A 53,681-nucleotide genomic window follows, 5' to 3' on the forward strand; every position below is an offset into this window, starting at 1 on the left:
CGGGTCTTGAGGGGGGAAAGAGGGCAGGGAGGGGAGCTCGGCCACATCACCCTGCTTCCCGGGGGGCCGGTGTGCGGCTGCGGGCTGGAGGGGTGCCTCGAGGCCCTGGCGGCGGGCAGGGCCCTGGAGCGGGAAGCCTCCTACGCCTACCACCGCAAGGTGGATACCAAGGAGCTCTTCCAGCTCTTCCAGGAAGGCGAGCCCAAGGCCCGGCGCATCCTCCTCCAGGCAGCCCGCTATGTGGGCATGGGCCTGGCCAGCCTGGTCAAGGCCTTCGACCCCGGGGTGGTGGTGGTGGGCGGGGGGCTTGCCCTAAACGCCCCCCAGGCCTACTGGGAAGCCTTGGAGGAAGCCTACCGGCACTACCTGGCGGGCTGGGAGGCTCCCCCCTTGCGCCGGGCTCTTCTGGGAGGGGAGGCTGGGCTCTTGGGTGCCGCCCTCACCGCCTATCTGGAGGTTCGGGATGGAGGTGGGTAAGGCTCTACTTTTCCTGGGAGTTTTGCTGGTCCTTCTTGGCCTGGTGCTCCTCTATTTCCCCAAGCTCTTTTCCTGGTTCGGCCACCTGCCGGGGGACATCCGCATAGAGCGGGAAGGTCTACGGGTGTACATTCCCCTCACCTCGGCCCTGGTTCTTTCCCTTCTTCTCACCCTGCTCTGGAACCTCCTCGGCCTTCTTCGCCGCTAAGACCCACACGTCCACCGGAGCCTTGCCCGAACGGAAGGTGCCCTCGTCCGACCGCGGGCGGTAGGCCCGCAGGGTACACTCGGCCACCCCCACACCGGAAAAGCGGAGGTGCAAAGGACCAGGGGGAAGGAGAAGCCGATGGGCGAAGGATTCCTCCAGGCGCAGGTGCCCTTCCCCCCAGGCCCCCCGCACGCTTAAAAGAAGCCCCCAGGAATCCTCAGGAGCATAGGCCTCCCCCAGAAGCTCCAACACCGCCTCCTCCTCCAGGGAGGAAAAGTCCAGGTGCGCCTTCTCCCCCGGTTCCAGAAGGGCCAGGCCAAACCCCTGCCCCAGGGGGAAGACGCCTTCGCTCCCTTGCGTGAGCAAGGCGAGTTCCCGTCCCAGCCCTCTTTTGGCCCACACCCTTCCCCCGCTTAGAAGAGCCTCCCGTAGATGAGGGTCAAGAAGGCTTTCGTAGCTTTCCCCTAAGACTTTTCGGTGCCAAGCCTCCACCTGGCCGCGCCCCGCCAAGGCCAAGGCGGTGGCCGCCCGCTCGTGGAGCTCGTGCCTCCGGCCCGGGGACAGGGTGGAATAGAAGAGGCGGCGCTCCGCCTCCCTGGCGAAGCGATACCCTCCCTGGTACACCAGCCACCCCTTGCGCTCCAGCTCCTCCAGGTAAGGCAAGGCTCCGAGGGCATCCAAGACCTGCTCGGGGATGAGGCCGGAGACCACCGAAAGCCGCTCCAAGGCCACCCGGGCCGGCTCGCTGAGCCAGCGGGCCTTAAGGCGAAGCTGGGCCAGGGGGCGCTGGGGGGAAGTGGCACACGCCAGCCACTCGGGTATCCACTCCGGCTGCCCTCCCGCCAAGAAATAGGCCCCCGCCGCCTGCTGGAAGGTGTACCCGGCCAAAAGCCCCTCCCGGGCCTCCAGCCAGCTTAAGGGAGCCAGCTCCAGCACCCGCATGCGCTCTGGGGGATAGTGGGCCCTTAGCTCCAGGAAGAAGCGGGGGTCCTCCCCGGGGTCCAGGCTCAGGACCAGAAAAGCCTTGGAGCGCAGGATTTCCCGCACAGGCACCTGAGGGTAAGGGGATTCCAGGTAAACCAGGCCCTCCGGACGCAGGCTCTGGTGAAAGGCCAAGCCCAGGATCCGGGCCAGCTCCTGGGCCAAGGCCCGCTGGCCCGCTCCAATCCGCCCCCTTAAAACCAAGAGAAAGGGGGGACGCAAGGCAGCAAGCTCCCGCAAAAGCTCCTGGCGCCAGGGAAGGCCAGGAGCGTGCTCATGGCGGGCGCGCACCTCCTGCACCCACTCCCACAGGCTTCCCACTTCCTCCAAGCCCTCCAGGGCTTCCCCGTGCCCCGAGGCTTCCAGCTTCAGCCAGGAAGGTAAGCTCAGGGGATCCTGCCCCTTGGGAAACACCTCCCGCCCAAAGGCCTGGCTCAGGCGGTGGAGCTCCACCCGCAGGTTCTGCAGAGCCGAGCCGTGGCCGTAGAGGAGGTCAGCCAGGCGGGCCCTCGAGGTGGGTCCCTCGAGGGCCAGGTAATAAAGGAGGGCGAGCCCCTTCCGGGAAAGGCGTACCTCCTTGCCCTGGTAAAGCACCCTCGCCCGGCCACAAAGGGGCAGGGCATAAACGGGATCGTTAAGGGCGCGTTTCAAAGCGTTACCTTCCTTGCCCTCCATACTACCACATCCCTGGAAGGTCCCTAGGCTACGGGTCTTCTTCCTGTAACGCTTCCGTAACGCTCCTTCCCTTAGGGTGAGGGCGTCCTGAGAGGCCACCACCTCGAGGGGCAGATTCGGAGGGAAATATGCGCAAAGGCATTCTGGCAGCAGTATTGGTTTTGGCACCCCTGGCCCTGGCCCAGGCTCCCACCGTGGCCCCCACCAGGGGCAACGGCCCCGACGCCTACGCCAAGGGCGCCGACTCGGCCGCCGTGAACCAGACCATCGAGCTCATCCTCCCCAAGGCCACGGCTTTGCACCTGGACGTGACCACCCTGACCTTTGACCTGACGGGGCTGGACGGGGCCTCCTGGCCCAACTCCACGCCGGACTTCGGCGGGCAGATGGTCTGCGTCTATGGGCTTACAGACAAGGACGTCAAGACCCAGTTGGGAGATAACTTCTACAACCAGGTGCAGACCCTGCCCCTGGGCACCAGCTACGCACCCACCACCTGGCCCAACATCGCCATCAATGGCGGCGGGGCGGTGACTGCCTATCCTCCCATCAAGCTGGATAAGGACGGGGAACTGGTGCCGGGGAGCAAGAACTACTTCGTCTGCTACCGCACCTTCGTTCTGCAGAAGTTCTCCAACGGGAAGCAGTGGCACCTGACCGTGAACCGCAACGACCCCCAAGGAGCCCAGGGCATCCAGCACCTTTACATCCAGGACAACCCCTGCGATACCTTCGGCGCGCCCACGGGGCTTTACGAGCTTCCCAACGGAGCCACCCTGGAACTGGTACCCCGCAACCTGCAGGCCGGCCCCACGGGAACCCGCTCTGGCCAAGACCCCGAGCGATGCGGCTACAAGAGCTGGCTGGACGACCTGGTGGTGGTGGCCGTCAAGGTCAACAGCGACCTCTGGGGCAAGAGCACCGCGAACCTCACCTACACCCTGGCCACGACTGCTTGGTAAGCGACCTTGAAGGCCTGGCCCTAGGGCCAGGCCTTCGCCCTTTCGGTGAACCATGAAACGAATCTTTCCCTTCCTCTTCACCCTGGCCCTCAGCGCCCTGGCCCAAAGCACCCTGGGTGTGGAACCCCCTGTACTCCTCAAGGAAGCCAAGCCAGGGGAGGTCCTCACGCAAACCCTCACGGTCTACAACGTGGGCACCCGCCCGGTACGGGTACGGGCCAGCCTGGGGGACTGGACCTACGATCCCATGGGAAAGATCCAGTTTCTCCCCACGGGCTCGCTAAGGGAAAGCGCAAGCCCATGGGCCACCTTCTCCCCGGCGGAGTTCCTGCTTGAGCCCAAGCAGAGCCGGCCCCTCACCTACACCCTCACCGTGCCCAAGGAGGCCACTCCCGGCACCCACTGGGGCATCCTCTTCCTGGAATCCGAGGATCCCAACCCACCTCCCGGGGTGCCCCTGGCCACCTTCCGGGTGCGCATGGCCCATGTCTTTTACGTGAACATCGCCCCCCTGAGCACCGCCGGGCGCATCACCGGGATCGTGCCCAGTCCCCCCAAGGCCTCCCAGGATCCCTACCGCTTCGCCATCCAGTACCAGAACACCGGCAACACCGCCCAGAAGCTTTCTGGCCGCTTTGAGGTGCGGGATGGCTCGGGGCGCAAGGTGGCGGAGGTGGAGGTGGAGGAGGTGGTGGTCCTGCCGGGCCAGGTGCGCATCCTGCCCATCACCCTGGTGGGTCCCTTGCCCGTGGGCAACTACACTGCCTTGGCCATCCTCAACTACGGCGACGCCACCAAGGACGTGGCCGCAGACCTTCCCTTTACCCTGCGCACCCCCTTGAGCGCCCCTCCTGCGCCCCCTGCGGACGAGGGGGAGAAAGGAAAGACCCCATGAGAAGTTGGCTAACCGCTTTCCTCTTGCTGGTTACCCCAGCCCTGGCCCAGGCCACCTGGATCGTCCAGACCTTGATCCCCGAAACCATCGCCCTCCGCACCCCCACCACCCAGATTGCCTTTGACCTTCAGGACTACCCCCCCAAGGCCTTCCCCGCCACCTACCCCGCCAGCAACCTGGAAGGGGGCATCCTGCCCGTCCAGGTCTTCTCCAACGCCCCCGGGGTGTGGAGCCTCCTCCTGCAGATTCCGGATCTCAAGGATCAAAACGGGGTTTTGCTTCTGCCTGCCAGGCAGGTCCTCTACCGGGTGAACGGGGGGCTTTGGCTTAGGGCCGACGGCACCCCGCAGATCATCTACACCCAAGCGGGCCCCACGGGGGACTGGCTGGAAATCCACCTGGAGTTTGCCCTCGAGCTTCTCGGCAACGAGCGCGCCGGTAGCTACGTGGTCCAGGCCCTGGTCACCGCCTTGAGGCAACCTTGAGATGAGGCGTTTCCTGGCTCTTTTCCCCCTTCTTTTGGGCCTAGCCTGGGCCCAGGTGCACTTCCTCCCCACCCCTGGCCTCGCCGGGGTCCCGGGGGACTACCTCACCTTAAGCCTGAGGGTGGAGGGAACAGGGTCGGTGCGCTTCCGCCTCTTTCCCCCGGAGGGCTGGCAGGCTCTTTCCCAGGAAAGGCAGGCGGTGCTGGAGGGAAAGGAGGAAACCCTGAGCTTCACCCTAAGGGTGCCGCCTCTGGCTGCAGGCACCCAGGGGAAGGCCTTGGTGGTGGCCTACGAGGGGGAAAAGGAAGTGGCCAGGACCGAGGTGGCGTTAAAGGTGTTGCCCTTAATCCAGGTGGCCCTATCCGCTCCCGCCACCCTCGAGGCCAGCCTGGGAGGACCTTTTGAGTTTCCGGTCTACGTCAGCAACCGCTCCAACCAAAAGGAGGAGTTCCTTCTGCAGGCGGAAGCCGCCATGTTCCAGGTGTTTTTAAACCCCGCTGGCCTGAGCCTGGCTCCCGGGGAAACCGGGGTGGTGCGGGTGCTGGTGAACCCCCAGGGGGAGATCTCCGCCGGATACCGCTTCTACATGAAGCTTCGGGTCACCCCCAGGACCCAGCCCGAGGCCCGCAAGGAAGCCGGGATCATCGTGCTTTTCAAGGACCCCTTGCTGGCAAGGGGCCAAGAGGGCCGGGATCCTGAGCTCACCCTGGGCCTAGGCGTGGCCTTGAGCCTGGGGGCCACCTTGGAACAAGGCCGGCTCCAGGGGCAGGTGGGCTACCTTCTGGCCCCCAGCGTAAGCGGGGCCCTTTCGGACTACGTGACGGCCACCGCCGCCACCAGCCCCTTGACCGGAGACCTCCAAGACCCCCTGCGCCCACCCCAGGCCCTCACCCTAAGCCTCAAGGGCGAGGGCTGGGAGGCCCGGGCCCAAGGGGGGCAGGGAGGCTTCGGCCTGGCCTCCACCTTCCGCCTGGATCCCGTGCGGCTGAGCCTCGAGGGCACCTACCGCCCGGAGGCCCTGGGCCTTAGGGCCAGCGCGGTGAGCCTGGACAAGAACCTGGACCTGCAAGGGGCCCTCTCCACGCAAACCGCCCCCACGGGCCGCCAGGACAACCTCAGCCTGCGCTACCGTCTTCCCCTGGAGGGAGGCTTCAACCTGGGCCTCGGCACCGACCTCAGCGGCCAGACCGGGGAAGGCTACCGCCTTTCCCTGGGCTTGAGCCAAAGCCTCACCTGGCAGACCCAGGACCTAGAGCTAGTCCAGAGTTATGGCGGTGTGCCCCTGGCTGGCCTCCACACCCTGGGCCTGGCGGGAGGCACCCGAAACCTTTACCCCTTGGGCCTTCGTGGAAGCACCAGCTTGCAGCTGGGACCCAGCCAGGGACTCTGGCAAAACCAGCTTACCCTTTACGCCCAGCCGGTGGCCGGGGCCTTCTTAAGCCTTACGGGTAGCTACCGCCAGCAAGGGGAAAACCGGAGCTTCGGCCTGGCCCCAAGCCTCAGCACCACCTTTGGCGAACCCGGGGTGTACGCCGGAAGCCTCAGCCTGGGCTACGGCTTGAACCGCAAGCTTTCCGGGGAGGCCCCGGAGAACCAGGGCTACCAGGCCAGCCTCACCCTGGGTACCCGCAACCTCAGCCTCTCCGGCTACCTGCGCTACCTCCTCCAGGAAAACCCCTTGTGGGAAGGAAGTCTTTTGCTCCGGATGGCCCTGGAGGGAGGGAGCCTCGAGGGGCAGTACCTGATCAAGCGGGGAACGGAACGGGACCTCACCCTCTACGGGGCTGCCTGGAACCAGCTCTGGCCCGGAAGCCTGCAAAGCCGCCTTTTCTACGAGTACCGCCTGGAGGAGGCCACCAGCCAGCGCCTGGGCCTTGCCCTAGCCCAGCGCAACTTCCTGGAAGCCGGCCTCTCCTTGGGAGCCTCCTATACCCTTCTCCTGCAGTCCGGGGAGACCCGCCACGCCTTTGGCCTCAGCCTGGCCTACACGCAAACCTTCACCTTCACCACGCCCAAGGAGGTGGTGGACCTCTTCGGCGGCCGCAAGGGGGGCGAAATCCTGGGCAGGGCCTTCCGGGATGAAAACCTGAACGGGCGGCTGGATCCAGGCGAGGCTCCCTTGGCCGGGCTAAGGGTCTGCCTGGGACAAACCTGCGAAACCACCGACGCCGAGGGTCGCTACCGTCTTTTCGTGGCCCCAGGCGAAGGTGCCCTCGCCTTCCCCAACCTTCCCGCCACCCTGGCCCTTCTGGGGGAGGAACGGGTACAGGTCACCTTAAACGCCAGCCTGGAGAAGAACCTCCCCTTCGCCCCCGCCACCACCCTGGCCGTTCAGGTGCTGGACGGTGGAAACGAGCAGGGTCTAGCCTTCGCCGGCGTCTGCGCCGAAGGGCTGGTGAAGCGCTGCACCCGGGCGGATGCCAACGGCCGCGCCCTCATCGGGGGGCTTTTCCGGGGGGAGTACCGGGTCTACGCCGACCCCCGCTACCTGCCCGAGGGCTACCGGCAGGAAGGCGGGGTCCAGGCCCAGGTGGATCCCAGCGCACCCCCCAAGGCCATCCAGGTGGTGGCCAAACCCCCGAAGCGGGAGGTGGAGGTAACCTATACCGCTGACCGCCTGAGCCTGGTGGCCACCGCCGACCCCTCCACCCCCATCGCCGGAGCCGAGGTGGAGATCAAAGCCCTGGTCCAGGGGGAAGTCCAGCAGGTTTTCCTGGATCTGCCCTCAGGCCCGGTGGCCTTAGTCCGGCAGGAGGGAAACTACTACGCCGCCCGGATACGCCTGACCCTGCCCCCGGGGTTCCACACCCTCTCCGTCAAGGCCAGGGGTCAGGGGGAAGCGGAGGCTCCCCTCTTCCTTCAGGTGGTTTCCGGCTCCCTTTATAGCCCCAGTTCCCTGGAAGGACCCAAGGTGAAGATCGCCCTGCGCTTCCGGGCCACCCAGGTGGCCCTCACGGAAAAGGGCCAAAGCTTCGCCCTAAAGAGCGAAGACGGCTACACCTGGACCGGGGAGGTGCCCTTGAGCCCCGGTCGCTACACCCTTTTGGTGCTGGCCGACGGGGAAAGGCTAGGACAGCTGGACCTGGCCATCCCCTCGGAGAGCGCAAATCATTGAGGTAAAGGATTCAGGAAAGGAGAGAATGGGTATGCGGTATTGGTACGGGATTCTTTTAGCGGTGGGGCTCCTTGGAGCCTGCTCCCAGGCTCCCCAAGGCGTGAAGCCCCAGGTGGCGGTAGGCACCTCGGTGACGGTGGAAAAGACGGCGGTGCCCAAGTTCAAGCGCACTTACCGCTGGACCATGGAGAAGAAGGTGACGGACCCAGCAAGCGGAACCCTTACCCTGGCCTCAGGGCAGTCCCACCTGGTCAAGTATGCGGTATACCTGGTGGGCACGCCCACGGATTCGGACTTCCAGGTGGAGGGCACGGTCACCATCAAGAACACAGGCGGCGTGGATGTCCTCCTGGAAGCTCCCAGCGATACCCTCTCCACGGGGGAGACTGTGGCCCTTAACTGTGGTGTAAGCTTCCCCTACACCCTGCCCGCAGGGCAAACCCTCAGCTGCACCTACAGCCAAGCCCTGCCCAACGGGCAAAGCCGGACCAACACCGCCACGGTGAACTGGACCAGCAACGGGGAAAGCGGCACTGCCTCGGGCCAGGCCAGCTTCGCCTTCACCACGCCCACCCAGGTGGTGGACGGCAGCGTGCAGGTAAGCGACCCCTCGGCCACCCCGGTCAGCGCCATCAGCGGCATCACCCCCGAGGGCGTGATCTCCCAGACCTACTTCTTTGAGCGCTGGGTCAGCTTTGATAAATGCGGGGAGTACCAGGTGGACAACACCGCCACCTTCACCACCTCCACCACCCAGACCCAGGGTTCCGCCTCGGCCACGGTAAAGGTTTCCGTACCCTGTGCGGGTGGGTGCACCTTAACCCAGGGCTACTGGAAGACCCATTCCCGCTATGGCCCCGCTCCCTACGACGACACCTGGGCAAAGATAGGCGAGGATACTCCCTTCTTCATTTCTAGCCAGAGCTATCACCAGGTTCTCTGGACCTCACCCAGGGGGAATGCCTACTACATCCTGGCCCATCAGTACATCGCCGCCAAACTGAACACCCTGAACGGAGCCTCCACCACCCCTGAGGTGGATGCGACCCTGGCCTGGGCGGAAGGCTTCTTCGGCACCTATAAGCCCACCGACTCCCTGAGCAAGACCTTGGCCAACCAGGCCAAGGGGTACGCAGCCACCTTGGACAGCTACAACAACGGCCTCATCGGCCCCGGTCATTGCTCAGAGTAAAACCCTGGAGGAAGCATGAAAAAGATCGGCTGGCTCTTGCTCCTCGCCCTTGCGGCCTGCTCGGCCCCTCAGGGCATCAAGACCACGGGGAAGCTGCGCATCCAAAGCGTCCAGCCCGATGTGGTCTCCGGGTGCACCGTGCGGGCCGGGGATTGGATGGCCCTTAAGGGCAACACCTTTGGCACGCAGGAGGAATGGGATGCCGGCATCAACCGGGCCCTGTTTCCCCCGGATCCAGGCCTGCCCGCGGAAAACCCCGAGATCACCCAGGCTGAGAATCCCGCCACCTTGATGTTCCGCGTGCCCGTGGGAGCGGAAAGCGGCATTCTGAGGATCCACGTGGAAGGCGTGGGGGATGCGGAAATCCCCATTGCGGTGGGAGGCATCTCCCCTGAGATGGCGGTGCCGGGGTGCGAGGTGCCTGCGCCTCCGCAAAACCCTGACTAGAAGCACCGGACCAAGCCCCCCTGCCTAGGCGGGGGGGTTCACTTTAGGTGGCTCAGGAACTCCTCCCGGGTCTTCTGGCTTTCCCGGAAGACCCCCAGCATGGCGCTGGTGGTGGTGCGGGAGTGCTGCTTCTCCACCCCCCGCATCATCATGCAGAGGTGGACCCCCTCCACCACCACCCCCACCCCCTGGGGCTCGAGGATCTCCTGGACGGCCTCGGCGATCTGCACCGCCAGGCGTTCCTGCACCTGCAGCCTTCTTGCAAACATGTCCACGATGCGGGCGAACTTGGAAAGGCCCAGGATCTTCTCGCCCGGGATATAGCCGATGTGCACCTGGCCGAAGAAGGGCAGGAGGTGGTGCTCGCACATGGAGTAGAACTCTATGCCCTTCACCACCACCATCTCGCTCCCCTCGGCGGGGAAGAGGGCCCCGTTGACGATGGCCTTCAGGTCCTGGCGGTAGCCCCGGGTGAGGAAGGCCCAGGCCTTGGCCACCCGCTCGGGGGTTTTCACGAGGCCTTCCCGGCTGGGATCCTCCCCGATGACCTCCAGCCATTCCGCTGCCAGGCGCTTCAGGCGCCCCAGGTCCACGTGGGTTTCAAAGGTAAGACCCGTATCCTCGAGCTCCACCATCTTGCGCTCCATCTTGCCACCTCCGTTCCTCCCCCTGTGTAGCCTCGGGCTCACTCCGGGGCGAGGAAACCCTCCTCTACCAGGGGCAGGGCCTCTTCCAGGGCCAGGGGAAACCCCTGGGAAGCCCGCCTCAAGGCTTCCAGGGCTTCCTTCCGGGTGCGCTTCAGGTGGAGGTGAAGCTCGCTAAAGGGGTTTAGGGCATCCTGGCCTCGCAGGGTAAGGCGGTAACGCCTGGGAAGGTCCATGGCCAAAAGCCCCTTTCGGTACCGCTCCGCCAGGGCCCGGTACCGGGGAGCATTGCCCGGGGGCTCGGCGGGACCCTTGACCCGGGCTGGAACCCCCAGGGCCAGGGCGCCCTCGGGGATCTCCATCCCCGGGGGAACCACCGCCCCTGCCCCCACCACCGCATTCCTGCCCACCCGGGCCCCGTTCAGCACCACCGCCCCCATGCCGATCAGGGCTCCTTCCTCCACCACCGCCCCGTGGACCACCGCCCGGTGCCCCACGGTAACCCCAGCACCCAAAAGGCAGGGAAAACCCGGGTCCGCGTGGAGAACGGCGCCATCCTGGACGTTGCTTCCCGGGCCGATCACCACCCGCTCCAGATCCCCCCGCACCACGGCGGCAAACCAGATGGAGGCTCCCTCCCCCACCTCCACCTCCCCCACCACGTAGGCCCCGGGGGCGATGAAGGCGCTGGGGTGCACCCTGGGAAGCTTGTCCTCAAAGCGGTAGACGCTCAAGGGCCACCTCCAGAAGGCGCAGGTCCTCGGGGAAGGAAAGGAGCAAGCGGGCCTCCTCCAGGCTGAACCACCCTAGGCCCGTCATCCCCTTTTCCAGGCGGGGCTCCCCGGTGCCCCGCATGAGGAACCAGTGCACTTCCCGCTCCACTCCCTTGGCGTTCACGTAGCGGGTGGGGAAAAGGGGAGCCAGGACCTCCGCCTTTACCCCGGTTTCCTCCAGGACCTCCCGCACCGCGGCCGCCTCGAGGGTCTCCCCCAGCTCCGGGTGCCCCTTGGGAAAGACCCAGAAGCCCATGCGGTCGCGGAGGAGGAGCACCTCCCCCTTCTCGTTGAAGACCACACCTCCCGCCCCTAGCTCCATGGGTACCTCCTCTTGAGGTAGCTCAGGGTGGCCTCGTCCACCTCCGGGCCTCCCTGGTAGCGCTCCTCCAGGTTCTCCATGCCGATCAGGGCAAGGAAAGCGCGCTCCGTGGCCTCGTCAAACTCCCCGTGCACCTCCCCTGCGTAAAGCCCAAGGCTCCGGAGCACCCCCTGCAACCACCGCACCTCCTCCGGGGTCAAGGGGCGGCGCTCCTTGGGCCTCTCAAAGAGGAGGCGGTGGAGGGAAAGCAGGCGGAAAAGCTCCTCCACCGGCTCCGGGTGGTCGTCGGCCCGGAGGTCGATGTACCGGTCCCAAAGCCCTCCGTACCCCTTGCCCTCCCCCACCACCAGAAGCGCCGCGGACTGCTTGCCCCTTTTATCCCCTCCCGCCTCCTCCCCCGCCTTTAAGGCCAGAAGGAGCCTTTCGGGAAAAGGAACCCCTTCCTCCTGCAGGAAGGTTTCCACCATGGCCTCCACCACCTGGGGACCCGCCAGGAGGTTGCCCTGGGCGGCGAATCCCTTCCCCGCCCTCCCCCCGGCCCAGGGATGGCACTCCCCTCCGGTAAAGGTGAGGGCCTCGCCGCGGGCGCTCACCAGGCCGAACTGGCGCCTTTCCAACCCGGGATCGGTGCGCCGGAAGGCCTCCAGGACCCCTTCTGGGCTTGCCCCTTGCTCCAAAAGGGCCAGCCCCTGCGGCCCAAAGCGGGGATTGGCGTAGGACTGGGTGGCGATCGCCCCCACCCCCGCCCGGGCAAAGGGAACCACCGAGCCCACCGCCAGGAACTTGCTGGCCACGGCCACGCCCAGGTCCCCGGTTTCCGGGTCCTGGGCCACCAGGGAAAAGGTGGCCACCACCATGCCCCTATCCTACGCGCCCCCGCGTGGTAGAGTGGGGGGATTGGGTGCGCCCATGGAGATTAGAAACATTGCCATCATTGCCCACGTGGATCACGGGAAAACCACCCTGGTGGACGCCATGCTCCGCCAGGCCAAGGCCCTGGCCAAGGAAGAGGGGGAGCGGATCCTGGACTCGGGCGACCTGGAGAAGGAGCGGGGCATCACCATCCTGGCCAAGAACACCGCCGTGGTCTGGGATGGGGTGAAGATCAACATCGTGGACACCCCCGGCCATGCGGACTTCGGCGGGGAGGTGGAGCGGGCCCTTTCCCTGGTGGACGGGGTGCTCCTTCTGGTGGACGCCGCCGAGGGCCCCATGCCCCAGACCCGGTTCGTTCTGCGGAAGGCCCTCCAGGCCGGGCTCAAGCCCATCGTGGTCCTCAACAAGGTGGACAAGAAGGAGGCCCGCCCCGACGAGGTGCTCAACCTCACCTTTGACCTCATGGTGGAACTGGGGGCCACGGAGGAGCAGCTGGACTTCCCCTACCTCTACGCCATCGGCCGGGATGGCCGGGCCTGGCGGGAAGCGCCCAAAGAAGACCTCTCGGAGCTTTTCCAAACCATCCTCGAGCACATCCCCTCACCCAGGTGGGAGGAAGGGCCGTTCCAGCTTCTGGTGGCCAACCTGGACCACTCCCCCTACCTGGGGCGGATCGCCATCGGCAAGGTGGCCCGGGGCCGGGTGCGCAAGGGGGAAAGCGTGGCCATCTTGAAAGGGGACGGGGTCCTTTCCGCCAGGGTGGTGGCGGTCTACACCCACCAGGGCCTGGAGCGGGTGGAGGTGGAGGAAAGCCTCCCCGGGGACATCGTGGCCCTGGCGGGAGTGGAGGGCGTGGGAATCGGGGACACCCTGGCCGCCAGAGAAGCCCCTGAGGCCCTTCCCCGCCTGAAGGTGGACGAGCCCACCGTGGCCCTCACCCTCACCGCCAACACCTCCCCTTTCGCCGGACGGGAGGGGGCGCACGTGACGGGCCAGAAGCTGAAGGAGCGCCTCCTTAAGGAGCTTCGCACCAACGTGGCCCTCCAGGTGGAGGAGGTGGGCCCCGAGGTCTTTGAGCTTAGGGGCCGGGGGGAGCTCCATCTGGCCATCCTCCTGGAAACCATGCGCCGGGAGGGCTACGAGTTCAGCGTGGGCCAGCCCCGGGTGCTCACCAAGGATGGCCTCGAGCCCTACGAGCTTCTGGTGGTGGAGGTGCCCCAGGACCGCTTCGGAAGCGTCATGGAGGCTTTGGGAGCCCGCCGGGCGGAGATGGTGCACATGGAGGTGGGGGAAAGGGTGCGGGCGGAGTTCGTGGTCCCGGCCCGGGCCCTTTTCGGCTTCCGTAGTCTTTTCCTTTCCCTTACGGGAGGAGAGGGGCTTCTAAGCCACACCTTCCACGGCTTCGGCCCCGAGGCCGGCCCCATCCCCACCCGCACCACGGGAAGCGCCGTGGCCATGGAGGCCGGGGTGGCCACCGCCTACAGCCTGAACCGCCTGCAGGAGCGGGTCCAGTTTTTCATCGAGCCGGGCACCGAGGTCTACGTGGGCATGATCGTGGGGGAGCACGTGCGGGAAAACGACCTGGATGTGAACGTCACCCTCGCCAAGAAGCTCACCAACATCCGGGCGGCGGGCTCCGATGAGAACATCCGCCTGGTACCCCCAAGGCGGCTTTCCCTGGAGGAGGCCCTGGAGTTCCTGGCCGAGGATGAGCTTCTGGAGGTAACCCCCAAAAGCCTTCGCCTGCGCAAGAAGGTGCTGGACCCTTCCCAGCGCAAACGCTTGGTGGGGAAGTAACCCCCCTTGCCCCCGGGTCCGGGCGGTGTAGAATCGGCCTGTGAAACGTTTCATGCTTTTCCTTTTGGCCCTTCTGGGCCTTGGCCTGGGTCTTGCCCAGGCCCCGGTAAAGGTGCGCATCGGCTTTAACCCCACCCAGAACTCCGACCAGCTCAAGGCGGCCGCCCAGGCCATCGCGGATTACATCGAGAAGGAGTTCAGGGGGACGGTGGAGGTGGAGATCTTCGTCCCCACCGAGTACCGCGGCCTCATCGAGGCCATGAGGGCGGGGAAGCTGGAGTTCGCCTTCTTCCCCCCCGACGGCTACGTGCTGGCCCACCGGGAAGCGGGGGCGGAGGTCCTCCTCAAGTCGGTGCGGAACGGCAGCCCCTACTACTGGTCGGCCATCATCGTGCGCAAGGACTCGGGGATCAAGAAGATCGAGGACCTCGAGGGCAAGACCATCGCCTGGGTAGACCCCCTCTCCGCCGCCGGCTACGTCTTCCCCCGGGCAGCTCTGGTGAGCCGGGGCATCAACCCCGACACCTTCTTCGCCAAGCAGGTCTTCGCCGGCAAGCACGACGCTGCTGTGCTGGCGGTCCTCAACAAGTCCGTGGACGCCGCCGCCACCTTCGCCAACGACGACAAGAACAAGTCCGGGGCCTGGACCCAGTTCCTAAAACCCGAGGAGGCACGGCAGATCACCGCCATCTTCTACTCCAAGCCCATCCCCGGCGACACCTTCTCTGTGGCCAAGGACTTCCTCAGCAAGTACCCCAACCTGGCCAAGGGAATCGCCGCCGCCATCCAGCGTTGCCAGGCGCCCAAATGCACCCTGCTCCAAAACCTCTACCGCATCGACTACATGGTCCCGGCCAAGGATAGCGATTACGACGTGGTGCGTGAGGCCCGGCGCATCTCCGGCCAGGATAAGTGAGGCCTTGACCCTCCGGGCCCCCAGGACCCCCTGGGGGCCTTTTTGGGGAAGCCGAGGAAACATGATCACGGTCAAGAACCTGAGCAAGGTCTTTCCCGACGGGACCCGGGCGCTTTCGGAGGTGAACGTCTCCATACCCCAGGGCGACTTCGTGGCCATCATCGGCCTCTCGGGTGCGGGGAAGAGCACCTTTTTGCGCACCTTAAACCGCCTGGTGGAGCCCACCACCGGCGAGGTGTGGGTGGGAGGGGTGGAGGTGACCAGGCTTTCTCGCAAGGAGCTCCAGGCCTTCCGCCGGAAGGTGGGCTTCATCTTCCAGCAGTTCAACCTGGTGCAGCGCCTCACCGTCCTGGAAAACGTGCTTCACGGGCGCCTGGGCTACCTGCCCACGTGGAAGGGGCTTCTTGGGCTCTACCGGGAGGAGGATACCGCCATCGCCCTGGAGCAGATTCGTCGGGTAGGGCTTCAGGGAAAGGAGCAGGCCCGGGCCGACCAGCTTTCCGGGGGCCAGCAACAGCGGGTGGCCATCGCCCGCGCCTTGGCCCAGGAACCCCAGCTGATCCTGGCGGACGAACCCATGGCCAGCCTGGACCCCAGGCTTTCCGACGTGATCCTGGGCATCCTCAAGGAGTACAACCAGGAAAAAGGGGTGACGGTCCTGGTGAACATCCACGTGCTGGAACTGGCCCGGCGCTACGCCCGGCGCATTCTGGCCTTCAACCGGGGAAGGCTGGTCTTTGACGGTCCGGTGGAGGCCCTGACCCTCGAGGTGGAGCGGATGGTCTACGCAGGCAACCTGGAGGCTCTATGAACGTGGCGGTTTTCCTGCTGGGTCTGGCACTGGCGGGCCTCCTCGGCCTGGGCCGGGGTTCCATGCGCCGCTACCTGGTGGCTGCGGCCTTGGGTCTCCTGGTGGCCACCCCCACCTTCCCGGTGGTGGAGGCCGTGGGATACCTTTCCCGGGAAACCCTGGGGCCCACCCTCCTGGCCCTCCTCCCCATGGCCCCCCACCTAGCCCTGGTTCTCTTAGGAGCCCTTTTGGCCTTGCTCCTAGCCCACTTCGGCGGGCGGGCCGCAGGTGTCGGAGGCGTGCTGGGTGGGGGCTTGGCTCTTGCAAGCCTTCTGGTCTTCCTCCAGGGCCCTGCCCACCTGGTGCGGCTTAAACCCCTCCCGGGGCTTATGGAGGGGGTGGTGGCCCTAAGCCTCCTGGTTCCCTTCGTGCTCCTGGCCGTCTGGCGCAGGAAACAGGCTGGGCTTTGGCTACCCTTGGGGGTGGCCCTGGCCCTTTCCACCTTCGCCTGGCTCAACTCCCCCCAGGCCCACACCTACTTTCCCCGGATGGAGGGCTACTACAAGCTCATCCTTCCCGCCGAGCCCGGGACCGAAGAAAAGCTGGTGGCGGCATACAACCAGGGCCTGGAGGAGCTAAACCGGGTGCGGGAAGAAATCGGGCTTCCCCCCTTAAAGCCCATCCGGGACCTCACGGGCCTCAACGAGGGGCGCCTGCCCCAGGAGGTGGCCCAGGCAGGCTACCGGCTCCTGCAACCCCAGTCCACCGCCTACGGGAACGTGGCCCTTCTCCTCTTCCTGGGGGTGATGATGGGCTCGGGGATCTGGCTTCTTTTCCGACCTAAGCTGGCGCAACCCGATGACCTCCGCACGGGCCTGGTCCTGGCCCTGGTGGCCGCCAGCGTCTTTCCCGCCTTTGACGCCACCGAGTTTGACCTGGGCAAACTGGTCAAAGGCTGGCCCTTCCTGGTGAACTTCCTGGACCGGGCCTGGCCCCCCAATCTGGCCCAACCCCAAAGCGGCATCTACCCGCTCCAGAGCGTGGCCAGCGAGATGCTCCTGACCCTGGAAATCGCCCTGGTGGGCACCCTGCTGGCCGCCTTATTCGCACTGCCCACCAGCTTCCTCGCCGCCCGCAACCTCACCTTCCAGAACCCCCTGCTCCGCGTTCTCTTCTATCTGATGCGGGGCTTTTACAACGTGGACCGGGGGGTGGACACCTTGATCCTGGCCCTGATCCTGGTGGCGGCGGTGGGCCTGGGCCCCTTCGCCGGGGTGCTGGCCATGGCCATCCACTCCATCGCCGATCTGGGCAAGCTTTACTCCGAAGCCATAGAGAACGTGGATAAAGGACCCATCGAGGCTTTGGAGAGCGTGGGGGCCAGCGGGAGCAATGTGCTCCGCTGGGCTATTCTGCCCCAGGTGCTTCCCCTTTTCGTGTCCTATACCCTGTACCGCTTTGAGATCAACTTCCGGGTGTCCATCGTCCTGGGCTTGGTGGGGGCCGGGGGGATTGGCTTTTTCATCAAGGGTGCCATGGATGCGGGCCACTACGACCAGATGGTGATCGGCATCATCGCCATCGTCATCGTGGTGAACCTGATCGACTTTGCCTCCAGCTGGCTGCGAAGCCGCCTGGTGTAGAAAAAATCGGGTCCCACGGGACCCGGTTTGGGCTTTCTTCCCGTCTACTCCTCTTCCCGCTCCCCGTAGGTTTCCAGGGCTTCCTGCCACGCCTGGCTGATCTCCTTGGCCTGCTCCATCTTGACCTCCCTGAGCCTAAGGGTAAGGGGCGGGAGGGGCAGGCGCATCAAGGTAAAGAAAAAACCCGTACACCCTGGGGTCGGTGTAGCCTCTACCACCTACACCAAAACGCTCAGGACTGGAGAAGGGCCTCGGCCTCGAGGCGGGCCAGCACGCTTTCCAGGCTCCCCCCTTGCCAGCGCTCCACGGCGTAGGCGGAAAGGGGAAACCGCTCCTTAAGCCTTCGCACCAGCCCCGCCGCATCCTCAGGCCGGCTTCCCTGGAGAACCAGAAGATACCCTCCCGCCAGGCGGAAGGCCAAGTCCCCCCGGCGAAGCTCCGCCTGAAGCCGCTCGGGAGGAGCGGAGGTGGAAAGGTACACCAGCACCAGAGGGCGCCTAAGGGCCAACCCCTCCAAGGCCCCGGCCAGGCGCAGGAGGTCCTCCCGGGTCCCCACCTCCTCGAGGGCCGGCAAAAGGGGAGCCTCCCTGCCAGTGCCCAGGAAGAAGGCCAGGCCCAAGGCCAAGGCCCCCAGAATCCCCCCAAGGGCCGTGTAACCCGAACCCCCCAACCCCGCGAAGGCCAGGGTGCTTTCCAAGGCCAGCTGGAACGCCAGGAGGCCAAGGCCCAGCACCAGGAAGAACTGCACGGAAAAGGCCACGGGGAACCGGGAGTACAGGCTTCCCGCCGCCGCCAGCAAAAGGGCGGCAAGGAGAAGGCCAAGCCCCCGCTCCACCTGGCCCAGGGGTTCGGCCAAGGCCAGGGGTGCAAGCCCCAAAAGGAAGAGGCCCCAGGGCAGGAGGAAAAGCCAGCGCATGCTCCTTCCAAGCCTACCATGCCTCCCCTTATCCTGGCCTTAGCATGAGGGGGATGGAGCCCCTAGCCGAGCGCCTCAGGCCCCGTTCCCTGGACGAGGTCCTGGGCCAGCCCCACCTCACGGGGCCCCAAGGGCTTTTAAGGCGGATGCTGGAGGCGAAAAGGCTTTCCTCCATGGTCCTCTTCGGCCCCCCGGGCACGGGCAAGACCACCCTGGCCCAGATCCTGGCGGAAGGGGTGGGCAAGCCCTTCCTAAGGCTTTCCGCGGTGGAGGCTGGGGTTAAGGAGGTAAGGGCGGTGGTGGAAAGAGCCCGGAGGGAAGGGGGCCTGGTCCTCTTCCTGGACGAGGTGCACCGCTTCAACCGCACCCAGCAGGACGCCCTCCTGCCCCACCTGGAGTCCGGCCTCCTCACCCTGATCGGGGCCACCGCGGAAAACCCCGCCTTTGAGCTCACCCCCGCCCTCCGCTCCCGCCTCCGCTTCTTTCCCCTAAGGCCCCTTTCCGAGGAGGACCTCCTCGCCCTCCTCAAGAAGGCCCTCACGGACCCCAGGGGCCTCCCGGGGACCCCTTTTGAGGAGGAAGCCCTCCGCCTCCTGGCCCAGGCTGCCGGAGGCGATGCCCGCTTTGCCCTCAACACCCTGGAACTGGCCGCCTCCTTGGGCCGGGTGGACGCCAGCAGCGTGAAGGAGGCCCTGGGAGCGGAACGCTTCGCCATGGACCGGGAAGGAGACCAGTTTTACGACCTGGTCTCCGCCCTTCACAAAAGCCTCAGGGGAAGCCACGTGGACGCAAGCCTCTACTATCTGGCCAGGCTTCTTAAGGCCGGGGCCGACCCCCTTTACCTGGCCCGGCGCCTCATCCGGGTGGCGGTGGAGGATGTGGGCCTCGCCGATCCCCTGGCCCTGCGCCTGGCGGTGGCGGCCAAGGAGGCCTACGAGGCCCTGGGAAGCCCCGAAGGAGAGCTGGCCCTGGTGGAGGCCACGGTCTACCTGGCCTTGGCCCCCAAGTCCAACAGCCTTTACACCGCCTGGAAGAAGGCGGAAGAGGCCGCAGGAGCCCACCCCCACGCCCCCGTCCCCCTGAACCTCAGGAACGCCCCCACCGGCCTGCAACGGGCCCTGGGCCACGGCAAGGGGTATGCCTACTACCACGAGGACAAGGAGGGCAGCTTCGCCCAACGATACCTGCCGGAGGGACTAGAAGACCTCCTCCTCTTTGAGGCCACGGGGGAAGGCTGGGAAGAACGGGTGCGGGAAAGGCTCAAAGCCCTTAGGGAGCGGTTCCGAAGGTGAGGCCCAAGGCCAGGTAGGGGCCTGGGTAGCCCGCCTCCAGGACCCAACCCTCTCCCCAGTAACCCAGGCTCACCTGGAAAGCCAGGTCGGAGCGATCCCCATACGCCAGCGCATGAAGGCGAGGGGAAACGTAGAAACGATCCACGCCCATAATCAAGCCCACGTCCAGATCGCGAAACGCTACAGACCCCCGAGATGTTAGCAGAAGGCTGAGGCCGCCATCCAGGCTAAGCCCCGGGGCCAGCTTAAGCTTTCCCCCCACCCTTGGGCTCCCTTGAACGGAGAGGTTATACTCCCAAAAGCCATTCCCTCCCGCATAGCCCAAGTACGGCACGGCCCAGACCGGGTACTGGCCCTGGGAGCTTGGGAAAACACTGCCTCCCACGGTGAAGACATGCCCCTGCACCGGCTCCGGCGAACGAAGCACAGCGATGGGCGCGCACCCTGCCAAAAGAAGGGCCAGAACCACCAGGGCCCGCATCCTTTAACCTCCTAGAAACGCGCTGCTGCGGAAACAACCAGCATCAACCCTCCTTGCTGGCCGCTGAAGAGGATGCTTCCCTCCCCTAAAAACCCCTCCCCGGCGTAGCCCAGGGTGGCCTGGTAGAGCAACCCCGCCACGCTGGTATTCTGGGACTGGAATCCTATCCAGTGTACCCGGGGAGAGAGGTAGACGTCCCCCAGGCCCACGAGGAGCCCGGCATCCAGGGCCAAGGGCACTCCACCCCCTCCCAGCAGGAGAGGCAGGGTCAGGCCCATATCCAGGGAGAACCCCGGAGCCAGGGCGTGCTTGATCCCCGCCCTGAAGCCCATCTGGACGGAAAAGTTGTACTCGGTCTGGCCATCCCCCTGGGCGTACGCGGCATAGGGGATGAACCCCACCCCTCCCTCCACCCCCACCGCGCTCAGGCCAAAGGCCAGGCTCCTCCCGGAAACAGGCTCCGGGGTGCGCAACACCGCCACCGGCAGACAACCGGCCAACACCAAGGCCATGGCCGCCAAGAAAACCCGCATGGCTTCACCCCCTTAGCCTTGAATATAACACTCGGGGGCCCCGTGCACAGATCTTTCAAGCCCCGCAGCGAAGCCCAGTCGGGACGGAAAAGAACCCGGCAGGAAGCCTTCCTCAGGGGAAGCCGGGAGGAGTTCTCCACCCCACCAGAGCCTTGCTCACCCCTTAAGCCCTTCCTCAAAGGTGGCCACCACCCGCCTCTCAAAGACAAGGTAGAGCAAAGCGATGGGAAGGACGGAGAAAAGGGCGGCGGCGGAAAGGAGGCCCCAGTCGGTGGGGTACTTGCGTTGCAGGTCCGTAAGCCAGGTCTGCAAGGTCCAGAACCTGGGGTCGGAAACCATCACCCTGGGGTAGAGCACCAGGTTCCAGTGGGCGGCGAAGGCCAGCACCCCAGCCGCCACCAGGGTGGGGCGCACCAAGGGGAAAAGGATGCCGAAAAGCAGCACCCGGTGCCCCGCTCCATCGAGTCTGGCGGCTTCCAAAAGCTCCTCCGGCACCGCCCGCATGGCCTGGTAGACCAGGTAGATGACGAAGGGGCTTGCGGCGAAGGGCAAGGCCAAGGCCAAGGCGGTATCCAGGAGGGAAAGCCCTTTGAGGATGCCGTACAGGGGCACCAGGAGGAGTTCTGCGGGTATGGCCATAAGCACCAGGTAAAAGGGTAGAAGCCCAAGCCCCGCCCTTAAGGCGTAGGCGGCCAAAAGGGCGGTGAAGAGCTGAAGGAGCACCACCCCCGAGGAAAGCCCCAGGGAGAAGAAGAGCCGGCCCCAAAAGCCCTCCTTGGCCAGGCCCTGGACGTTTTCCAGGCTAAAGCCCACCTTGGAGAAGAGCTCCCCCGAGTACACCGCCTCCTTGGGCATGAAGGCGGCGTAGGCCATCCAGAGAAAGGGAAGGAGGACGAAAAACAAGGCCAAAAAGATCAGAAGATGCCCCAAAGCCCGGCCCACGTGCCCAATATACCCCACAGGGGCCTGGGCCTTAAGATGCTCCCATGCAACCTCTTTCCGGCATCCAGGTGCTGGACCTCTCCCGGGTGCTGGCGGGGCCCCTTTGCACCATGATCCTGGCCGACCTGGGGGCGGAGGTGATCAAGGTGGAGCCCCCTTGGGGGGATGAGACCCGGGGCTGGGGACCCCCTTTCGTGAAGGGGGAAAGCGCCTATTTCCTCTCCGTGAACCGGGGTAAGAAGAGCCTGGCCTTGGACCTCAAGACCCTCGAGGGCCAGGAGGTGGTGCGCAGGCTAGCCCAAAGGGCCGATGTCCTGGTGGAAAACTTCAAAACCGGGGACCTGAGGCGCTACGGCCTGGACTATGAAAGCCTGAGGGAGCTTAACCCCCGCCTGGTCTACCTCTCCATCACCGGCTTCGGCCACACGGGACCCAGGGCCCAGGAACCCGGGTACGATGCCGCCTTGCAGGGCTACACCGGCATCATGTCCGTCACCGGGGAGCCGGAAGGCCCTCCCATGAAGGTGGGGGTGGCCTGGATCGACGTGATGACGGGGATGATGGGGGCGGTGGCGGTGCTTTCCGCCCTCTACGAGCGGGAAAAAAGCGGCCTGGGCCAGCACATCGACCTTTCCCTCTTTGACGTGGGCCTCTTCGCCCTGGCCAACCTGGGGGAAAGCTACCTCCTCACGGGCAAACCCCCCAAACGCCTGGGCAACGCCCACGCCCAGATCGTGCCCTACGGGGCCTTTCCCGCGGCGGACGGCTGGCTGGTTTTGGCGGTGGGGAACGACGAGCAGTTCGCCAGGCTCTGCCAGGTCCTGGACCTGCCGGACCTCCTGGCGCGGTTTTCCACCAACGCAAAGAGGGTGGAGGCAAGAAAGGAGGTGGTGGAGGCGATTTCCCAGGTGCTCAAGACCCAACCCCGTGCCCACTGGCTGGAAAGGTTCAGGGAGAAGGGCATCCCCGCCGCCCCGGTGAACGACCTGGCCGAAGCCTTCCAAGACCCCCAGGCCCAGGCCCGGGGGGCCATCTGGACCCTTCCCCACCCCCTCTTGGAAGCCCTGCCCACCCTGGCGAACCCCTTGCGCTTCCTGTCCCGCACCCCGGCAAGCCCCTCCCTGCCCCCGCCCCTCCTCGGGGAGCACACGGAGGCGGTGCTGAGGGAGGCAGGCTATACGCCGGAGGAGGTGGCCCGGCTTGTGGAAAAGGGGGTGGTCCGCATCCAGGCCAAGGAAAGGCGGTGAGAAAAATCCTCGTCCCCAAGGCCCTTTTTGCTCCTGGGTCCGCTATTCATGGGTTCTTTTGGCCTGTGGATAACCTTGTGGATAACTGCCCCCGGCGCCCCAGCGGCACCCGACCCGTGGCGCTTAGGGCTGCTTCCTTCCGGACCTGACCCGGTTCACGCCCGGACCGTCGCGCTGGACCGGGGGCTTGGGTAGTATAGCACCCATGGAAGCCCTAAGGCTAGAGGGCCTGGGCAAGCGCTACGGGCGCAAGCCCATCCTGGAGAAGATAAGCTTCTCCGTGCACCCCGGGGAAGTCTACGCCCTGGCGGGACCCAACGGCTCGGGGAAGACCACCCTTATCCGCCTGGTCACCGGCCTGGCCTTTCCCAGCGAGGGAAGGGCCCTCCTCCTGGGGGAGGATGTGCACCAAAACCCCCAGGCCCGGCGCCACCTGGGGGCGGTGGTGGAGGCTCCGGCCGCCTTCTATCCCTACCTCACGGGCCGGGAGAACCTCAGGATGCGGGCCTACCTGGCCGGGGTGAAGGAGGAAGGCCGAATCACGGAGGTACTGGCTCGCTTAAGGCTCCTCGCCGTGGCCGACCAGAAGGTGGGAAGCTACTCCCTGGGGCAACGCCAGCGCCTGGGCCTGGCGGCAGCCATCCTGCACCGGCCCAGGGTCCTGGTCCTGGACGAACCCACCAGTGGCCTGGACCTCGAGGGGGTGGAGCTGGTCCATAGCCTCTTGCAGGAGATGGCCCGGGAGGGAGTGGCTGTGCTCCTTTCCACCCACCACCTCGAGGAGGTGAGCCAGTACGCCCACAAGGTGGGGATCCTGGGAGGAGGGAGACTTCTGGACGAGGTGGTCCCCGAGGGGCGGAAAGCCTACCGCCTCGAGGCCGAGCCCCTGGAAGGCGCCCTGGCCCTCCTGAAGACCCTGCCCCAGGTGGCCTCGGCCAGGATCCAAGGGCAGGCCATCCTCTTTGAGGGTGAGGCGGAGGCCGCCTTAGGAGCCCTCCTCAGGGAAGGGTACCGGGTGAAGGCCCTCCATCCCCAAGGCTTTGATCTGAGGCTCTACTACCAGGAAAGGGTGAAGCATGCTTAGGCTTCTGGCCTTTGAGCTCTACAAGCTCTTCCGCCTGCGCTCGGTGCAGCTTGGGCTTCTGGCCGCCTTCCTTCTTCCCTTCCTGTGGGCCCTGGCCCCGGGGCTTAAGGAAGTGTACGGCCTGGTCCTGGCCTCGGGCTGGCAGGTGGTTTCCCTAAGCCTGATGGCGGGGATGGAGTTCCTCTTTCCCTTTCTGGTGGTCATGGCGGCCAGCGAGTCCCTGGGAAGCGAGGTGGCCCAAGGCACCTTGAAAAGCCTCCTCCTCCACCCCCTCCCCCGGACCCGGCTGATCCTGGCCAAGCTCCTCTCTGCCCTCCTCTACCCCTTCGTCCTTTTGGGGGCGAGCTTCCTGGGAAGCCTCCTGGCAGGCCTGCCCCACGGGCTAGGAGGGTTCTACGGGGGCACGGGGCTTGGGGCAGGCGGGTTCGCCGGGGTAGGTTTCCTGAGCACCCAAGAGGCCCTTGGCCAGCTCCTTTCCGCCCACCTCCTGGCGGGGATCGTCCTCTTACCCCTCGCCGCCTTGGCCCTCCTCTACGCCACGGTCTTCCTCTCCACCACGGCAAGCGCCCTGGCGGCGGTGGCCACCCTGCTTCTCATGCGCCTCCTGGTGGCCTTCCCCGCCCTTACCCCCTTCCTCCTCACCACCTACCTGGACCTCCACTTAAGGCCCAGCGCGGCGGGGCTCGGCCTGCCCCTCCTCCTCATCTACACCCTGGGCTTCACCTTCCTGGCAGCCTTGGTTTTTGAACGCAAGGACCTCTAGAAGGGATGGGGTTCAGAAACGCCCACGAAGCGCCCTCGCTCCACCAGGGGTTCGCCGTCCAAAAGAAGGCTTCCTTCCCTTAGGGAAAGCACCAGGTCCCAGTGCAGGGCGCTTGGGTTCTTCCCGCCGGTTTCCGGGTAGCTCCGGCCCAGGGCCAGGTGCACGGTGCCCCCCATCTTCTCGTCCAGGAGGATGAGGCCGGTGGGCCGGGTGAGGCCAAAGTTGGTGCCGATCCCTATCTCGCCAAGCCGCCTGGCTCCCTCATCCGTGGCCAGGGCCGCAAGCAGGTACTCCTCCCCCACCTCCGCCCGGGCCTCCACCACCTCGCCCCCTTTAAAGCGCAGGTAAACCCCCTCCACCCGCCTGCCCCCCACGAAGGCGGGAAGGTTGAAGCGCACCTCCCCCTCGGCGGAATCCTCGAGGGGCCCGGTGAACACCTCCCCCGAGGGCATGTTGCGCCGGCCGTCGGAGTTGATCCACCTCCTCCCCGCCACGGAAAGCCTGAGGTCCGTGCCCGGGGCCTGGATGCGAAGCTCCCTGCCCTGGGAAAGCCTCCCGATCAAGGCCTCCTGAAAGCGGGAAAGGGCCCGCCAGGCGCCCACCGGGTCCTCCCGGTCCAGGAATAACGCCCCTTTAAGGTACTCCCGGAACTCCTCCGTCCCCATCCCCGCCCCCACCGCATACCCCACCGTGGGGTAGAGGGTGAGGGTCCAGCGCTTGTTCAGGCGGAGCTCGGCCAGGGGCCGCCAGGCCCGCTGGTGCTTTAGGGAAAGGCCGGGGTCCAGGGAGGCTCCCTCCAGGGGGTTTTCCGCGGAAAGGATGCGCAGGAACTTGTCCGCTTTCTCATAAAGAGCGCGCTCCACCTCCGGTATCCTCTCCAACCAAGCCCCCCCGTAGAGGAGGAAGTCCCGCCCTTCCCCGGGGTAGCCTATGCGGAAGACAGGGTAGGCCCCCCTCTGCAAAAGGAGGCGCTTCAGGTGGGGCAAAAGCGGCAAGGCCGGGGTCTCCGCCTCCACCAGGATGGTATCGCCAGCCTGGGCCTCGAGGCAGTAGTCCACCAGAAGCCGGGCAAAGGAAACGTCCACCCTGTTATCATAGGACCAAGATGGCAGAACCCAAGATCACGCCCTTAGCCCGGCGCCTGGCCGAGGAAAACGGCATTGACTGGCGCAGGCTCCAGGGCACCGGCCCCGAGGGCACCATCGTGGAGCGGGATATCCTGGCCTTCCTGGCCAAGGTGATGGCGGGGGAGGTGGACCTGCCCCCCATGCCGGAAGAGGCCCCGCCCCTGCCCCCGGAAGAGGAGTTGAAGCGGGTCCAGGCAGTCCTGGACCGGGAAGGGGTGGACCTGGAGGACGTCCTCCCCACCCCCCCCAAGGCCCCCACCCTGGCGGTGGAAGAGGTGGCGGAAGAGGAGCTGGACCTCGAGCCCGCCCTCCTGGAGGACCTGGACCTAGACCTGGAGGAGGACCTCCTCCTGGCCGAGGAACCCGCCCGGGAAGACCAAGCCCCTTCCCTCTCCGGGCTGGAGGAAGAGGAAACCCTCCTCCCCGAGCCCGTGGAGGAGGAACTTGAGGAGCTCCTTCTTCCCGCCGAGGAGGAAACGCTTTCCCCCGAACCGGAGGAGCTGGAGCTGGAGGAAGACCTCCTCCTCGGCGAAACCCAGGAAGCTCCTTCTCCCGAACCTCTAGAGGCCCTGGAGGAAGCGCTCCCTGCCCCGGAACCTCCGGCCCCGGCTACCCCCATCCCTCCGCCCAGCCCGGCCCCGGGCCTCACCACCGCCCCGGCTCCTGCTCCCTTCCTCTTGCGGGTGCAGCGCCTGCGGTTTGACCCCGGGAGGCTGGAGGCAGCCCTGGAAGCCTTCCACCAGGCCCACGGGGTGCCCCATAACCCCCTTCCCTTCCTGCTGAAGGCGGCGGAGAAGGCCCTGGCGGAGCTGGAGCTTCCCCTAAGGCCCCTCCTGGGCCAGGTGGCAGGGGAGGCGGTGCGGGGTGTAAGGCCCATGAGCGGTTTCCTCGCCCTCTTCCGCCAGCAGGAGGGGGAGGAAGGGGAGGGGCTTCTTTGCTTCGCGGGGGAGGAGGAAGTGCACTCCGGTCGTCCAAGCCTTTTCCTCTCCCAGGAGGGGGTGCTTGCCGCCTCGGGCCTCGAGGCCCCCATCGCCCGGAAGCTTTTGGAACGGGTGGCCCTTTACCTGGAAAACCCCGTGCTGCTTCTGGCCTAGTGCCGCCTGCGCCGCTTCCGGCCTCCTGGCAGGGTTTCTGGGGGCGTGAGGCCTTGCAGGCGGGCTTCCAAAGCTCGTAGCTCATCCCTTAGCCTCGCCGCCCGCTCAAAGTCCAAGGCCTCTGCCGCCTGCCACATGGCAAGCTCCAGCTCGGCAATCCGCTCCTTCAGGTCCTCCCCCTCCCAGGCTTCCGCAGGAGCCTTCTCCCCGTACTCCTCGGGGCGGATGATGGCCCTAACCTCCTTGCGCACGGTCTCCGGGACGATGCCGTGCTCCTGGTTGTAGGCCTCCTGCAGGGCCCTTCTCCGGTTGGTCTCCCGGATGGCCCTCTCCATGGCCTCGGAGATGGTATCGGCGTAAAGCCACACCTCCCCCTTGGCGTTCCTGGCCGCCCGGCCAATGGTCTGGATGAGGCTTCGCTCGCTCCTCAGGAAGCCCGTCTTGTCGGCATCCAGGATGGCCACCAGGGAAACCTCGGGGATGTCCAGCCCCTCCCTCAGGAGGTTAATCCCCACCAAAGCGTCAAAGTGCCCCAGGCGCAGGTCCCGGATCAGGGCCTGGCGCTCAAAGGCATCCAGCTCGTGGTGCATGTAGCGGGCCCGTATCCCGTGCTCCTGCAAGAAGGCGGTAAGCTCCTCCGCCATGCGCACGGTTAAGACGGTGACCAGGGTCCTTTCCCCCCTCTTCGCCCGCTCCCGGATCCCCTCCATGAGGTCCAGGATCTGGTTCTCCGTGGGCTTCACCACCACCAGGGGATCCAGAAGCCCCGTGGGGCGGATGATCTGCTCCACGATGCGCCCGGAGTGCTGAAGCTCAAAGGGCCCCGGGGTGGCGGAAACGAAGACCACCTGGGACACCCTCTCCAAAAACTCCTCAAAGCGAAGGGGGCGGTTGTCCAAGGCGCTCGGCAGGCGGAAGCCATAGTCCACCAGGGTCTTCTTGCGCACATAGTCCCCCCGGTACATCCCCTGAAGCTGGGGCACGGTCACGTGGGACTCGTCCAGGAAGACCAGGAAGTCCTCGGGGAAGTAGTCGAGAAGGGTATAGGGAGGCTCCCCCGGGGCCTTGCCGGTGAAGTAGCGGGCGTAGTTCTCCACCCCCGGGCAGGTGCCCATGACCCTAAGCATCTCCAGGTCGTAAAGCGTGCGCTCCTTGAGGCGCTCTGCGTATAGGACCTCGCCCCTTTCCTCAAAGTAGCGGACCCTTTCCCAGAGTTCCTTTTCTATTTCCTTCAGGATCTCCTCAAGCCCTTCCGGGCTTAGGTAGTGGGTGGCGGGGAAGAGGACGAATCCGGGAAGCTCCCTGAGCCTTTCCCCGGTGACGGGGTGGACCTGGGTGATGCGCTCCACCTCGTCCCCAAAGAGCTCCACCCGGATGGGCTCGGTCTCGTAGGCGGGAAAGATCTCCAAGACCTCCCCCCTGGCCCGGAACCGGCCCGGGGAGAGGTCGATGTCGTTTCGCTGGTACCCAAGCTCCAAAAGCCTTTCCAAAAGCGCCTCCCGCGGGTAAACCGCCCCCCGCTCCACCACCAGGTTCCGCTCCCTGTACTCCCGGGGGTCGCCGAGGCCGTAGATGGCGGAAACCGAGGCCACCACCACCACGTCCTTGCGGGTTAAGAGGCTACGGGTGGTGGAGTGCCTCAGGCGCTCGATCTCGGGGTTGATGCTGGCGTCCTTCTCGATGTAGAGGTCCTTCCCCGGCACGTAGGCCTCGGGCTGGTAGTAGTCGTAGTAGCTGATGAAGTACTCCACGGCGTTTTCCGGGAAGAGCTCCCTGAACTCCGCGGCCAGCTGGGCCGCCAGGATCTTGTTGGGAGCCAGCACCAAAGCAGGCCTTCCCATGGCCTCGATTACCTTGGCCATGGTCACCGTCTTCCCCGTCCCCGTGGCCCCGAGGAGGGTGACGAAGCGCTCCCCATCCCTCAAGGCCTCCAAAAGCTCCCGGATGGCCTTGGGCTGGTCCCCCTTGGGAGTGGGCCCCTGGTAGCGGAAGGGCATACCTCCACCATAGCAAAGGCCCCCGCCCTTCGGGCGGGGGCCCTGGGACCCAGGGGGCGCTAGAAGTTCACCTTGTAGCTGATCTTGAAGCCCCGGCCGTACTCAGGGTTACCGTTGTTATCCACCACGAAGTCCGCGTAGGACATAACAAGGTCCCAGTAGCTCCAGCTCAGATAGAAGCCGGTAACGCTGCCGTTCACACCGGAAGCATTCACCCTGTCATCGTAGAGATGGTCTACACTGGGATCCCAGGCCTTCTCCGCGTTACCCACGAGGATGGCGTTCACGTTGCTGGCAGTGTAGGAGCCGTACTTAGCCTCAAAGCTGGAGTTGGGGAAGAGGAACTCGTTGAGCTTGAGGCCCACGGCGTACTTAGCTTCTGCGTTATCCGCAGTGCCACCATCCGTGCTACGGGCCACGTACTCCCCGAAGAGGCTGGGCTTCAAGGGAATGGCCAGGGCCTCGGTCTCAGCCTTCACCCCGTACTTGATGGTGGTGTAGCTGCTCGCCGGAGCACCAGCCACATCCTGGCTGTGGTAACGCCCAAGGAGCGTGGCCTTCAGGATGCCCAAGGAAAGGGAGAAGTCCCCGTACACAGCGATATCGGTCCTGGCCCCAGGGGCAAACTGCGGCCGTACATCGTAAGAAGCGGTGAGGTTCAAGCCCTTGATCAAAGCGCCTTCGGCCTTGCCGTCATGGCTCAGCTTGGCACCGTACTGGGTATAGTCGCTACCGGAGGAAACGTAGCTGTTGCTGGCAGCAGTTTCCTTTGCGGCGCTGTCATTCGGAGTGCCGTCGTTACCTGCATCGACCACCCGGTAGTAGCCGCTCAGGCTGAAGGCGCCGAACTTCAAGCCAGCCTCCGCCCCATACGCGGTGCGGGCTCCTGTACCGGTGTAGGTGTCGTAGAAGCCACCCAGGGTAATGGCGCCCAGGGACACGGTAGCCTTGGCCCCATAGCCCTGCTGGTCGGCATGGAAGGGAGCAGCGTTGGCACTGTTGGCGGGATCGGCATCGTAAGAGAGCATGTTGGCAAAGGTCACGCCGGCCCCGATGCTCCGGTAGTTCCCCTCCACCGTAATCGGGCCCACACCAGCTTTGGCCTTCACGTAGTAGCCGTTGGCGTTGGCTGCCGCATCAGAGGAGAAGTACTCACCGGAAAGGGCCACCGAGCCCAGAGCCAGATCAGCCCCTACCCCGTAGACGGTAACGGGCATGCCTCCGCCACCCAGGATGTCAGTGCCCTGCTGCACCACAGCACCCCTGAGGGAGAAACCCTGCATGGGAGAAAGGGCTAGGCCCGCACCCCGGGCGTAAAGATTATCCCCGTTGGCTCCAAGCTTAGAAGCGTATACACCCGTGACAGTAGCCCCCAGAACACCAGGCTTGTAGGTGGCCACCAAACCGTGGCCGTAGCTTACGCCGTCGTTGTCAAAGACGTACTCGCTGAACTTGGTCTTGACGGAACGGCCGAAGGAGAAGGATAAGGACTGATCCTTGGCTACAGCCAAGGTAGTGGCGACCGTGTCCACCACAAGATTGGGCCCGGCTGTGGCATTCGAGCCACCAGACGGGTTCGTCCAGCTACCCGTAATGCTGAACTGCACCAGGCCGGGGTAAGCGTTATACCCACCGGGGCTAGACTTGGCATCAAGAGCATTGGTCTTAAGGGTGAGGCTGAGGGTAGCTGTAGTTTCGCCCTCGGCGTTCTTACCCAGATCTGCTTCATCCACCACGAGCCCGTTACCGTTGCCATCACCCGTGGAGAAGTTGGAGGAGAACACCCTGTCGATATCGAAATTGTTGTTTGCGCCACCCGACCCGGCAAAGGCCCCAAAGCCCAAGCTCAGGCTCCCGCTGATGGTGAAGGCGTTCCGCTCCAGCTTGGACACTTTGCCGGAGAGATCACCCACGGTGCCCTCGAGCTTGGACACCTTCTCGGAGAGGCCCACCAGGTCGGAGCGGAGGGCAGCGGCGAACTCCTGCACCGCGGCCACGTCCTCCTTGGAGGCAAACTGCTCAAAGTCAATCCCCTGCAGGTCAGCCAGGCCCTTCTCCAGGGCGGTCACCCGGTCCTGCAGGGAGAGGACATCCTGGTTGAGGAGGACGGCCAGCTCGTTAAGGGCCTGGATGGCCTGGGCGTTGGCCTCCACCTGGGTCTGGAGGGAAGCCAGGTCGCCCTTCACCCCTTCCACATCCTGGGCCAAGGCATCCAGCTGCTCGGCCAGCTGCTGGGCCTGGGCTAGGGCGGTATCGGCGGCGATGGAGGCCGCCTCCACCCGGTCGGCCAGGTCCTGAAGCGCAGCAGCGTCCATGCCAGGCTCAGGGGCAGGCTGGGCCTTGAGCTCCTGGATCATGGCCTCGAGGCGGGCGATGTCCTCCTTGGTGGCGGCGCTATCCTCCAGGGCCGAGACCCGCACACCCAAGGCAGCCAGCTCTGCGGCCAGCTCCTGCACGGCGTTCTTCAGGGCCTCGAGGTCCTCGGAGGACATGGCCTGCATGGTGGGGGACTCACCCTTGGCCTTGAGCTCCCCCTCAATCTGCTGCAGGAGGCGGTAGATGATGAGGGCCGCCTGGTAGCGGGTGAGGGACTCGTTACCCCGGAAGGTGCCATCGGGGAAGCCAATGACAAGCCCCTTGGCCGCCAAGGCCTCCACCGCCTCCTTGGCCCAGTGGCCGGCGGGCACGTCGGAGAACTGGGCTAGACCGAAGCCCATGGAGAGCACGGTCAAAAGCCCCGCCAGTAGCATGACTAGCCTTTTCTTCATACTTCCTTACACCCCCTTTAGGGTTTCGGAAGCTCCGCTTTGGGCGAGTTGCCGCGTTTCCTCCCCAAAGGGTGCCTTCCGGGACGCAAGACTTGGCTTCTAAGAAAGAACTTTCACCTTGCGTCCGCTGGTATCATAAAAGCCTCACCCAGACCTTGTCAAGCCTTTTGGCCTTAAGGTTTTGCTATACTCCGCCGAAGGAGGGAGGTGGGAGGAAGCAAAAAGCCGGCAAGCCAAAGGCAGGAGGAAGGCGGGAAGCGCAGGGGGCCGAAAAGGCCTGACGAGGTGGCGGACCCCGAGAATGGGGATAACCGGCCAAGACCGGGAAAGATCGAGGAATCCGCGGATGCCGCCCGGGGTGTGCCCGCCCCGCCCGCCTGAGAAAAGCCCCAAGGGAAAGCCCTCTGGAGGGACAACCGCGGGGCAGGGCGAAAGGATGGGAGGTTCTGGGTGGCCAAGCGCCTGGCCACCCCCAAGGACGCTATATGTGTGGGATCGTAGGCTATATCGGTTTTCGCAACGCCACCGATGTGCTCATAGATGGCCTTAGGAGGTTAGAGTACCGGGGGTACGACTCCGCCGGGGTAGCGGTGCGGACCCCGGAGGGGCTTAAGGTGGTGAAGCGCTCGGGGAAGCTTTCCGCCCTGGAAAGGGCTCTTAAAGAGGAGCACCTGGAAGGCCCCTTGGGGGTAGGCCATACCCGCTGGGCCACCCATGGTGCCCCCACCGACCCCAACGCCCACCCCCATACCACGGAGGACGGCACCATCGCCGTGATCCATAACGGCATCATTGAAAACTACCTGGAGCTTAAGGAGGCCCTAAGGGCGCGGGGGCACCGCTTCGCCTCGGATACCGACAGCGAGGTCCTGGCCCATCTGATAGAGGAAAAGTACCAGGGCGACCTCTTTGAGGCCTTTAGGGAGGCCCTTAAGGAGGTGCGGGGGGCCTATGCGGTGGTGGCGGTTCACAAGGACCACCAGGAGCTGGTGGCCGCCCGCACGGTGAGCCCGCTGGTCATCGGCCTGGGGGAGGGGGAGAACTTTCTAGCCTCGGACGTGCCCGCCCTCCTTCCCTACACCCGCCGGGTCATCTTCCTGCACGACGGGGACCTGGCCCGCATCACCCGGGAGGAAGTGGTGGTCACGGACCTCGAGGGCCATCCCCTACCCCGGGAGGTGGTGGAGATTGACTGGACCCTCGAGGCCGCTGAGAAAGGAGGCTTCCCCCACTACATGCTCAAGGAAATCTACGAGCAACCCTGGGTGCTGGAAAACACCCTAGGGGGGCGCCTCAGGGAGGAGGAAGGGGATGTGGAGCTCGGCCTTGGCCTCGACCCCCTGGCCATCGACCGCATCCACGTGATCGCCTGCGGCACCGCCGCCTACGCCGGCTGGTACGGCAAGTACCTCCTGGAAGCCCTGGCCCGCATCCCCACGGAGTGGGACGTGGCCAGCGAGTACCGCTACCGGGACCCCGTGGTGGACTCTAAAACCCTGGCCATCGCCATCAGCCAGTCGGGGGAAACCATAGACACCCTGGAGGGCCTACGGGAAGCCAAGGCCAAGGGGGCCAGGACCCTGGGGGTCATCAACGCCAAGGGCTCCAGCATCACCCGGGAGGTGGAGGACGTCCTCTACATCCACGCGGGCCCCGAGATCGGGGTGGCCTCCACCAAGGCCTACATCGCCATGCTTTCCGCCATGGCCATGCTGGCCATCCACTTTGGCCGAAGGAGGGGAATCCTCAGCAAGGAAGAAGCCCAGGTCCTCCTGAAGGAGATGCGCAAGCTTCCCCGGTTGGTGGAGGAAGTCCTAGAAAAACGTCCCCTCATCGCCCACCTGGCGGAGAAGTACCACCAGGCCCAGGACTTCCTCTTCCTGGGTCGGCACGTGCAGGCCCCCACGGCTTATGAGGGTGCCCTGAAGCTCAAGGAGATCAGCTACATCCATGCGGAGGCCTACCCCGCCGGGGAGATGAAGCACGGGCCCATCGCCCTGATCGACGAGCACCTGCCGGTGGTGGTCCTGGCCACCCGGGGGCCCCTTTACGAGAAGACCCTGTCCAACATCCAGGAGGTGCGGGCGAGGGGCGGCAAGGTGATCGCCATCGCCACCGAGGGGGATGGAGAGATCGGGAAACTGGCCCAGGATGTGTTCCCCGTGCCGGAGGTCCACCCCCTTCTGGCCCCCATCGTGAGCGTGGTGCCCCTGCAGCTTCTGGCCTACGAGATCGCCGTCCTGCTGGGGCGGGACGTGGACCAGCCCAGGAACCTGGCCAAGAGCGTCACCGTGGAGTAGGCTAGCGGGCTAGGTCCAAAAACACCGCCACCAGCTTGGGGTCCAGGCTCCTTCCAGCCTGGGCCCCAAGTTCCTTCTGGGCTTCCTCGGGGGTCCAGGACCGCTTGTAGGGCCGCTCGGAAAGGAGGGCGTCGTACACATCCGCCACCGCAAAGATGCGGGCCTCGAGGGGGATTTCCTCCCCCTTTAGCCCCTTGGGGTAGCCCGAGCCATCCCAGCGCTCATGGTGGTAAAGAACCACGTTTAAGGTGGTTTTTGGAAGAAACGGCAGATTCTTGAGGATATCCAGGCCCACCTCAGGATGGGTCCTCACCACCCGCCACTCCTCGGCCTGCAAGACCGCAGGCTTGCGGAGGATCCTGTCGGGCAGGGCCAGCTTGCCCAGATCGTGGAAGTAGGCTCCCAAGCGAAGGCCCTCCAGGTCGGGAAACCCCACGGCCCTTCCCAGCCGCAAGGAAAGTTCCGCCACCCGCTCGGTGTGCCCCTTGGTTTCCAGGTCCCGGTACTCGAGGGCCCGGGCCAAGGCCCTTAGGGCTGCTTCCCGGGTCCGGCTCAGGGTGTCCAGGTGGGAAAGGCGCTCCAAGGCTTCCTCCAGCCTGCCCGCCACCATCCGCAACACCCCTTCATCCTCAGGACGGTAGGGAACGGGTTTCCCAAAGGAACCCAGGGCCAAAACCCCATACCGCCTGCCCTCGGGCTTAAGGGGCACCAGGAGGGCGGAGCGAAGCCCGCTTTCCGCATAGAGCCCCAGGGCCTTGGGAAAGCGGGCGTAGTCCTCCACATACACTGGCCCCTCCCACAATCTGGGGTGGCCTAGAAGCCCCTCACCAAAATGAATAGGATGCTCCTCGTAAAGCCGGGGAAAGCCCTCAGGGTACCGCCCCGCTATCACCGCAGGCCGCACCGTTCCCTCCTGGAACAGGTAAAGGGCCCCGGCGTGGTAAGGGGTGAGGCGAAGAAGGGTTTCCAGGGCTTCCTTGGCCATGGACAGGGGATCGCGGGCTGCCTCCAGGGCCAGGGAAAGCTCAAGAAGCGCCTGGGCCCGGGAGGCCTCAGCCTTGGCCCGCTCCAAGGCCTCTATGCGGCCCAAGACCAAACCCGCCGCCTCCGCCAGGGCCTGGATCCAAAACTCCTCTTCGGGGAGGATCTCCCCCACGCCCCCGGCGGTGTCCATGGAAAGCACGCCAAAAGCCTTTCCTTCCGCATTCCGCAAGGGTACGCCCAAATAGACTCCGGGCTGGGGCCTGCCGGAAAGAAAGATGACCCGAGGATCCTGGGTCACATCCGCCAGGTAGAGGGGCTCCCCCTTCTCCAGCACCACCCAGGAGACGCCCTTTCCCCGGGGAAGCCTGAGGCCCACCTTGTCCTGGCTTAGGCCGGCGGCCGCCACCAGCTCGAGGGCATCCTCCTGGGGACGGTAGAGGAAGAGGAGAACGGAAACCGCCCGGGTGGCCCCCTTGGCGGTTTCCACCATGGTCCGGTACACTTCCTCCGGCCGCTCCAGGGGAGCCAAAAGACGCCAGGCCTCAGCCAAGGCCTGAAGGCGCCTTAGCTCCCGCGCCTCGAGGCTTACGCCATCTAGCCCTTCGGGCTGACCAGGGGTCATAACGCCCTTCACTTTACCAGGTAGGCCGGGCCCTGCCCCCAAACTCAAGGGAAAGAGTCGTCAAACCCAAGCGAGCCTCGGCCTCAAAAGATCGCTCCCAGGGGAAGCGCAGGCCCTCGAGGTCCCCCCGGTACCCTTCCAGCTCCAGGTACGGCCAAAGGGCCGCCACCTCCTGGGCCTCCACGGGCAAGGGCTCAGGGAAGCGAGCCCGCACCCAAGGGCGGCCCACCTCCCCCCACCAGTAGGCGAAGTAGGCCTCGGCCAGGCGCCTAAGCCGCCCCTCTGGGTCCTTCAGGAAAAGCCCCCCCTGGGCCAGGGCGCTTCCCAGGTTGTTGGCTGGGGTACCCCAGGAGGCGTAGGAGGCAAGGCGAGGGTAAAGCCCAAGGCCCACCAGGTAGGCCATGAGGCCAGGATCCCCCCGGTTCACCCGGGAAAGATCCGCCAGGGCCACGGGAAAACGGGGCATGAGGCGAAGCAGGTCGTGGGTGGCCTTTCTGGGATTCCGGCCCCCGTACACGTAAAGGACCAGGTCGGGCCCCTCTTCCAGGGAAACCCTTTGGGCAAGGGCGCTCTGGAGGAGCCCCATCACCGTATCCCGTAAGGGAATCCCCTCATAAGGGGTGACGCGTTCCGCCAAGGCTTCGTCCTCGTAAACCACCGCCACCTTTAGGCCTGGTCTCAACGCCCTTAAGAGCAGGACCTGTCCTGCCTCGTCCGCCCCGGGCCGGCTGGGGTAGGGAAGGGCCCTGGCTTCTCTGGGGGCGGGGGAGTTGCGCAGGGCATCGTCCCAAACTGCCTCCAGATAAACCCCGGGAAGCCCTGGCCAGGAGGCCAAGGCCTCGAGGACCGCCAGGTTTCTCTGCCGCTGGGTGGCGTCCCAACGGGGCACCACCCCGAAAAGGAGAAGTTCCCCTCCGTAGCGGACTTTCCAGGAGAGCAAAGGGCCAAGCCGGGCTAGGGCATCCTCCGCCGGCAGGGCCAGGTGGCGGCTTTGGAGAAGCCCGCCGTAGGCCAGGGCATCCAGGCTGGCCACCAGCTTTTCCCCCGGGCTCGCCAAAAGCCAGGCCCTTAAGGCGGCAAGATCGGCCCCCTCAGGCCCCCGGTAGACCTCCCGGGGAGGGCAGGCCACCCGCTCCCAGGCGCATGGGCCCCAGTTGGGAGGACGGTCGTCCAGGGGCAGGTAAAGGATGGGGGCCTGGGCCAGGCCCAAACCCCAAAGAAAAAGCCCCAAAAGCCCCAGGCCCCGCACCCTACCCGACCCTAGGGTTTTACCTTCTCATGGGCCTCCGCCAGGTAGCGCTCCGCCATCATGGCCGCCCGGGTGCCCGCCCCCACGCTGGTGGTGAGCTGCCGATAGATGGGGTCGGCCACATCCCCAGCGGCGAAGATCCCCGGCACCGAGGTGAACACCTCATCCCGCACCGCCATGTAGCCATCGGGCCTCAGCTCCACCACCCCCTTGAGGAAGGCGGTGTTGGGCTCGTGGCCGATGAAGACGAAGACTCCATCCGTGGGGTAGACGTATTCCTCCCCCGTCTTCAGGTTCTTAAGGCGCACCCCCGTTACCTGATCCTCCCCCAGGACCTCGGTGACGATATGGGAGAAGAGGAAGTGCATCTTGGGGTTCTGGAAGGCCCGGGCCTGGGCCACCTTGTTGGCCCTCAGCTCGTCCCGGCGGTGGATGAGGGTTACCTTGCGGGCGAACTTGGTGAGGAAAAGGCCTTCCTCCACCGCCGCATCCCCACCCCCCACCACCACCACCTCCTTATCGCGGTAGAAGAAGCCGTCGCAGGTGGCGCAGGTGGATACCCCCCGGCCATAGAACTTCTCCTCCCCGGGCACCCCGAGTTTCCTGGGATTGGCCCCGGTGGCGATGATGACCGCGCGCCCGAAGTAGGAGCGCTCAAACCCCCGCACCAGGAAACCCCCGTCCTGGGCCTCGAGGCCCAGCACCTCGTCCATGACGATCCTGGCCCCGAACTTCTCCGCCTGCTGGACCATGCGGCTGGCCAGCTCCGGCCCGGAGATGCCCTCGGGGAAACCGGGGTAGTTCTCCACCTCGTCGGTCTGGGCGATCTGCCCTCCGGGCAGGCCCTTTTCCAGGATGACGGTCTTCAGCTGGGCCCGTCCGGCGTAAATCCCCGCGGTGAGGCCCGCAGGCCCGCCGCCGATGATGACCACGTCGTACCGCTCCTCCTTTTCCCCGCTTCCCGCAAGCCCCGTGAGGGTGAACTCCATGGATCCCTCCTCCTTCGTCCAGGTTACACCCCCCACATACCTAGTGGGGGTATAGCCCACCCAGTTTCCCCCAGGCCCGGGGCATCCGTCAAGGGAAATCTGGACCGGGCATAAAGGCAATCCGAGCCGCATCTGGTGACCCCAGGGGGATTCGAACCCCCGTCTCGGCCTTGAGAGGGCCGTGTCCTAGGCCTCTAGACGATGGGGCCGCGCGCGGCTCGGACTGCTTCTGGTGACCCCAGGGGGACTCGAACCCCCGCCGCCGCCTTGAAAGGGCGGTGACCTAACCACTAGTCGATGGGGCCAGGTTTTGGCTGGGGTGCGTGGACTCGAACCACGACCGGCGGATCCAGAGTCCGCTGTCCTGCCGTTAGACGACACCCCAGCGGCTTTTGCCCGATCCCTCGGGCAGAGGTTATGGTACACTCTGAAGGGCAGATTGGCAAGCCCCAGGGTGCCCTCTATGGCGGTGAACGAGGAAAGCCTTTTGGAAGTTCTGAGCCGGTATGTTTCCCCCCGGGCTGCGGAAAACCTGCTGAGGCGGGCCTTGGCCCAGAGGAGGCCCACCTCGCCAGGGGAGTGGGCGCACCTTCTAGAGGAAACCCTCTGGCCTGAGCTCCGCCGCCTCCTGCCCTTCCGGGAAATGCCCCCCGAGCTTAAGGCCCTGGCCCGGGAATGGAGGGAGCTCGCCGCTTCCCAGGTGGCGGAAGCCGAGGCCACCGAAACCGGGGAAGAAGAGCTACCCGTGGAGGCTGTGGACCTCGAGGATCCCTTGGCCCGCCAGCACCTGGCCAAAAGGCTTGCCCGCCTGGAGGGGGTGACGGGGGTGGTGGTGGCGGGTAAAAACGGCAAGGAGGAGCTTTTTTCCGGGGAGCCCGTCCCCTTGGACCTGGCCTACCCCCTTCTCAGGCGCCAGGGATATGGGGTCTTCTACGCCATTTTGGAGAGGGAAATCGTGGCCTTAAGACCCCTGGCCCAGGGATACATCGGCCTTCTCGCCAGAAAGGAAGCCAACATCGGCCGCCTCCTTCACGCCTTGAGGCGGCTCATATCCCTAGCGGAGGTCAGCGGATGAAACGATGGTTAGCCCTAGCCTGGTTCCTCGGCCTTCTGGCCTTGGCCGCCCCCCTGCCCCAGGTTTACGACCGCCTGGAGGAAGCCCTAAGGCAGGTGCGCCTGGAAAACCCCACCCAGGCCCTTGCCGCCCTGGACCGGGCGCAAAGCCTTCTGCGCCAGGAAAGCAAGGGGCTTCCCCCCGTGTTGCGCGACGCCACTCTGTTGCACCTGCAGGATGCCCGGCAGGCGGTGCTTAGGCAAAGCCGGGTGGACCTCGAGGCCCGTCTCCTCCTGGTGCGCCACCTGCTGGGTAAGGCCCTTTACGATGGTTTCTTCCAGGCTCCCGCTGGCCAAAAAGCCCCTTACCTCACCCGCCTGGTCCGGGCCACCGGTCTACCCCAGTCTCTGGCCCAGGGAGCGGAAAACCTGGCGCCCGAAGAAGCCCAGCGCAGGCTGGAAGCCGGCTACCTGCAACTCATGACCGAGGACCTGGGCCAGGCTCTTTCCGCCAGCTCCCGACCCCAGGCCTACCTGGCCCTGGCCCGAGCCTACGCCCGCTTTTTGGTGATCCAGGATAGCCCCCAAAGCACCCTTAAAGCCCAGGACTTCATCCAGGCGCTGGGCAAGGTTTCCAGCGGGGAGGACTTCCGACCCTCGGTAAGGGATTTGCAGGAAAAGACCCTGGCCTGGCGGAAGCATCTGCAAACCCTGGCGGCGCCTTCCCCTATGGCTACGTCCGCACCTCCACCCGCTTCAGCCCAATCCCCTACGGGTTCCCCTGCAGGGAAACCCTCCACCACGCCTCCAGCGGCTTCCCCGCCCTCCCCCCCTGCCCCTTCATCCGGTCAAGTATCCCCGGCAGAAAGCCCCCTTCCCCAGGAGATCCGGGAGGAAGTCAGCCTCCTTCGCCTGGATCCTCAGGCCGCTACCCGCATAGGCGAGACTTTGCAACGCCTGGCCATCCCCAGTCTGATCAACTGGCTGGACCTTCTGGACGAGGTGCGCAGTAGCCTCGCCCAGGCCCAGCTTTATACCGAAGCGGGCCAGTACAACCGAGCCCGGGCTCAACTGAGCTATGCCTATAGCCGTTTTCGCCTGAAGGTCTATCCGGTGGTGGGAGCCTACGCCCCTGAGCTGGCCGAACGTGCCGACCGTCTCTTTTTGGCCATGCAAAACGCAGTGGGCTTGCGCACGGTAGACTTCACCGTTCTTCTGGGCGAGATTCAGGAAATCGAAGAACGCCTTCTGGGAAGTTCCCTGGGTCCTTGGCACACCCTGCAGGTCCAACTTCAGCTTTTCCTCCTAGGTATTCCCCGGGCCATTCTGTTCCTCCTCGCATCGGCCCTGGCCTTCTTCCCCCTTTATTTGGGTTGGATCACCTTCAGCGGCAGAAATGTGTACTGGACGCTTCTGGGACTAGCCTTCCTCTTCCTAGCTCTCCCCATTTTGGCGGAAGGGCTTTCCTACACGGGTTCCATCCTGGCGGAGTACGGGGGCTTGCCCATCCTGGGCCTTTTGGCCAACCTCTCCATTGCCCAAGGCTTGGTGCCTTACCTGGCCTGGGGAATCTCCGCCTTCCTCGTTGTTGCCTTCGCCGGGGCCGGCCTCAGGGGCATCGCCGCCCAGTTCGGCCTTCTCAAAGAGCGGGGGCGGGAGGTAATCGCCACCCAAGACCAAAGGCCATCCGCCACCACCCTCACCAGCGAAACCATCGTGGAGTGGGACGAGGAGTTTTAAGGCCCCAACCCGGCTAAACCAGGTTGGGGAAGCCCCTCATTCCAAGCGGGTACCCGGCCCTACCCCATACCCCCGCGCCCAGTCGGCGGCGGGCATGGGGCGTTTTCCCTCGGGCTGGACCTCCAAAAGCCGGATGGCTCCCTCCCCGGTACCCACCAAGACCCCTTCCCGGTCCACCCCCAGCACCACCCCAGGCTCCCCCGCCCCCGGCTCGGGGCGCATCCTCAGGACCTTCACCCGCCTGCCCCCGTGGAAGAAGTAGCTTCCCGGCCAGGGCTGCACCCCCCGGTGGCGGTTGTAGATGGCCTGGGCGCTATCCGCAAAGCGGATACGCCCTTCCTCCTTGGTGAGGAGAGGGGCATAGGAGGGCTCGCCCTCCTGGGGCGTGGGGGTGAGGTGGGGAAGGTTTTCCAAGACCCAAAGAAGAAGCTCTATGCCCTTGTCCCTGAGGCGCTCGGAAAGGGCCACCGCATCCTCCTCGGGGCCTATCTCCGTGCGCCAGAGGGCGTAAAGGGGGCCGGTGTCCAGGCCCTCCTCGGTCTTCATGATGGCCACCCCGGTTTCCCTTTCCCCGTGGATGAGGGCCCAGGGCACCGGGGCCGGGCCGCGGTACTTGGGAAGAAGGGAGGGATGGAGGTTCAAAAATCCCAAGGGGGGAACCTCGAGGACCTCCTTGGGAAGGATCTTGCCGTAAGCGGCGGTGACCGCCACCTCCGGGGCCACGGCCTTAAAGGCCTCCAGAAACTCCCGGTTCCCCTTGAGGCGTTCGGGCTTCAAAAGGGGAAGCCCGTGGGCCAAGGCGTACTCCTCCACCGGACTGGGAGCGGGCTTGAGGCCCCGGCCCTTGGGCTTATCCGGCTGGGTGACCACCAGGACCACCTGGTGGTGGCGGTTTAGGGCATCCAAAACCGGCACCGCCCAGGCAGGCGTGCCGAAAAAGGCCACCCTCATCCCTGGGAAAGCTCCTTCAAAAGCGCCCTGGCCTCCTTCTGCATCCGGGCCAGCTCCGCCCGGTTTTCCTCCAGGAAGGCCTCCCGCTTGGCCTTGGGCAGGCGTTCGAAGAAGAGGATACCGTCCAGGTGGTCAATCTCGTGCTGGAAGACCCTGGCCATATACCCCTCCAGCTCCAGGGCGCGGGGCCTTCCCTCCTCGTCCTGGTATTCCACCCGGATCCGCTCCGCCCGGGGTACCTCCTCGGCGTAGAGGCCAGGGAGGGAGAGGCACCCTTCCAGCCCCTCCACCTCCCCCTCCCGGTGGGTGATCACCGGGTTGGCCACCACGTAAATCCGGCGCGCCAGGTCGCGGAGGGGCCTCTCCTCCCCCTCGGGCTCATCGGCGTACTCCACCGCCACAAAGAAGCGCTGGGAAAGCCCAATCTGGGGTGCGGCCAGGCCCACTCCCCGGGCCTCAAACATGGTCTCCAGCATGTCCTCGGCAAGCTTCTTGAGGCCCTGAAAATCCTGGACGGGCCGGGCTTTTTTGCGCAACACCGGGTCCCCGTAAAGGCGGATGGGGTAAATCATCCCACCTATTCTAGCGCAAGCCGCACCCTACCCAAAACCTCCCCCAAGACCCTCACCCCCGGAGGCAGGTTAAGGATCAAGGGAGCCGAAACCTCTCCCGGGCGGAAGCTTCCTTCCAGCCTCGCCTCCACCTGGGTCAAGCCCGCCAAAGCCTCCTTGGGTCCCACCACCTCCACGGCCCTGGGGGCATAGTCCACCACCCTTAAGCCCGCCGGGGGCTTCAGGACCAGGGGGACCTGCTTGCGGAAGAGGGGGGCCTCCCGGGACACCACCTGCACCTGGGCGGGAAGAAGCTCCACCCCGGGAAGGGGCCCCTGGGGGCCAAAGGCGGTAAGGGCCACCGTATCCCCTCCAAGGTCCAGGCCCAAGGCCACCACCGCCTCCTCCACCCGGCTTCTCGGCCCCTTAGCCTCCACGAAGGCGGGCTGGGTTTCCACCCACGCCCCCTGGGAAAGGACCTCCACCGGCAGGGTGCGGGTGAGGAGGGCCTCCACCCGGCCCTCCACCCGGGCAGGGCGGATCTCCAAAACCTCCACCCCCTGGGGCACGGCCACCCGCACCTCCCGGGAAAAGGCCCCCTCGGCCCCGGAGAGGTCCAGGTAGGCGGACACGGGAAGCCTGGCCCCCTCCACCAGGGGAGCTGGCCCCCTCAGGCGTAGCATGACCTCCTTGGGCACTCCCTCTGCGGTGCGCTCCCCCCCAAGGCCCACCACTTGGAGGGGCACGCTCACCGCCCGCTCCACCACCGGGGCCCTTTCCTTTAAGGAGTACCAGACGGCAAAAGCCGCCAAAAGGGCGATGAGGAAGCTCCCCCAGTCACGCACGGAGCACCTCCTTGAGCTTCTCCCGCAGGGCCTCGAGGCTCATGGGTGGGGAAAGCCTTCCCCCCTCCGCCAGCCTTATGGCCCCTGTTTCCTCGCTCACCACGATCACCAGGGCATCGGAAACCTCGGAAAGCCCCAAGGCCGCCCGGTGCCGGGTGCCCAGGCCCATGCGGGCCTCGGAGAGGGGAAAGACGCACCCCGCGGCGAAAAGCCGATCCCCCCTCAGGATGGCCCCGCCGTCGTGCAAGGGCGTGCCGGGGTAGAACACCGTCTGGAGTAGCCGGGCGGAAAGCCTGGCCTCGAGGATCTCCCCCGTGGCCGCATACTCCCCCAGGGGGGTGCGCCTTTCCAGGGCCAGGATGGCCCCGTAGCGCCGTTCGGAAAGCCGGGCCAGGCCCAAGAGGAGCTCCTCCAGGGCCAAAGAAGGAGCCCTGGGCCCCTGAGGCCGGCCGATGCGCTCCAAAAGCCCCCTGAGTTCGGGCTGGAAGACCACGATCAGGGCGAAGGCCCCTAGGGTGGCGGCGTTCCCCAAGAGCCAGGAAAGGGTGGAAAGCCCAAGGAGGCTGGCCAGAAACCAGACCACCAGGTAGACCAAGACCCCCCGCACCAGGTTCAGGGCCCGGGTTCCCGCCATGAGGCGCCAGAGGTAATAAAAGAGGATGCCAACGAGAAGGATATCCAGGACGTCGCGCCAGGTGAGGGGCATGGCCTACACCAAGCTTTTCCCAGGGCCCTCCCAGGTGAGGCCAAACAGCCTGGCCCAGGTGGCCCCCAGATCCGCAAAGCTCTCCCGGGTACCCAGGTCCCCCTTCACCCCCGGGCCCACCCAGAGGAGCATCCCGTACTCCCGGGTGTGGTCGGTGCCGAAGAAGGTGGGGTCGTTGCCGTGGTCGGAGACCAGAAAGAGGTGATCCTCCGGGCCCAGGGCCTCCATAAGCCTGGGAAGGAAATCGTCCACCTCCTTAAGGGCCCGGGCGTACCCCTCCGGGTTCCTTCGGTGCCCGTACTTGGCGTCAAAGTCCACCAGGTTGGCGAAGAGGAGACCGGAAAAAGGCTCTTGCATGAGGGCCAGGGTCTTCTCCAGGCCGTCGGTATTGTCCTTGGTCTTCACCTCCCGGGTGAAGCCCCTATGGGCGTAGATGTCGGGGATCTTCCCCACCCCCACCACCTCGAGGCCCCCCTCCTTCAGGAGGTCCAGAACGTTCCTGGGGGGCTCCAGGGCGAAATCCTTCCGCAAATCCTCCCGCCGGTAGAAGTTCCCGGGTTCCCCGGCGAAGGGCCGGGCGATGACCCGGGCCACCTGGTGCTCGCCCACCAGCATCTCCCGGGCCACCTGGCAATAGCGATAAAGCTCCTCCAGGGGCACCACCTCCAGGTGGGCGGCCACCTGGAAGACGCTATCCGCGGAGGTATAGACGATGGGGAAACCCGTCTTCAGGTGGGCCTCGCCGTAGTCCCGTATGGCCTCGGTGCCCGAATAGGGCCGGTTCAAAAGCCATCCCTTCACCCCGATGGCCTCGGCCCAGGCCCTAAGGAGTTCCTCGGGGAAGCCCTCCGGGTAGGTGCGGAAGGGCTTTTCCAAGTACACCCCCACGAACTCCCAGTGCCCGGTGGTGGTGTCCTTGCCGGGGTTCACCTCCCGCATGCGGCCAAAAGCCCCCTGGGGTTCAGGCCGGGGAAGGGTATGGACCCCGGGAACCCACCCCAGGCCCAGGGCGGCCAGGTGGGGAAGCTCCACCCCGGTCTTCAGCACGGTGTGGTCCAGGGTGTCCGCCCCCTCGTCCCCGAACAAGGGGGCATCCGGCAGATATCCCAGGCCCACCGAGTCCAGGACGATGGCCGTGACCTTCATTAAGACCTCAAGCCCCCTTCTTCTTCCTCCTCTTCCTCCTCGGCCAGGGCCATGAGCTCCTCCGGGGTCATCTCGGAAAGGGCCCGGACCGCCTGGAATTCCTCCACCAGGCCCTGGATCTCCTCCATGGCCTCTTCTAGGGAAAGCTCCCCGTCCTGGTAATCGTCCAAGACCTCCTCTATGGCCTCGAGGATCCCCACCGCGGCGCTGGCCTGGGATAGGGCCTGGGCCAGTTCCGAAAGCCTTTCTGCCAGCTCCATGCCTCCATGCTACCCCAAAAGCTCCGCCAACCGGGAAAGGGCCCGGCCGTACTTCTTGGCAAAGGCCCCGTGCCGGTAGGTCTCGGGAAACACCTCCTTGAGAGGCACCCCGGAGGCCCGGAGGTCCACCCCCAGGTTGTACACCTGGTCCACGAAGTGCACGAAGCGTAGGGCGTCGTTCTGGTCGGGGATGGCCTCGAGGCCCTTAAGGTAGACGGCCTCCACCCCATCCAGCAGGTAGCGGTAGCGGATGGGGTGTAAGGCGCGCAGGTGGGCGAGAAGCTCGGGAAAGGCGTCCAGGGTCTTCCGGCGGGGGTCCTCCCGGTAGAGGGGAAGGAGCCTGCAATCGGAAAGGGGTTCGGGAAACCGGTCCGGGTCGCGGTGGCGGAAATCCTCCCCTTCTATGCGCTCCACAGCGAAGCGCCGGGCGAGGCTTTGGATCTGGTGCTTGAACTGCTCGGCGTTAAACCGCCCTTCCCCCAAGGCCCCGGGCGGGGTGTTGGAGGTGGTGGCCACCCGCAGGCCCCTATCCATGGTGAGGGCCAGGAAGTGGGTGATCATCTGGGCGTTGCCGGGGTCGTCCAGCTCAAACTCGTCCAGGAAAAGGTAGCGCAAGGCGGCAAAGCGCCTGGCCCCTTCCCTTAGGCCCATGAGGCCCAGGGTGTAGGTGAGCTCCTCAAAGGTGAGGAAGGCCTTAGGGCCCGGAGCCTCCCAGTAGGCAGCCACCAGGAGGTGGGTCTTCCCCACGCCAAAGCCCCCGTCCAGGTAGATCCCTTGGGGGCCGGGAAGCCGGGGCCGGAGGAAGCCCCGGGGGCGGTCCTTGATCCATCGTCGCAGGCGCTCCTTGGCCAGGGTCTGGGAAGGATAGCGGGGATCGGGCCGATAGGTGGCGAAGGTGGCGGATTGGAAGCGGGGTGGGGGCACAAAGCTTTGCAGAAGTCTTTCCAGATCCACCTCGGGGTGGCGGTCCACCAGGCGCATGGCCTACATTCTAGCCGGCTAGCGCACCACCTCCACGGCCACCCCCAGGGAAAGGGCACCCCAGGAAGCGTCGGCGGTAAGGGCCGGCAGGCTCAGGCGCTGGGCCAAGGCCAAGCAGGCCCTATCCCCCAGGGAAAGCCCCAAGGAGCGGGTGAGGGGGCGAAGGCGGGCCACCCCAAGGGCATCCTCCTCGGTAAAGGGGAAGACCACCAGGACCTCCCCCAGAATCCCTTCCCGCTTCAACCGATCCCGAACCCCCTTGGGATCCCCTCCCCGTTCGGCAAGTTTGGAAAGCGCCTCCGCCAGGTTGACAGCGCTTATCGCCGCTCCCTCGGCTAGGGCCTCCTCCACCCGCTGGGCTCCGGGTTCATCCAAAAGCAGGGCCAACAAGGCCGAGGCGTCCAGCACCGCCCTCACTCCAGGTCCTCCTTCCGGGCCTCCTCCCGCCGGTCCCGGATGAGTTCGTCCACCAGGTTCACCCCTGGCGCCAGGCCCTTGAGAAGGCCCCTGGCCCGATGGGCCACCTCGCGGAAGCTCACCAGCTCGAGGGTGCCCTCCTCCCGCCAGCGCAAGAGGAGGCGATCCCCCTCCCTAAGCCCCAGGGCTTCCCGCACCTCCGCCGGGAGGACCACTCGACCCTTAGATCCCACCTGCACCACATAGTGGGTCTTATCCGAAACCTCCCCCATGCTTTTATTGTACCTCCCTGGAAGGAGCCCTTGTGGTACCATGGTGGGGTATGGTGCGGCTTTACGGCATCCCCGGCTGCGGTCCTTGCGAGATCGTGAAGATGTTCCTGGCGCAAAAGGGCGTGCCCTTTGAGTTCGTCAACGCCCGGCAGGACCCGGAAGCGGCCAGGAAGATCAGCGAGCTGGTGAGAAGCCCCACCGCCGGGGTGGTCCTGGAGTGGAACGGCAAGGTGGAGGCCATCCGCGGGGTTTCCCCGGCCACCCTCAACGCTTGGCTGGCCAGGTACCAGGCCGAGCAAACCCCGGCCTCCAGTTGAAACCGGGGCCGTCGGCCTATCCCAAAATTGCCGAGCTCCAGCCTTCGGTTTACCGAAAGTAAGGAAACCAAATTTCAGGGAAATCGGGTAAGCTAAAGGCATGGAGCTCGCCAAGCTCAGCCGCAAGGGACAGGTTTCCATTCCCAAGCGCCTCCTCAAGGCCTTGGGCCTCGAGGGGGAAGCCTACCTCCTGGTGGAGGTTTCCCCTGAGGGAGCCATCGTGCTTCGGCCCGCCGGGGTTTATCCCGTGGAGATCTATTCCCAGGCCCGCATCCGAGAGTTTCTGGAGGAGGACCAGCTTACTCAGGAGGAAAGGGAACGCTTGGCCAAAGCCCTGGGCGAGCGCTAATGCGCCTCTTCTTGGATGCCAATGTCCTCTTCGCCGCAGCCTGGCAGGAGGGAAGGGCCAGAAGCCTCTTCCTCCTGGCGCAAAGGGCAGGAGTCCACCTCCTAACCTCCTCACACGCCCTGGAGGAAGCCCGAAGAAACCTAAGCCTAAAGCGGCCGGAAACCCTCAAGGTCCTTGAGGAACTATCCCTCAGGGTAGAACGGGTTCCTGAGGCGCCCATCCGCCTGGTACGCCAGGCCCTGAGGGAGGGGTTGCCCCCGAAGGACGCTCCCATTCTGGCAGCCGCCTGGGCAGCCAAGGCGGACCTTCTCGTCACCGGCGACCGCAAGCATTTCGGTTCCCTCATGGGGCGGAAGATACGGGGGGTATGGGTCCTGTCCCTGAAGGAAGCGTGGACTCTTCTTCTGGAAAACGTGGAACAACAAAGCTCCCCTTCACCCTAAGCAGGGTCCCTTAACCCTTGGGTATAATCCCCCCATGCTCACCCTGGACCTTTCCGGCAAAAAAGCCCTCATCATGGGCGTCACCAACCAGCGGAGCCTGGGTTACGCCATCGCCGAGAAGCTCCACCAGGCAGGGGCGGAGCTGGCCTTTAGCTACCAGGGGGAAAGGCTCAAAGAGGAGGTGGAGAAGCTGGCCGCTCCCCTTAACGCCCTCACCTTCCAGGCGGACGTCACCAAGGACGAAGAGCTGGACCGGCTTTTCGCCGGGATCAAGGGGGCCTGGGGGGAGCTGGACTACCTGGTCCACGCCATCGCCTTCGCCCCCCGGGAGGCCATGGAGGGGCGGTACCTGGACACGAAACGCCAGGACTGGCTTCTGGCCCTCGAGGTCTCCGCCTACTCCCTGGTGGCCGTGGCCCAGCGGGCAGAACCCCTCCTAAGGGAAGGGGGAAGCCTCGTCACCCTCACCTACTACGCCAGCGAGAAGGTGGTGCCCAAGTACAACGTGATGGCCATCGCCAAGGCGGCCCTCGAGGCCAGCGTCCGCTATCTGGCCTACGAACTTGGCCCCAGGGGGGTGCGGGTGAACGCCATCTCCGCCGGGCCCGTGCGCACCGTGGCCGCAAGGAGCATCCCGGGCTTCATGAAGATGTACGACCGGGTGGCCCAGGTGGCCCCCCTAAAGCGCAACATCACCCAGGAGGAGGTGGGGAACCTGGGGCTTTTCCTCCTCTCGCCCCTTGCCAGCGGCATCACCGGAGAAGTGGTCTACGTGGACGCCGGGTACCACATCATGGGGATGGAGCTGGAATGAAGCCCCCGTCGCCAGGGCTTAGCCCGTAGGCTTCCCTTCCGCTACCATAGGAAGGATGAGGCGACCTACCCCTACGGTCTGGGTGGGACGCGTTCCCTTAGGGGGCGCCCACCCCGTGGCCGTGCAGTCCATGACCAACACTCCCACCCAGGATGTGGAGGCCACCACGGCGCAGATCCTGGCCCTCTACCGGGCGGGAAGCGAGATCGTGCGCCTCACGGTGAACGACGAGGAGGCGGCCCGGGCCGTCCCGGAGATCAGGAAAAGGCTCCTCGTGGAGGGGGTGGAGGTGCCCCTGGTGGGGGATTTCCACTTCAACGGCCACCTGCTCCTCAGGAAGTACCCTAAAATGGCCGAGGCCCTGGACAAGTTCCGCATCAACCCGGGCACCTTGGGCCGGGGGCGGCATAAGGACGAGAACTTCGCCGAGATGGTAAGGATCGCCCTGGACCTGGGCAAGCCCGTGCGCATCGGGGCCAACTGGGGAAGCCTGGACCCTGCCCTCCTCACCGAGCTCATGGAGGCAAACGCCCGCCGCCCTGAGCCCAAAAGCTCCCACGAGGTCCTCCTGGAAGCCCTGGTGGAAAGCGCCGTGCGGGCCTATGAGGCTGCCCGGGAGCTGGGTCTAGGGGAGGATAAGATCGTCCTTTCCGCCAAGGTGTCCAAGGCCCCGGACCTGGTATGGGTCTACCGGGAGCTGGCCCGCCGCACCCCAGCCCCCCTTCACCTGGGCCTTACCGAGGCGGGAATGGGGGTGAAGGGGATCGTGGCCAGCACCGCAGCCCTTGCTCCCCTGCTTCTGGAAGGCATCGGGGACACCATCCGCATCTCCCTCACCCCGGCCCCCGGGGAGCCCCGCACCAAGGAGGTGGAGGTGGCCCAGGAGATCCTCCAGGCCCTGGGCCTTAGAAGCTTCGCCCCGGAGGTCACCAGCTGCCCGGGGTGCGGCCGCACCACCAGCACCTTCTTCCAGGAACTGGCGGAAACCGTAAACGCCCACCTGAGGGCCAGGCTCCCCGAATGGCGGGCGAAGTACCCGGGGGTGGAGGAGCTCAAGGTGGCGGTGATGGGGTGCGTGGTGAACGGCCCCGGGGAGAGCCGCCACGCCCATATCGGCATCTCCTTGCCGGGAAGCGGGGAAGAGCCCAAGGCCCCGGTTTACGCGGATGGGAAGCTCCTCACCATCCTCAAGGGGGAGAACCTGGCCCAGGACTTCCTGGCCCTTTTGGAAGACTACGTGGAGCGGCGCTTTTCCAAAGCCTGATGGATCCCTTTTGCTTCGCCATCCAAGCCCGCTCTGGCCGGGCCCGGGTAGGCCTTCTCACCACCCCCCACGGAAGGGTGGAAACCCCTCTTTTCATGCCCGTGGGCACCCAGGGCTCGGTGAAGGGGCTTTTGCCCAAGGACCTGAAGGCCATCGGCAGCCAGGTGCTCCTGGCCAACACCTACCACCTCCTCCTCCGTCCGGGGCCCGAGCGGGTGAGGGCCCTGGGAGGACTGCACCGCTTTGCCGGCTGGGATGGCCCTTGGCTTACGGACTCCGGGGGGTTCCAGGTGATGAGCCTGGGGCACCTGCGGCGCATTGACGAGGAAGGGGTGGTCTTCCAAAGCCACCTGGATGGAAGCCTGATCCGTCTCACCCCGGAACGAAGCATCGCTATCCAGGAAGCCCTGGGGGCAGACTTCATCATGGCCTTTGACGAGTGTCCTCCTTACCCCTCCTCCCCCGAATACCTGAAGGCTTCCCTAGAGCGCACCCTGCGCTGGCTGGAGCGGAGCCTGAAGGCCAAAACCCGGCCCGACCAGGCCCTCTTCGGCATCGCCCAGGGAGGGACGGATGCCGGGCTTAGGGCCCTTGCCACCCGGGAAACCCTGCGCTTTGATCTTCCCGGCTACGCCATCGGGGGCCTAGCCGTGGGGGAGACCAAGGAGGAGATGTTCCCTATGGTGGCCCTCTCCACGGAGATCCTTCCCGAGGCAAAGCCCCGCTACCTCATGGGGGTGGGGCACCCCGAGGACCTGGTGGCGGCCATGGGCCTAGGGGTAGACCTCTTTGACAGCGTCTACCCCACCCGCACGGGCCGCTTCGGCTCGGCCTTGGTCCCGGAAGGGCGAATAAACCTGAAAAACGCCCAGTACCTGGAGGACAAACGGCCTCTGGAAGAGGGCTGCGATTGCTACGCCTGCCAAACCTTCAGCCGGGCCTACATCGCCCACCTGGTGCGCGCCGGGGAGATGCTTGGAGGCATCCTCCTTTCCCTGCACAACCTCCGCTTCCTGCACCGCCTCACGGAAAGGGCCCGGGAGGCCATCCGCCAAGGAAGCTACGGGGCCTTTGCCCGGGAGTTTGCCGAAAGGCGTTTTGGCAAGGAGATACCCCCCTGGTTCCGGGAGGCCATGGCGGCGGGGGGGCACTGGTAAAGCCACCCCGCCCTGGCTTGCGCCAGGGCGGGGACCCCGGTGAGGCCACCCCACCTTGGCTTTGCCAAGGCGGGGGCCCTGACCATAACCTAGCCCTCCCGGTAGAACCGGCTTTTCTTGTAGTACTCCTCCAAAAGCACCTTGAGGAAGGCAGCCGTAGGGACCCCTAAAAGCGCTCCCCAGAGGCCAAAAAGGGTGGCCCCCACCAAGATGGCGGCGATGGCGGTCACCGGATGAAGCCGGGTGGAGCGGCCCACGATGAAAGGCCCGAGGAGGTTCCCCTCCAGCTGGTTGGCCAGCCAGAGGACCAAAAGGGCCAAAAGCACCTTGCCCCACCCCCCGGTGGCCGCCAGGAGCAGGGCGGGCACCCCGGAGACAATCACCCCCACGAAGGGGATCAGGTTAAAGACCCCGGCCAGAAAACCCAGGCTGGCGGCCAGGGGAACCCCCACCAGCCATAGCCCCACCCCCACAAGAAGCCCCACCAGAAAGGCCACCAAAAGCTGCCCCCGCACATACCCCCCCACGCTTTGGTCCAGCTTATGGGCCAGCTCGGCCACCAGGGGCTGGTAGGGTTCCGGGAACACCTTCAGGGCGGCCTGGGCCAGGCGCGGCAGGTCGTAGAGGAAGTAGATGGAAAGGGTGAGGGCGGTGAGGAGCTGGAAGATGCCGCCCAGCAAGGAGGTGAAAAAGCCCAGGAGGTTGCCCCCCTGGGAGAGAAGCCCCTGAAGCCAGCGAACCAGGGTTTCCAAAAATCCCTGCAAAAGGCCCTGGAGGTTACGGCTGGCCTCGGCCAGCACGGGCCTTAGGGTTTCGGGAATGGGTATGGTCCGAACGCGATTGGGCAGGTCCAGCAGCCACGAAAGGAAGGGATCCAGGAGCGCAGGAAGCTCCTGAGCCAGGCGGGAGAGCTCCAGCACCGTCTGGGCGGTGAGGAAGGAGGCGAGGCCCAGGAAAAGGCCCAGGCCCAGGTAGACCAGGACCACCCCCAGAAGCCGGGGAAGCCTTTTGGCTTCAAAGAAGCGCACCACGGGATGGGTGAGGTAGGCGATGGCAAAGGCGGTGAGGAGGATGGAAAGGGCAGGCCAGGCCCGGAGGAGAAAGCGGTAGAGGAGGAAGAAGAATAGGAGGTAAACGAGAACCCGCACATACGGGTTCTCCCATACCCGGGCGAAAGCCTCGCGCATGGGGCTATTCTAAGCGGAAGAAGGCCTTGGCCTCCTCGAGGAGCTCCTCCCGGGACAGGCCCTGAAAGAGGAACCTTCCCCGGTCGGGCTCCCCTTCCCAGATCTCAAAAAGAAGCCTGGGAGCCCCTCCCATGAGCCCGGTATTGCCCACATAGCCGACGGGATCCCCCCGGTATACCCTCTGCCCCACCTTAAGGCCAGGGTAGGGCCCTTCGAGGTGGGCGTAGAGGCTGGTGCGGCCATCCGGGTGGCGGATCCAAACCTCGAGGCCCCTTAGGAGGTCCATCTGCTCCGGGGAAGCCCCGTTTCGCACCGCTTCCAGAAGCCTCTGGTACTCCTCAGCAGAAGGCTCCTTGTAATCCCCTTCCACCCTCACCACCTCTCCCCCAAAAGCGGCCACCACCCCCATCCCCCGCACCACGGGCACGCAGGCATCCCCTTGGATGAACACGAAGCCCGCGCTTACCCCCTTGCGGTAGGGACGGGGCGCACCCGGGAGGTTTTCGGGCCTGGTGGGCAGGCAGGCCCCAGGCAGGGGAAGAACATACCCCTCGGGCGCCAGGGCCGCCTTCTGGCTTAGACTCCCCACCTCCTGGCGCAGGCTGGCAAGCTGCCTTCCCCTTAGGGAAAACCCCAGGGTGACCACCAGGCTGTAGAGGGCCAGGGCCAGAAGGAGATAATGCCCCGGCTTCCAGACCATGAACCCATGCTACAAAAAAAGCCCCCCAAGGGGGGCTTTTCCAAGGGAGGAAGGCCTTAGAGTAGCTTCAAGAGCCTTTCCTTGATCTCCTTGGCGGAAAGGCCCTCCAGTTTAAGCCCCTTGGCCCGGTCCAGAAGCTCATAAACCTTGGGAATATGGCTCGCCGCCACCCGGAAGGTGATCTCCTGACCCGCCACCTGGACGCGGATCTTCTGCAGGTTGGGGTACTGCCGACGCTTGGAAATGCCGGTGGTCTTCTTACCCACGCCCCCTTCCCGCTTGGCCTTACCCCGCCTTTGGATGCTATTGGCCACGATGGGCCTCTTTCCGCTAATCTCGCACACCTTGGACATAAGACCCTCCCGTGCCCGAAGGCAAACCCTATGGAGTATAGCACAAAGGGGGGCATTGGGTAGACTCTAGGGGATGCCCACGATCCTGGTGCCCCTCCTCCTCGCCTTTGACCAGATCCTTAAGCTCTGGGCCCTGGAAAACCTCTCCCCGGTGCCGAGGCCCTTTCTGGGAGACCTCCTCTACCTCACCCTGGTCAAGAACACGGGGGCGGGCTTTGGCCTTTTCGAGGGCCGGGCCTTCCTCCTGGGGTGGCTCAGCCTGGGGGTGGGGACCCTCCTCCTTTACCTTCTGGCCCGAAGGCGCTATGTCTTCTGGCAAACCCTGGCCCTTTCCCTCATCACCGTGGGGGCTCTGGGTAACGGGATAGACCGCCTGGGCCGCGGCTGGGTGGTGGACTACCTGGACCTGGGAACCTCCATCCCTCTTATCGCCACCTTCCCCGTCTTCAACCTGGCGGATGTGTGCGTGACGGTGGGGGCGGCCCTGCTCCTCCTGGCTCCCAGGCGGAAGCGCCGCTTTTAGAGTCCAGGGGCATGCCCAAGAGACTTATCCGGCTTACCCAGGGTACTCGCAGGGCCACAGCGGAGG

General features: G+C 65.5%; 55 protein-coding genes, 3 tRNA genes and 1 other RNA gene. 27 read left to right on the forward strand and 32 right to left on the reverse strand.

Annotated elements, in window-relative coordinates:
* Together TNMX_RS04255 and TNMX_RS04260 are read left to right on the forward strand one after the other, a co-directional pair.
* Positions 1-477 (forward strand): ROK family protein (locus TNMX_RS04255; RefSeq protein WP_038029864.1); only part of this gene is annotated, 477 nt, incomplete at its 5' end.
* Entirely contained in the window at positions 464-685 is a 222-nt protein-coding gene (locus TNMX_RS04260) for a DUF2905 domain-containing protein (RefSeq protein WP_038029865.1), read from the forward strand. The genes TNMX_RS04255 and TNMX_RS04260, both read left to right, overlap by 14 nt.
* On the opposite strand, the gene TNMX_RS04265 is transcribed toward TNMX_RS04260, so the two are convergent.
* A complete protein-coding gene (locus TNMX_RS04265; RefSeq protein ID WP_038029979.1) occupies positions 596-2,317 on the reverse strand; it encodes a hypothetical protein in 1,722 nt (573 codons plus the stop codon). The genes TNMX_RS04260 and TNMX_RS04265 overlap by 90 nt on opposite strands.
* Before the next feature lie 152 nt (positions 2,318-2,469).
* Between TNMX_RS04265 and TNMX_RS04270 the strand changes: the two genes are divergently transcribed.
* The 6 genes from TNMX_RS04270 to TNMX_RS04295 are packed head-to-tail and all read left to right on the forward strand — an operon-like array spanning position 2,470 to position 9,437.
* Positions 2,470-3,303, forward strand: coding sequence for a hypothetical protein (locus TNMX_RS04270; protein WP_038029866.1), 834 nt, complete (start codon positions 2,470-2,472; stop codon positions 3,301-3,303).
* A 52-nt stretch (positions 3,304-3,355) separates the two neighbouring features.
* The gene (locus tag TNMX_RS04275) at positions 3,356-4,198 is read left to right on the forward strand and encodes a hypothetical protein (protein WP_038029868.1); all 843 of its coding nucleotides are present in this window, start codon (positions 3,356-3,358) and stop codon (positions 4,196-4,198) included.
* Positions 4,195-4,683 (forward strand): hypothetical protein, encoded by a 489-nt coding sequence (locus TNMX_RS04280; RefSeq protein WP_015718257.1) that lies wholly within the window; start codon positions 4,195-4,197, stop codon positions 4,681-4,683. Before TNMX_RS04275 ends, TNMX_RS04280 begins: the two co-directional genes overlap by 4 nt.
* Before the next feature lies 1 nt (position 4,684).
* Complete coding sequence (locus TNMX_RS04285; protein ID WP_038029870.1) at positions 4,685-7,798, forward strand: hypothetical protein; 3,114 nt, start codon at positions 4,685-4,687, stop codon at positions 7,796-7,798.
* Between the two features lie 31 nt (positions 7,799-7,829).
* Positions 7,830-8,990, forward strand: a complete 1,161-nt coding sequence (locus TNMX_RS04290) for a hypothetical protein (RefSeq protein WP_038029872.1) — start codon at positions 7,830-7,832, stop codon at positions 8,988-8,990.
* A 15-nt stretch (positions 8,991-9,005) separates the two neighbouring features.
* Entirely contained in the window at positions 9,006-9,437 is a 432-nt protein-coding gene (locus TNMX_RS04295) for a hypothetical protein (protein WP_038029873.1), read from the forward strand.
* Positions 9,438-9,475: 38 nt separating this feature from the next.
* Here the strand turns inward: TNMX_RS04295 and folE are convergent, their stop codons facing one another.
* From folE to TNMX_RS04315, 4 genes are read right to left on the reverse strand one after another with little or no spacing between them, the layout of a single operon-like run.
* A complete protein-coding gene (folE, locus tag TNMX_RS04300) occupies positions 9,476-10,084 on the reverse strand; it encodes a GTP cyclohydrolase I FolE (protein ID WP_038029875.1) in 609 nt (202 codons plus the stop codon).
* A 38-nt stretch (positions 10,085-10,122) separates the two neighbouring features.
* Positions 10,123-10,815: a gamma carbonic anhydrase family protein gene (locus TNMX_RS04305; protein WP_015718262.1), complete on the reverse strand. Its 693-nt coding sequence runs from the start codon at positions 10,813-10,815 to the stop codon at positions 10,123-10,125.
* Positions 10,796-11,176 (reverse strand): NUDIX hydrolase, encoded by a 381-nt coding sequence (locus TNMX_RS04310; RefSeq protein ID WP_015718263.1) that lies wholly within the window; start codon positions 11,174-11,176, stop codon positions 10,796-10,798. Before TNMX_RS04310 ends, TNMX_RS04305 begins: the two co-directional genes overlap by 20 nt.
* Positions 11,167-12,033 (reverse strand): DUF1028 domain-containing protein, encoded by an 867-nt coding sequence (locus TNMX_RS04315; protein ID WP_038029877.1) that lies wholly within the window; start codon positions 12,031-12,033, stop codon positions 11,167-11,169. Before TNMX_RS04315 ends, TNMX_RS04310 begins: the two co-directional genes overlap by 10 nt.
* Positions 12,034-12,085: 52 nt before the next feature.
* Here TNMX_RS04315 and typA point away from each other — a divergent pair, with 52 nt between their 5' ends.
* The 4 genes from typA (at position 12,086) to phnE (ending at position 17,198) form a co-directional block, all read left to right on the forward strand.
* Positions 12,086-13,849, forward strand: a complete 1,764-nt coding sequence (typA, locus tag TNMX_RS04320) for a translational GTPase TypA (RefSeq protein WP_038029879.1) — start codon at positions 12,086-12,088, stop codon at positions 13,847-13,849.
* A 40-nt stretch (positions 13,850-13,889) separates the two neighbouring features.
* Positions 13,890-14,765: a phosphate/phosphite/phosphonate ABC transporter substrate-binding protein gene (locus TNMX_RS04325; protein ID WP_028493746.1), complete on the forward strand. Its 876-nt coding sequence runs from the start codon at positions 13,890-13,892 to the stop codon at positions 14,763-14,765.
* Between the two features lie 61 nt (positions 14,766-14,826).
* Positions 14,827-15,576: a phosphonate ABC transporter ATP-binding protein gene (phnC, locus tag TNMX_RS04330; protein WP_038029982.1), complete on the forward strand. Its 750-nt coding sequence runs from the start codon at positions 14,827-14,829 to the stop codon at positions 15,574-15,576.
* Positions 15,573-17,198 carry a phosphonate ABC transporter, permease protein PhnE gene (gene phnE / locus TNMX_RS04335; protein WP_038029882.1) on the forward strand — a complete coding sequence of 542 codons (1,626 nt, stop codon included), beginning with the start codon at positions 15,573-15,575 and terminating at the stop codon, positions 17,196-17,198. The genes phnC and phnE overlap by 4 nt, the downstream gene beginning before the upstream one ends.
* A gap of 44 nt (positions 17,199-17,242) precedes the next feature.
* Here phnE and TNMX_RS13470 read toward each other — a convergent pair whose 3' ends face one another.
* Both TNMX_RS13470 and TNMX_RS04340 read right to left on the reverse strand, forming a co-directional pair.
* A complete protein-coding gene (locus tag TNMX_RS13470) occupies positions 17,243-17,365 on the reverse strand; it encodes a hypothetical protein (protein ID WP_256378171.1) in 123 nt (40 codons plus the stop codon).
* Between the two features lie 65 nt (positions 17,366-17,430).
* Positions 17,431-18,114, reverse strand: coding sequence for a hypothetical protein (locus TNMX_RS04340; protein WP_038029884.1), 684 nt, complete (start codon positions 18,112-18,114; stop codon positions 17,431-17,433).
* A gap of 44 nt (positions 18,115-18,158) precedes the next feature.
* Between TNMX_RS04340 and TNMX_RS04345 the strand changes: the two genes are divergently transcribed.
* Positions 18,159-19,406 carry a replication-associated recombination protein A gene (locus tag TNMX_RS04345; protein ID WP_038029886.1) on the forward strand — a complete coding sequence of 416 codons (1,248 nt, stop codon included), beginning with the start codon at positions 18,159-18,161 and terminating at the stop codon, positions 19,404-19,406.
* On the opposite strand, the gene TNMX_RS04350 is transcribed toward TNMX_RS04345, so the two are convergent.
* The 3 genes from TNMX_RS04350 to TNMX_RS04360 all read right to left on the reverse strand — a co-directional run bounded on the left by TNMX_RS04350 (position 19,384) and on the right by TNMX_RS04360 (position 21,362).
* Entirely contained in the window at positions 19,384-19,887 is a 504-nt protein-coding gene (locus TNMX_RS04350) for a hypothetical protein (RefSeq protein ID WP_038029889.1), read from the reverse strand. The two genes, TNMX_RS04345 and TNMX_RS04350, sit on opposite strands and share 23 nt — an antisense overlap.
* A gap of 11 nt (positions 19,888-19,898) precedes the next feature.
* Positions 19,899-20,420 carry a hypothetical protein gene (locus tag TNMX_RS04355; RefSeq protein ID WP_038029892.1) on the reverse strand — a complete coding sequence of 174 codons (522 nt, stop codon included), beginning with the start codon at positions 20,418-20,420 and terminating at the stop codon, positions 19,899-19,901.
* A 156-nt stretch (positions 20,421-20,576) separates the two neighbouring features.
* The gene (locus tag TNMX_RS04360) at positions 20,577-21,362 is read right to left on the reverse strand and encodes a carbohydrate ABC transporter permease (protein WP_038029895.1); all 786 of its coding nucleotides are present in this window, start codon (positions 21,360-21,362) and stop codon (positions 20,577-20,579) included.
* Positions 21,363-21,406: 44 nt separating this feature from the next.
* Between TNMX_RS04360 and TNMX_RS04365 the strand changes: the two genes are divergently transcribed.
* Positions 21,407-22,609: a CaiB/BaiF CoA-transferase family protein gene (locus tag TNMX_RS04365; protein ID WP_038029897.1), complete on the forward strand. Its 1,203-nt coding sequence runs from the start codon at positions 21,407-21,409 to the stop codon at positions 22,607-22,609.
* 85 nt (positions 22,610-22,694) lie between these two features.
* Here the strand turns inward: TNMX_RS04365 and ffs are convergent.
* An RNA gene (gene ffs, locus TNMX_RS12565) (signal recognition particle sRNA small type) lies at positions 22,695-22,795 on the reverse strand.
* Between the two features lie 19 nt (positions 22,796-22,814).
* Here ffs and TNMX_RS04370 point away from each other — a divergent pair.
* Positions 22,815-23,693: an ABC transporter ATP-binding protein gene (locus TNMX_RS04370; RefSeq protein WP_038029900.1), complete on the forward strand. Its 879-nt coding sequence runs from the start codon at positions 22,815-22,817 to the stop codon at positions 23,691-23,693.
* Positions 23,686-24,456, forward strand: coding sequence for an ABC transporter permease (locus tag TNMX_RS04375; protein ID WP_038029903.1), 771 nt, complete (start codon positions 23,686-23,688; stop codon positions 24,454-24,456). The genes TNMX_RS04370 and TNMX_RS04375 overlap by 8 nt, the downstream gene beginning before the upstream one ends.
* Here the strand turns inward: TNMX_RS04375 and TNMX_RS04380 are convergent.
* Positions 24,453-25,541, reverse strand: coding sequence for an aminopeptidase (locus tag TNMX_RS04380; protein WP_038029904.1), 1,089 nt, complete (start codon positions 25,539-25,541; stop codon positions 24,453-24,455). The two genes, TNMX_RS04375 and TNMX_RS04380, sit on opposite strands and share 4 nt — an antisense overlap.
* A 20-nt stretch (positions 25,542-25,561) precedes the next feature.
* Here TNMX_RS04380 and TNMX_RS04385 point away from each other — a divergent pair, with 20 nt between their 5' ends.
* A complete protein-coding gene (locus tag TNMX_RS04385) occupies positions 25,562-26,677 on the forward strand; it encodes an E3 binding domain-containing protein (protein ID WP_038029907.1) in 1,116 nt (371 codons plus the stop codon).
* Here the strand turns inward: TNMX_RS04385 and uvrB are convergent.
* Positions 26,674-28,674, reverse strand: a complete 2,001-nt coding sequence (gene uvrB / locus TNMX_RS04390) for an excinuclease ABC subunit UvrB (RefSeq protein ID WP_038029910.1) — start codon at positions 28,672-28,674, stop codon at positions 26,674-26,676. The genes TNMX_RS04385 and uvrB overlap by 4 nt on opposite strands.
* A 59-nt stretch (positions 28,675-28,733) precedes the next feature.
* The gene (locus TNMX_RS04395; RefSeq protein ID WP_038029912.1) at positions 28,734-31,442 is read right to left on the reverse strand and encodes an S-layer homology domain-containing protein; all 2,709 of its coding nucleotides are present in this window, start codon (positions 31,440-31,442) and stop codon (positions 28,734-28,736) included.
* 485 nt (positions 31,443-31,927) lie between these two features.
* On the opposite strand from TNMX_RS04395, the gene glmS reads away from it, so the two are divergent.
* Positions 31,928-33,742 carry a glutamine--fructose-6-phosphate transaminase (isomerizing) gene (gene glmS / locus TNMX_RS04400; protein ID WP_038029914.1) on the forward strand — a complete coding sequence of 605 codons (1,815 nt, stop codon included), beginning with the start codon at positions 31,928-31,930 and terminating at the stop codon, positions 33,740-33,742.
* Between the two features lies 1 nt (position 33,743).
* On the opposite strand, the gene TNMX_RS04405 is transcribed toward glmS, so the two are convergent.
* The 6 genes from TNMX_RS04405 to TNMX_RS04430 form a co-directional block, all read right to left on the reverse strand.
* Positions 33,744-35,348 carry an HD domain-containing phosphohydrolase gene (locus tag TNMX_RS04405; protein ID WP_038029916.1) on the reverse strand — a complete coding sequence of 535 codons (1,605 nt, stop codon included), beginning with the start codon at positions 35,346-35,348 and terminating at the stop codon, positions 33,744-33,746.
* Between the two features lie 13 nt (positions 35,349-35,361).
* Entirely contained in the window at positions 35,362-36,597 is a 1,236-nt protein-coding gene (locus TNMX_RS04410) for a DUF4127 family protein (protein WP_038029919.1), read from the reverse strand.
* Between the two features lie 11 nt (positions 36,598-36,608).
* A complete protein-coding gene (gene trxB / locus TNMX_RS04415) occupies positions 36,609-37,586 on the reverse strand; it encodes a thioredoxin-disulfide reductase (RefSeq protein WP_038029922.1) in 978 nt (325 codons plus the stop codon).
* 133 nt (positions 37,587-37,719) lie between these two features.
* Positions 37,720-37,795 (reverse strand) — tRNA-Glu (locus TNMX_RS04420).
* A gap of 21 nt (positions 37,796-37,816) precedes the next feature.
* A tRNA-Glu gene (locus tag TNMX_RS04425) sits at positions 37,817-37,891 on the reverse strand.
* 6 nt (positions 37,892-37,897) lie between these two features.
* Positions 37,898-37,971 (reverse strand) — tRNA-Gln (locus tag TNMX_RS04430).
* A gap of 78 nt (positions 37,972-38,049) precedes the next feature.
* On the opposite strand from TNMX_RS04430, the gene TNMX_RS04435 reads away from it, so the two are divergent.
* The gene (locus tag TNMX_RS04435) at positions 38,050-38,661 is read left to right on the forward strand and encodes a hypothetical protein (protein ID WP_253269368.1); all 612 of its coding nucleotides are present in this window, start codon (positions 38,050-38,052) and stop codon (positions 38,659-38,661) included.
* The gene (locus TNMX_RS04440; RefSeq protein ID WP_038029926.1) at positions 38,658-40,379 is read left to right on the forward strand and encodes a hypothetical protein; all 1,722 of its coding nucleotides are present in this window, start codon (positions 38,658-38,660) and stop codon (positions 40,377-40,379) included. Before TNMX_RS04435 ends, TNMX_RS04440 begins: the two co-directional genes overlap by 4 nt.
* Positions 40,380-40,415: 36 nt before the next feature.
* On the opposite strand, the gene fmt is transcribed toward TNMX_RS04440, so the two are convergent.
* Genes fmt through TNMX_RS13535 form a run of 9 tightly spaced genes read right to left on the reverse strand, consistent with a single transcriptional unit; the run spans position 40,416 to position 46,508 of the window.
* On the reverse strand, positions 40,416-41,330 hold the full coding sequence (gene fmt / locus TNMX_RS04445) for a methionyl-tRNA formyltransferase (RefSeq protein WP_038029929.1): 915 nt from the start codon (positions 41,328-41,330) through the stop codon (positions 40,416-40,418).
* The gene (gene def / locus TNMX_RS04450; protein WP_015718290.1) at positions 41,327-41,902 is read right to left on the reverse strand and encodes a peptide deformylase; all 576 of its coding nucleotides are present in this window, start codon (positions 41,900-41,902) and stop codon (positions 41,327-41,329) included. Before def ends, fmt begins: the two co-directional genes overlap by 4 nt.
* A gap of 5 nt (positions 41,903-41,907) precedes the next feature.
* Positions 41,908-42,726, reverse strand: a complete 819-nt coding sequence (locus tag TNMX_RS04455) for a YbbR-like domain-containing protein (protein ID WP_038029931.1) — start codon at positions 42,724-42,726, stop codon at positions 41,908-41,910.
* Positions 42,719-43,432, reverse strand: coding sequence for a diadenylate cyclase CdaA (cdaA, locus tag TNMX_RS04460; RefSeq protein ID WP_028493723.1), 714 nt, complete (start codon positions 43,430-43,432; stop codon positions 42,719-42,721). The genes TNMX_RS04455 and cdaA overlap by 8 nt, the downstream gene beginning before the upstream one ends.
* A gap of 3 nt (positions 43,433-43,435) precedes the next feature.
* Positions 43,436-44,578: a phosphopentomutase gene (locus TNMX_RS04465; RefSeq protein WP_038029933.1), complete on the reverse strand. Its 1,143-nt coding sequence runs from the start codon at positions 44,576-44,578 to the stop codon at positions 43,436-43,438.
* Positions 44,578-44,838: a hypothetical protein gene (locus TNMX_RS04470; protein ID WP_038029936.1), complete on the reverse strand. Its 261-nt coding sequence runs from the start codon at positions 44,836-44,838 to the stop codon at positions 44,578-44,580. The genes TNMX_RS04465 and TNMX_RS04470 overlap by 1 nt, the downstream gene beginning before the upstream one ends.
* A gap of 9 nt (positions 44,839-44,847) precedes the next feature.
* A complete protein-coding gene (gene zapE, locus TNMX_RS04475; protein ID WP_038029938.1) occupies positions 44,848-45,819 on the reverse strand; it encodes a cell division protein ZapE in 972 nt (323 codons plus the stop codon).
* Positions 45,820-45,837: 18 nt separating this feature from the next.
* Positions 45,838-46,236: a type II toxin-antitoxin system VapC family toxin gene (locus TNMX_RS04480; protein WP_015718296.1), complete on the reverse strand. Its 399-nt coding sequence runs from the start codon at positions 46,234-46,236 to the stop codon at positions 45,838-45,840.
* Positions 46,233-46,508, reverse strand: a complete 276-nt coding sequence (locus TNMX_RS13535; protein ID WP_015718297.1) for an AbrB/MazE/SpoVT family DNA-binding domain-containing protein — start codon at positions 46,506-46,508, stop codon at positions 46,233-46,235. The genes TNMX_RS04480 and TNMX_RS13535 overlap by 4 nt, the downstream gene beginning before the upstream one ends.
* A 50-nt stretch (positions 46,509-46,558) precedes the next feature.
* Between TNMX_RS13535 and TNMX_RS04490 the strand changes: the two genes are divergently transcribed.
* The 6 genes from TNMX_RS04490 to tgt all read left to right on the forward strand — a co-directional run bounded on the left by TNMX_RS04490 (position 46,559) and on the right by tgt (position 50,852).
* The gene (locus tag TNMX_RS04490; RefSeq protein ID WP_038029942.1) at positions 46,559-46,825 is read left to right on the forward strand and encodes a glutaredoxin family protein; all 267 of its coding nucleotides are present in this window, start codon (positions 46,559-46,561) and stop codon (positions 46,823-46,825) included.
* A gap of 100 nt (positions 46,826-46,925) precedes the next feature.
* A complete protein-coding gene (locus TNMX_RS04495; RefSeq protein ID WP_015718299.1) occupies positions 46,926-47,174 on the forward strand; it encodes an AbrB/MazE/SpoVT family DNA-binding domain-containing protein in 249 nt (82 codons plus the stop codon).
* Complete coding sequence (locus TNMX_RS04500) at positions 47,174-47,617, forward strand: putative toxin-antitoxin system toxin component, PIN family (protein ID WP_015718300.1); 444 nt, start codon at positions 47,174-47,176, stop codon at positions 47,615-47,617. The genes TNMX_RS04495 and TNMX_RS04500 overlap by 1 nt, the downstream gene beginning before the upstream one ends.
* Before the next feature lie 34 nt (positions 47,618-47,651).
* Positions 47,652-48,431 (forward strand): enoyl-ACP reductase, encoded by a 780-nt coding sequence (locus TNMX_RS04505; RefSeq protein ID WP_015718301.1) that lies wholly within the window; start codon positions 47,652-47,654, stop codon positions 48,429-48,431.
* A gap of 55 nt (positions 48,432-48,486) precedes the next feature.
* Positions 48,487-49,695 carry a flavodoxin-dependent (E)-4-hydroxy-3-methylbut-2-enyl-diphosphate synthase gene (gene ispG, locus TNMX_RS04510; protein ID WP_015718302.1) on the forward strand — a complete coding sequence of 403 codons (1,209 nt, stop codon included), beginning with the start codon at positions 48,487-48,489 and terminating at the stop codon, positions 49,693-49,695.
* On the forward strand, positions 49,695-50,852 hold the full coding sequence (gene tgt, locus TNMX_RS04515; RefSeq protein ID WP_038029944.1) for a tRNA guanosine(34) transglycosylase Tgt: 1,158 nt from the start codon (positions 49,695-49,697) through the stop codon (positions 50,850-50,852). The genes ispG and tgt overlap by 1 nt, the downstream gene beginning before the upstream one ends.
* A gap of 89 nt (positions 50,853-50,941) precedes the next feature.
* Here tgt and TNMX_RS04520 read toward each other — a convergent pair whose 3' ends face one another.
* From TNMX_RS04520 to rpmB, 3 genes are read right to left on the reverse strand one after another with little or no spacing between them, the layout of a single operon-like run.
* Positions 50,942-52,039 (reverse strand): AI-2E family transporter, encoded by a 1,098-nt coding sequence (locus TNMX_RS04520; protein WP_015718304.1) that lies wholly within the window; start codon positions 52,037-52,039, stop codon positions 50,942-50,944.
* Positions 52,040-52,043: 4 nt separating this feature from the next.
* On the reverse strand, positions 52,044-52,739 hold the full coding sequence (locus tag TNMX_RS04525) for a M23 family metallopeptidase (RefSeq protein WP_038029946.1): 696 nt from the start codon (positions 52,737-52,739) through the stop codon (positions 52,044-52,046).
* A 56-nt stretch (positions 52,740-52,795) separates the two neighbouring features.
* Positions 52,796-53,092 (reverse strand): 50S ribosomal protein L28, encoded by a 297-nt coding sequence (gene rpmB / locus TNMX_RS04530; protein ID WP_015718306.1) that lies wholly within the window; start codon positions 53,090-53,092, stop codon positions 52,796-52,798.
* 73 nt (positions 53,093-53,165) lie between these two features.
* Between rpmB and lspA the strand changes: the two genes are divergently transcribed.
* On the forward strand, positions 53,166-53,615 hold the full coding sequence (gene lspA / locus TNMX_RS04535; RefSeq protein ID WP_015718307.1) for a signal peptidase II: 450 nt from the start codon (positions 53,166-53,168) through the stop codon (positions 53,613-53,615).
* Positions 53,616-53,681 lie beyond the last annotated feature (66 nt).

The sequence above is a fragment of the Thermus sp. NMX2.A1 genome, assembly GCF_000511705.1.
GTDB lineage: Bacteria > Deinococcota > Deinococci > Deinococcales > Thermaceae > Thermus > Thermus scotoductus.

What these genes read in the sequence shown, in the direction of transcription:
- TNMX_RS04260 (WP_038029865.1), top strand. Translation starts at nt 464, where the DNA reads ATGGAGGTGGGTAAGGCTCTACTTTTCCTGGGAGTTTTGCTGGTCCTT.
- TNMX_RS04270 (WP_038029866.1), top strand. Translation starts at nt 2,470, where the DNA reads ATGCGCAAAGGCATTCTGGCAGCAGTATTGGTTTTGGCACCCCTGGCC.
- TNMX_RS04275 (WP_038029868.1), top strand. Translation starts at nt 3,356, where the DNA reads ATGAAACGAATCTTTCCCTTCCTCTTCACCCTGGCCCTCAGCGCCCTG.
- TNMX_RS04280 (WP_015718257.1), top strand. Translation starts at nt 4,195, where the DNA reads ATGAGAAGTTGGCTAACCGCTTTCCTCTTGCTGGTTACCCCAGCCCTG.
- TNMX_RS04285 (WP_038029870.1), top strand. Translation starts at nt 4,685, where the DNA reads ATGAGGCGTTTCCTGGCTCTTTTCCCCCTTCTTTTGGGCCTAGCCTGG.
- TNMX_RS04290 (WP_038029872.1), top strand. Translation starts at nt 7,830, where the DNA reads ATGCGGTATTGGTACGGGATTCTTTTAGCGGTGGGGCTCCTTGGAGCC.
- TNMX_RS04295 (WP_038029873.1), top strand. Translation starts at nt 9,006, where the DNA reads ATGAAAAAGATCGGCTGGCTCTTGCTCCTCGCCCTTGCGGCCTGCTCG.
- folE (WP_038029875.1), bottom strand. Translation starts at nt 10,084, where the DNA reads ATGGAGCGCAAGATGGTGGAGCTCGAGGATACGGGTCTTACCTTTGAA.
- TNMX_RS04310 (WP_015718263.1), bottom strand. Translation starts at nt 11,176, where the DNA reads ATGGAGCTAGGGGCGGGAGGTGTGGTCTTCAACGAGAAGGGGGAGGTG.
- TNMX_RS04315 (WP_038029877.1), bottom strand. Translation starts at nt 12,033, where the DNA reads ATGGTGGTGGCCACCTTTTCCCTGGTGGCCCAGGACCCGGAAACCGGG.
- typA (WP_038029879.1), top strand. Translation starts at nt 12,086, where the DNA reads ATGGAGATTAGAAACATTGCCATCATTGCCCACGTGGATCACGGGAAA.
- phnC (WP_038029982.1), top strand. Translation starts at nt 14,827, where the DNA reads ATGATCACGGTCAAGAACCTGAGCAAGGTCTTTCCCGACGGGACCCGG.
- phnE (WP_038029882.1), top strand. Translation starts at nt 15,573, where the DNA reads ATGAACGTGGCGGTTTTCCTGCTGGGTCTGGCACTGGCGGGCCTCCTC.
- TNMX_RS13470 (WP_256378171.1), bottom strand. Translation starts at nt 17,365, where the DNA reads ATGCGCCTGCCCCTCCCGCCCCTTACCCTTAGGCTCAGGGAGGTCAAG.
- TNMX_RS04340 (WP_038029884.1), bottom strand. Translation starts at nt 18,114, where the DNA reads ATGCGCTGGCTTTTCCTCCTGCCCTGGGGCCTCTTCCTTTTGGGGCTT.
- TNMX_RS04345 (WP_038029886.1), top strand. Translation starts at nt 18,159, where the DNA reads ATGAGGGGGATGGAGCCCCTAGCCGAGCGCCTCAGGCCCCGTTCCCTG.
- TNMX_RS04350 (WP_038029889.1), bottom strand. Translation starts at nt 19,887, where the DNA reads ATGCGGGCCCTGGTGGTTCTGGCCCTTCTTTTGGCAGGGTGCGCGCCC.
- TNMX_RS04355 (WP_038029892.1), bottom strand. Translation starts at nt 20,420, where the DNA reads ATGCGGGTTTTCTTGGCGGCCATGGCCTTGGTGTTGGCCGGTTGTCTG.
- TNMX_RS04365 (WP_038029897.1), top strand. Translation starts at nt 21,407, where the DNA reads ATGCAACCTCTTTCCGGCATCCAGGTGCTGGACCTCTCCCGGGTGCTG.
- TNMX_RS04370 (WP_038029900.1), top strand. Translation starts at nt 22,815, where the DNA reads ATGGAAGCCCTAAGGCTAGAGGGCCTGGGCAAGCGCTACGGGCGCAAG.
- TNMX_RS04375 (WP_038029903.1), top strand. Translation starts at nt 23,686, where the DNA reads ATGCTTAGGCTTCTGGCCTTTGAGCTCTACAAGCTCTTCCGCCTGCGC.
- TNMX_RS04385 (WP_038029907.1), top strand. Translation starts at nt 25,562, where the DNA reads ATGGCAGAACCCAAGATCACGCCCTTAGCCCGGCGCCTGGCCGAGGAA.
- uvrB (WP_038029910.1), bottom strand. Translation starts at nt 28,674, where the DNA reads ATGCCCTTCCGCTACCAGGGGCCCACTCCCAAGGGGGACCAGCCCAAG.
- TNMX_RS04395 (WP_038029912.1), bottom strand. Translation starts at nt 31,442, where the DNA reads ATGAAGAAAAGGCTAGTCATGCTACTGGCGGGGCTTTTGACCGTGCTC.
- glmS (WP_038029914.1), top strand. Translation starts at nt 31,928, where the DNA reads ATGTGTGGGATCGTAGGCTATATCGGTTTTCGCAACGCCACCGATGTG.
- TNMX_RS04405 (WP_038029916.1), bottom strand. Translation starts at nt 35,348, where the DNA reads ATGACCCCTGGTCAGCCCGAAGGGCTAGATGGCGTAAGCCTCGAGGCG.
- trxB (WP_038029922.1), bottom strand. Translation starts at nt 37,586, where the DNA reads ATGGAGTTCACCCTCACGGGGCTTGCGGGAAGCGGGGAAAAGGAGGAG.
- TNMX_RS04435 (WP_253269368.1), top strand. Translation starts at nt 38,050, where the DNA reads ATGGCGGTGAACGAGGAAAGCCTTTTGGAAGTTCTGAGCCGGTATGTT.
- TNMX_RS04440 (WP_038029926.1), top strand. Translation starts at nt 38,658, where the DNA reads ATGAAACGATGGTTAGCCCTAGCCTGGTTCCTCGGCCTTCTGGCCTTG.
- fmt (WP_038029929.1), bottom strand. Translation starts at nt 41,330, where the DNA reads ATGAGGGTGGCCTTTTTCGGCACGCCTGCCTGGGCGGTGCCGGTTTTG.
- def (WP_015718290.1), bottom strand. Translation starts at nt 41,902, where the DNA reads ATGATTTACCCCATCCGCCTTTACGGGGACCCGGTGTTGCGCAAAAAA.
- cdaA (WP_028493723.1), bottom strand. Translation starts at nt 43,432, where the DNA reads ATGCCCCTCACCTGGCGCGACGTCCTGGATATCCTTCTCGTTGGCATC.
- TNMX_RS04465 (WP_038029933.1), bottom strand. Translation starts at nt 44,578, where the DNA reads ATGAAGGTCACGGCCATCGTCCTGGACTCGGTGGGCCTGGGATATCTG.
- TNMX_RS04470 (WP_038029936.1), bottom strand. Translation starts at nt 44,838, where the DNA reads ATGGAGCTGGCAGAAAGGCTTTCGGAACTGGCCCAGGCCCTATCCCAG.
- zapE (WP_038029938.1), bottom strand. Translation starts at nt 45,819, where the DNA reads ATGCGCCTGGTGGACCGCCACCCCGAGGTGGATCTGGAAAGACTTCTG.
- TNMX_RS13535 (WP_015718297.1), bottom strand. Translation starts at nt 46,508, where the DNA reads ATGGGGGAGGTTTCGGATAAGACCCACTATGTGGTGCAGGTGGGATCT.
- TNMX_RS04490 (WP_038029942.1), top strand. Translation starts at nt 46,559, where the DNA reads ATGGTGCGGCTTTACGGCATCCCCGGCTGCGGTCCTTGCGAGATCGTG.
- TNMX_RS04495 (WP_015718299.1), top strand. Translation starts at nt 46,926, where the DNA reads ATGGAGCTCGCCAAGCTCAGCCGCAAGGGACAGGTTTCCATTCCCAAG.
- TNMX_RS04500 (WP_015718300.1), top strand. Translation starts at nt 47,174, where the DNA reads ATGCGCCTCTTCTTGGATGCCAATGTCCTCTTCGCCGCAGCCTGGCAG.
- TNMX_RS04505 (WP_015718301.1), top strand. Translation starts at nt 47,652, where the DNA reads ATGCTCACCCTGGACCTTTCCGGCAAAAAAGCCCTCATCATGGGCGTC.
- ispG (WP_015718302.1), top strand. Translation starts at nt 48,487, where the DNA reads ATGAGGCGACCTACCCCTACGGTCTGGGTGGGACGCGTTCCCTTAGGG.
- tgt (WP_038029944.1), top strand. Translation starts at nt 49,695, where the DNA reads ATGGATCCCTTTTGCTTCGCCATCCAAGCCCGCTCTGGCCGGGCCCGG.
- TNMX_RS04520 (WP_015718304.1), bottom strand. Translation starts at nt 52,039, where the DNA reads ATGCGCGAGGCTTTCGCCCGGGTATGGGAGAACCCGTATGTGCGGGTT.
- TNMX_RS04525 (WP_038029946.1), bottom strand. Translation starts at nt 52,739, where the DNA reads ATGGTCTGGAAGCCGGGGCATTATCTCCTTCTGGCCCTGGCCCTCTAC.
- rpmB (WP_015718306.1), bottom strand. Translation starts at nt 53,092, where the DNA reads ATGTCCAAGGTGTGCGAGATTAGCGGAAAGAGGCCCATCGTGGCCAAT.
- lspA (WP_015718307.1), top strand. Translation starts at nt 53,166, where the DNA reads ATGCCCACGATCCTGGTGCCCCTCCTCCTCGCCTTTGACCAGATCCTT.